General features: G+C 58.6%; 52 protein-coding genes (1 of these 52 cut by a window edge). 33 read left to right on the top strand and 19 right to left on the bottom strand.

Annotated elements, in window-relative coordinates; genetic code table 11:
* A protein-coding gene (locus tag ACR0M2_RS17665; RefSeq protein WP_480706309.1) for a GcvT family protein crosses the window boundary here: on the top strand, window positions 1–1116 show its 3' portion. 1320 nt of this gene lie to the left of the window's left edge; the window shows 1116 of its 2436 coding nt (coding positions 1321–2436); its start codon lies beyond the left edge, outside the window; the stop codon is at window positions 1114–1116.
* 90 nt (window positions 1117–1206) lie between these two features.
* Window positions 1207–2178, top strand: coding sequence for a LysR family transcriptional regulator (locus ACR0M2_RS17660; RefSeq protein ID WP_170350904.1), 972 nt, complete (start codon window positions 1207–1209; stop codon window positions 2176–2178).
* Here ACR0M2_RS17660 and ACR0M2_RS17655 read toward each other — a convergent pair.
* Entirely contained in the window at window positions 2175–3200 is a 1026-nt protein-coding gene (locus tag ACR0M2_RS17655; protein WP_170578209.1) for a LacI family DNA-binding transcriptional regulator, read from the bottom strand. The genes ACR0M2_RS17660 and ACR0M2_RS17655 overlap by 4 nt on opposite strands.
* A gap of 138 nt (window positions 3201–3338) precedes the next feature.
* Between ACR0M2_RS17655 and ACR0M2_RS17650 the strand changes: the two genes are divergently transcribed.
* The 11 genes from ACR0M2_RS17650 to ACR0M2_RS17600 all read left to right on the top strand — a co-directional run bounded on the left by ACR0M2_RS17650 (window position 3339) and on the right by ACR0M2_RS17600 (window position 12349).
* Window positions 3339–3524: a hypothetical protein gene (locus ACR0M2_RS17650; protein ID WP_170350906.1), complete on the top strand. Its 186-nt coding sequence runs from the start codon at window positions 3339–3341 to the stop codon at window positions 3522–3524.
* 24 nt (window positions 3525–3548) lie between these two features.
* Complete coding sequence (locus tag ACR0M2_RS17645) at window positions 3549–4694, top strand: TRAP transporter substrate-binding protein (RefSeq protein WP_170350907.1); 1146 nt, start codon at window positions 3549–3551, stop codon at window positions 4692–4694.
* A 111-nt stretch (window positions 4695–4805) separates the two neighbouring features.
* Window positions 4806–5318 carry a TRAP transporter small permease gene (locus tag ACR0M2_RS17640; RefSeq protein ID WP_170350908.1) on the top strand — a complete coding sequence of 171 codons (513 nt, stop codon included), beginning with the start codon at window positions 4806–4808 and terminating at the stop codon, window positions 5316–5318.
* A gap of 11 nt (window positions 5319–5329) precedes the next feature.
* Window positions 5330–6658, top strand: a complete 1329-nt coding sequence (locus ACR0M2_RS17635) for a TRAP transporter large permease (protein ID WP_480706307.1) — start codon at window positions 5330–5332, stop codon at window positions 6656–6658.
* Between the two features lie 12 nt (window positions 6659–6670).
* On the top strand, window positions 6671–7978 hold the full coding sequence (gene hisD / locus ACR0M2_RS17630) for a histidinol dehydrogenase (RefSeq protein WP_170350910.1): 1308 nt from the start codon (window positions 6671–6673) through the stop codon (window positions 7976–7978).
* Window positions 7971–8732, top strand: coding sequence for an SDR family NAD(P)-dependent oxidoreductase (locus ACR0M2_RS17625; protein WP_170350911.1), 762 nt, complete (start codon window positions 7971–7973; stop codon window positions 8730–8732). Before hisD ends, ACR0M2_RS17625 begins: the two co-directional genes overlap by 8 nt.
* Window positions 8729–9709 carry an alcohol dehydrogenase catalytic domain-containing protein gene (locus tag ACR0M2_RS17620; protein ID WP_480706305.1) on the top strand — a complete coding sequence of 327 codons (981 nt, stop codon included), beginning with the start codon at window positions 8729–8731 and terminating at the stop codon, window positions 9707–9709. The genes ACR0M2_RS17625 and ACR0M2_RS17620 overlap by 4 nt, the downstream gene beginning before the upstream one ends.
* A 23-nt stretch (window positions 9710–9732) precedes the next feature.
* Complete coding sequence (locus ACR0M2_RS17615) at window positions 9733–10143, top strand: universal stress protein (RefSeq protein WP_170350913.1); 411 nt, start codon at window positions 9733–9735, stop codon at window positions 10141–10143.
* A gap of 48 nt (window positions 10144–10191) precedes the next feature.
* Window positions 10192–10698 carry a sulfopyruvate decarboxylase subunit alpha gene (comD, locus tag ACR0M2_RS17610; RefSeq protein ID WP_170350914.1) on the top strand — a complete coding sequence of 169 codons (507 nt, stop codon included), beginning with the start codon at window positions 10192–10194 and terminating at the stop codon, window positions 10696–10698.
* Complete coding sequence (comE, locus tag ACR0M2_RS17605; RefSeq protein WP_480706303.1) at window positions 10695–11249, top strand: sulfopyruvate decarboxylase subunit beta; 555 nt, start codon at window positions 10695–10697, stop codon at window positions 11247–11249. Before comD ends, comE begins: the two co-directional genes overlap by 4 nt.
* The gene (locus ACR0M2_RS17600; protein ID WP_480706457.1) at window positions 11249–12349 is read left to right on the top strand and encodes an alpha-hydroxy acid oxidase; all 1101 of its coding nucleotides are present in this window, start codon (window positions 11249–11251) and stop codon (window positions 12347–12349) included. Before comE ends, ACR0M2_RS17600 begins: the two co-directional genes overlap by 1 nt.
* 9 nt (window positions 12350–12358) lie before the next feature.
* Here ACR0M2_RS17600 and ACR0M2_RS17595 read toward each other — a convergent pair whose 3' ends face one another.
* From ACR0M2_RS17595 to ACR0M2_RS17580, 4 genes are read right to left on the bottom strand one after another with little or no spacing between them, the layout of a single operon-like run.
* Window positions 12359–13099, bottom strand: a complete 741-nt coding sequence (locus ACR0M2_RS17595) for a maleate cis-trans isomerase family protein (protein ID WP_480706301.1) — start codon at window positions 13097–13099, stop codon at window positions 12359–12361.
* Complete coding sequence (locus ACR0M2_RS17590) at window positions 13096–14178, bottom strand: pyridoxal phosphate-dependent aminotransferase (protein ID WP_480706299.1); 1083 nt, start codon at window positions 14176–14178, stop codon at window positions 13096–13098. The genes ACR0M2_RS17595 and ACR0M2_RS17590 overlap by 4 nt, the downstream gene beginning before the upstream one ends.
* A complete protein-coding gene (locus ACR0M2_RS17585) occupies window positions 14175–15824 on the bottom strand; it encodes a hydantoinase B/oxoprolinase family protein (protein WP_480706298.1) in 1650 nt (549 codons plus the stop codon). Before ACR0M2_RS17585 ends, ACR0M2_RS17590 begins: the two co-directional genes overlap by 4 nt.
* Window positions 15821–17920, bottom strand: a complete 2100-nt coding sequence (locus ACR0M2_RS17580; protein WP_480706296.1) for a hydantoinase/oxoprolinase family protein — start codon at window positions 17918–17920, stop codon at window positions 15821–15823. The genes ACR0M2_RS17585 and ACR0M2_RS17580 overlap by 4 nt, the downstream gene beginning before the upstream one ends.
* A 306-nt stretch (window positions 17921–18226) precedes the next feature.
* On the opposite strand from ACR0M2_RS17580, the gene ACR0M2_RS17575 reads away from it, so the two are divergent.
* Genes ACR0M2_RS17575 through ACR0M2_RS17565 form a run of 3 tightly spaced genes read left to right on the top strand, consistent with a single transcriptional unit; the run spans window position 18227 to window position 21384 of the window.
* Window positions 18227–19525: a hypothetical protein gene (locus ACR0M2_RS17575; protein ID WP_480706294.1), complete on the top strand. Its 1299-nt coding sequence runs from the start codon at window positions 18227–18229 to the stop codon at window positions 19523–19525.
* Window positions 19526–19543: 18 nt separating this feature from the next.
* Window positions 19544–20662 carry a cytochrome-c peroxidase gene (locus ACR0M2_RS17570; RefSeq protein WP_480706292.1) on the top strand — a complete coding sequence of 373 codons (1119 nt, stop codon included), beginning with the start codon at window positions 19544–19546 and terminating at the stop codon, window positions 20660–20662.
* Window positions 20662–21384 (top strand): MbnP family protein, encoded by a 723-nt coding sequence (locus ACR0M2_RS17565; protein ID WP_480706290.1) that lies wholly within the window; start codon window positions 20662–20664, stop codon window positions 21382–21384. Before ACR0M2_RS17570 ends, ACR0M2_RS17565 begins: the two co-directional genes overlap by 1 nt.
* Window positions 21385–21399: 15 nt before the next feature.
* Here the strand turns inward: ACR0M2_RS17565 and ACR0M2_RS17560 are convergent, their stop codons facing one another.
* A complete protein-coding gene (locus ACR0M2_RS17560) occupies window positions 21400–23352 on the bottom strand; it encodes a 3-hydroxyacyl-CoA dehydrogenase NAD-binding domain-containing protein (RefSeq protein ID WP_480706288.1) in 1953 nt (650 codons plus the stop codon).
* A gap of 141 nt (window positions 23353–23493) precedes the next feature.
* Here ACR0M2_RS17560 and ACR0M2_RS17555 point away from each other — a divergent pair, with 141 nt between their 5' ends.
* From ACR0M2_RS17555 to ACR0M2_RS17495, 13 genes are all read left to right on the top strand, one after another.
* Window positions 23494–25788, top strand: a complete 2295-nt coding sequence (locus tag ACR0M2_RS17555) for a bifunctional salicylyl-CoA 5-hydroxylase/oxidoreductase (RefSeq protein WP_480706456.1) — start codon at window positions 23494–23496, stop codon at window positions 25786–25788.
* On the top strand, window positions 25785–26516 hold the full coding sequence (locus ACR0M2_RS17550) for an SDR family NAD(P)-dependent oxidoreductase (RefSeq protein ID WP_480706286.1): 732 nt from the start codon (window positions 25785–25787) through the stop codon (window positions 26514–26516). The genes ACR0M2_RS17555 and ACR0M2_RS17550 overlap by 4 nt, the downstream gene beginning before the upstream one ends.
* The gene (locus ACR0M2_RS17545; protein ID WP_170350925.1) at window positions 26513–26980 is read left to right on the top strand and encodes a MarR family winged helix-turn-helix transcriptional regulator; all 468 of its coding nucleotides are present in this window, start codon (window positions 26513–26515) and stop codon (window positions 26978–26980) included. Before ACR0M2_RS17550 ends, ACR0M2_RS17545 begins: the two co-directional genes overlap by 4 nt.
* Window positions 26970–27770: an enoyl-CoA hydratase family protein gene (locus ACR0M2_RS17540; RefSeq protein ID WP_480706284.1), complete on the top strand. Its 801-nt coding sequence runs from the start codon at window positions 26970–26972 to the stop codon at window positions 27768–27770. The genes ACR0M2_RS17545 and ACR0M2_RS17540 overlap by 11 nt, the downstream gene beginning before the upstream one ends.
* The gene (locus tag ACR0M2_RS17535; RefSeq protein ID WP_480706283.1) at window positions 27770–28921 is read left to right on the top strand and encodes an acyl-CoA dehydrogenase family protein; all 1152 of its coding nucleotides are present in this window, start codon (window positions 27770–27772) and stop codon (window positions 28919–28921) included. Before ACR0M2_RS17540 ends, ACR0M2_RS17535 begins: the two co-directional genes overlap by 1 nt.
* Window positions 28921–30552 carry an AMP-binding protein gene (locus tag ACR0M2_RS17530; protein ID WP_480706282.1) on the top strand — a complete coding sequence of 544 codons (1632 nt, stop codon included), beginning with the start codon at window positions 28921–28923 and terminating at the stop codon, window positions 30550–30552. Before ACR0M2_RS17535 ends, ACR0M2_RS17530 begins: the two co-directional genes overlap by 1 nt.
* Window positions 30553–30662: 110 nt before the next feature.
* The gene (locus tag ACR0M2_RS17525) at window positions 30663–31793 is read left to right on the top strand and encodes an ABC transporter substrate-binding protein (protein ID WP_254428557.1); all 1131 of its coding nucleotides are present in this window, start codon (window positions 30663–30665) and stop codon (window positions 31791–31793) included.
* A gap of 52 nt (window positions 31794–31845) precedes the next feature.
* Window positions 31846–32766: a branched-chain amino acid ABC transporter permease gene (locus tag ACR0M2_RS17520; protein WP_480706281.1), complete on the top strand. Its 921-nt coding sequence runs from the start codon at window positions 31846–31848 to the stop codon at window positions 32764–32766.
* Complete coding sequence (locus ACR0M2_RS17515) at window positions 32763–33749, top strand: branched-chain amino acid ABC transporter permease (RefSeq protein WP_480706279.1); 987 nt, start codon at window positions 32763–32765, stop codon at window positions 33747–33749. The genes ACR0M2_RS17520 and ACR0M2_RS17515 overlap by 4 nt, the downstream gene beginning before the upstream one ends.
* The gene (locus ACR0M2_RS17510; protein ID WP_480706277.1) at window positions 33742–34491 is read left to right on the top strand and encodes an ABC transporter ATP-binding protein; all 750 of its coding nucleotides are present in this window, start codon (window positions 33742–33744) and stop codon (window positions 34489–34491) included. The genes ACR0M2_RS17515 and ACR0M2_RS17510 overlap by 8 nt, the downstream gene beginning before the upstream one ends.
* Window positions 34488–35174: an ABC transporter ATP-binding protein gene (locus ACR0M2_RS17505; protein ID WP_480663659.1), complete on the top strand. Its 687-nt coding sequence runs from the start codon at window positions 34488–34490 to the stop codon at window positions 35172–35174. The genes ACR0M2_RS17510 and ACR0M2_RS17505 overlap by 4 nt, the downstream gene beginning before the upstream one ends.
* A complete protein-coding gene (locus ACR0M2_RS17500) occupies window positions 35174–35581 on the top strand; it encodes an acyl-CoA thioesterase (RefSeq protein WP_480663657.1) in 408 nt (135 codons plus the stop codon). The genes ACR0M2_RS17505 and ACR0M2_RS17500 overlap by 1 nt, the downstream gene beginning before the upstream one ends.
* Window positions 35578–35973 carry a RidA family protein gene (locus tag ACR0M2_RS17495; RefSeq protein ID WP_480663655.1) on the top strand — a complete coding sequence of 132 codons (396 nt, stop codon included), beginning with the start codon at window positions 35578–35580 and terminating at the stop codon, window positions 35971–35973. The genes ACR0M2_RS17500 and ACR0M2_RS17495 overlap by 4 nt, the downstream gene beginning before the upstream one ends.
* Before the next feature lie 24 nt (window positions 35974–35997).
* Here the strand turns inward: ACR0M2_RS17495 and ACR0M2_RS17490 are convergent, their stop codons facing one another.
* The 5 genes from ACR0M2_RS17490 to ACR0M2_RS17470 all read right to left on the bottom strand — a co-directional run bounded on the left by ACR0M2_RS17490 (window position 35998) and on the right by ACR0M2_RS17470 (window position 41769).
* Window positions 35998–36744, bottom strand: coding sequence for an outer membrane beta-barrel protein (locus tag ACR0M2_RS17490; protein ID WP_480663653.1), 747 nt, complete (start codon window positions 36742–36744; stop codon window positions 35998–36000).
* Between the two features lie 49 nt (window positions 36745–36793).
* Entirely contained in the window at window positions 36794–38038 is a 1245-nt protein-coding gene (locus tag ACR0M2_RS17485; protein ID WP_480706274.1) for a DUF3179 domain-containing (seleno)protein, read from the bottom strand.
* A gap of 59 nt (window positions 38039–38097) precedes the next feature.
* On the bottom strand, window positions 38098–39765 hold the full coding sequence (locus ACR0M2_RS17480; protein WP_480706273.1) for a sulfatase-like hydrolase/transferase: 1668 nt from the start codon (window positions 39763–39765) through the stop codon (window positions 38098–38100).
* A 104-nt stretch (window positions 39766–39869) separates the two neighbouring features.
* Complete coding sequence (locus tag ACR0M2_RS17475) at window positions 39870–41507, bottom strand: sulfatase-like hydrolase/transferase (protein ID WP_480706271.1); 1638 nt, start codon at window positions 41505–41507, stop codon at window positions 39870–39872.
* A gap of 10 nt (window positions 41508–41517) precedes the next feature.
* Complete coding sequence (locus ACR0M2_RS17470; protein WP_170362133.1) at window positions 41518–41769, bottom strand: hypothetical protein; 252 nt, start codon at window positions 41767–41769, stop codon at window positions 41518–41520.
* A gap of 122 nt (window positions 41770–41891) precedes the next feature.
* Here ACR0M2_RS17470 and ACR0M2_RS17465 point away from each other — a divergent pair, with 122 nt between their 5' ends.
* Window positions 41892–43211, top strand: a complete 1320-nt coding sequence (locus ACR0M2_RS17465; protein ID WP_480706269.1) for a tetratricopeptide repeat protein — start codon at window positions 41892–41894, stop codon at window positions 43209–43211.
* A gap of 31 nt (window positions 43212–43242) precedes the next feature.
* Here ACR0M2_RS17465 and sstT read toward each other — a convergent pair whose 3' ends face one another.
* The 4 genes from sstT to ACR0M2_RS17445 form a co-directional block, all read right to left on the bottom strand.
* On the bottom strand, window positions 43243–44472 hold the full coding sequence (gene sstT, locus ACR0M2_RS17460) for a serine/threonine transporter SstT (RefSeq protein WP_170350941.1): 1230 nt from the start codon (window positions 44470–44472) through the stop codon (window positions 43243–43245).
* Window positions 44473–44617: 145 nt separating this feature from the next.
* A complete protein-coding gene (locus ACR0M2_RS17455) occupies window positions 44618–45133 on the bottom strand; it encodes a hypothetical protein (RefSeq protein WP_480706268.1) in 516 nt (171 codons plus the stop codon).
* A gap of 38 nt (window positions 45134–45171) precedes the next feature.
* Entirely contained in the window at window positions 45172–45639 is a 468-nt protein-coding gene (locus ACR0M2_RS17450) for a cysteine hydrolase family protein (protein ID WP_170517256.1), read from the bottom strand.
* Between the two features lie 19 nt (window positions 45640–45658).
* Entirely contained in the window at window positions 45659–46072 is a 414-nt protein-coding gene (locus tag ACR0M2_RS17445) for a VOC family protein (protein ID WP_480706266.1), read from the bottom strand.
* Window positions 46073–46255: 183 nt separating this feature from the next.
* On the opposite strand from ACR0M2_RS17445, the gene ACR0M2_RS17440 reads away from it, so the two are divergent.
* From ACR0M2_RS17440 to ACR0M2_RS17430, 3 genes are all read left to right on the top strand, one after another.
* Window positions 46256–47356, top strand: coding sequence for an efflux RND transporter periplasmic adaptor subunit (locus ACR0M2_RS17440; RefSeq protein WP_480706264.1), 1101 nt, complete (start codon window positions 46256–46258; stop codon window positions 47354–47356).
* An 8-nt stretch (window positions 47357–47364) separates the two neighbouring features.
* Complete coding sequence (locus ACR0M2_RS17435; protein WP_480706262.1) at window positions 47365–50487, top strand: efflux RND transporter permease subunit; 3123 nt, start codon at window positions 47365–47367, stop codon at window positions 50485–50487.
* An 85-nt stretch (window positions 50488–50572) separates the two neighbouring features.
* Entirely contained in the window at window positions 50573–52378 is a 1806-nt protein-coding gene (locus ACR0M2_RS17430) for a BCCT family transporter (RefSeq protein ID WP_480706454.1), read from the top strand.
* Window positions 52379–52467: 89 nt separating this feature from the next.
* Here ACR0M2_RS17430 and ACR0M2_RS17425 read toward each other — a convergent pair whose 3' ends face one another.
* The 4 genes from ACR0M2_RS17425 to ACR0M2_RS17410 form a co-directional block, all read right to left on the bottom strand.
* On the bottom strand, window positions 52468–53442 hold the full coding sequence (locus tag ACR0M2_RS17425) for a sensor histidine kinase (protein WP_170350947.1): 975 nt from the start codon (window positions 53440–53442) through the stop codon (window positions 52468–52470).
* Window positions 53439–54116, bottom strand: coding sequence for a response regulator transcription factor (locus ACR0M2_RS17420; RefSeq protein WP_480706260.1), 678 nt, complete (start codon window positions 54114–54116; stop codon window positions 53439–53441). The genes ACR0M2_RS17425 and ACR0M2_RS17420 overlap by 4 nt, the downstream gene beginning before the upstream one ends.
* The gene (locus ACR0M2_RS17415) at window positions 54113–55678 is read right to left on the bottom strand and encodes a DUF4153 domain-containing protein (protein ID WP_480706258.1); all 1566 of its coding nucleotides are present in this window, start codon (window positions 55676–55678) and stop codon (window positions 54113–54115) included. Before ACR0M2_RS17415 ends, ACR0M2_RS17420 begins: the two co-directional genes overlap by 4 nt.
* Window positions 55679–55801: 123 nt before the next feature.
* Complete coding sequence (locus ACR0M2_RS17410) at window positions 55802–56800, bottom strand: helix-turn-helix domain-containing protein (protein WP_170413363.1); 999 nt, start codon at window positions 56798–56800, stop codon at window positions 55802–55804.
* Window positions 56801–56983: the final 183 nt, after the last annotated feature.

Here is a 56983-nt window from a genome sequence, read left to right as displayed (position 1 = left end):
TGGGAAAGGGTGGAGTACATCAAGCCTTCCCCCAGCTTTTCTCCGACGCTTAGTTTCGATTTTGACGAAACCTTTGATCTGGTCGCGGCAGAGGTGGCAAATGTGCAAACCGGCGTCGGGCTGGCCGAGGTGAATGGTTTCAACCGGATCGAAATCACGGGTGCGGATCGGCACGCCTTTCTGGACCGGATGTTCTGCGGCACCGTCACCCGGCGCGAGGGCCGGGTGGGGCTGGGGTATTTGTTGAACCATCACGGCATGGTCAAGGCCGAGGCGACCGTTGCCAACCTGCCGACCAGCGATCGGGGGTCCGCCCGTCTGTGGTATGGCTCGGCCGCCGCCAGTGAATTTCACGACATGGATTGGCTGGCCCAGCATGTTCGGGCTAGCGAGGACGTTCAGCTGCGCAGCCTGACCAGCGATCAGACCATTCTGGTGCTAGCTGGCCCGAAAGCCCGCGATGTACTGTCTGCCAGCGCACGTGGCGATTGGTCCGCTTCGGCGTTTCCGTGGCTCAGCGTGCGGGAATGTTTTGTCGGGATCGCCCCGGCAATGGTTATGGGTATCAGTTTCTCGGGTGAGCTGGCTTATGAAATTCACGTGCCCAACGCCTCGCTTTATGCAGCCTATCTGGCATTGCGTCAGGCTGGGGGCGCGTACGGGTTGAAACTGTTCGGCGCGCGGGCAGTGGAATCCATGCGCATGGAGAAGAGCTTTCTACATTGGAAGGCCGATCTGATCACCGAATTTGATCCGTTTGAAACGGGGCTGGATCGCTTTGTGAAGCTGCACAAGGGTGAATTTATCGGGCGCGACGCATTACTGAAACGGCAGGCAGAGGGCGCGCGCAAAAAACTGGTTGCTCTGCAGGTCCACGCAACACAACAGCCTGCGCATCCCGGCGCGTCATTGATGCAAGGTGAGCGTGTTGTGGGCACAATTACCTCGGGCGATTGGGGGCACCGCACCGGGTTCAATCTGGCACATGGGTTTGTCGATCCCGAACTGGCCGATATCGGGGCTGAAATGGAGCTGGATTCCTGCGGTCATCGCGTGCGCGCTACGGTCATACCGCCGTCACCCTACGATCCGGGATTCGAGCGGATGCGAGAGTAATTACAGCACGTCAGTCAACTTCACCATTGCCGCCAGCGCAAAACTTTGCTTGGGTTCGTTTCGAAGAAATCGAAACAATGGGTGTTTGCGGTGTCGAAATCTCTGAGCCTTCGTTGGCTGGAAGTCTTCCGGCTGGTGGCCAAATCAGGGTCGATCCAACAGGTCGCATCCGAGACGGGGCTGTCGATCAGCACCGTCTCGAACCACCTGCGTAGCCTTGAGGGCGCGCTGGGCGTCGATCTGGTCGATCACGGGCGTCGCCCAATGGGTCTGACTCCTGCGGGTGAGGTTTTTGCGCGATATGTTCGCGATGGGCTGACTGTGCTGAAACGGGGCGAGGCTGAAATCCGATCCGGCAACTGGCAGCATGCAACAGACCTGCGGCTGGCCCTGATCGACGATTTCGACAATCAGATCGCGCCTGATTTATTCCGCTTTCTGGCTCAGGCCCTGCCGCGATGCAGTTTCCGCCATTATACGCGCCCTAGTCACGAGATCATCGCCAACCTGCAAGAGCATAAACTGGACGCTGGCGTCGCGACGCGGCCTTCGGAACGGACGGAAGGGCTGATCGAATACCCGCTGATGCGCGATCCGTTTATTGTGATCCTGCCCATTGGATATCAGGGTACACCCGAAGATCTGCTTACGCCTGATGCAGAGTTGCCTCTGCTGCGCTATTCACGCGACCTTATGATCGGCAAACAGATCGAGATTCAGCTGACCCGCAGCAAATACAACCTGCCCAACCGGTTCGAATTGGAATGCAATCACTCGATCATCGGGCTGGTTGCCGAGGGTAGCGGCTGGGCAATTACGACCGCCGCCTGTTTCCATCGCGCTCAGAGGTTCCACGACAGTCTTAGGGCGATCCCGTTTCCGGGGCGGAACTTTGTGCGCACCGTGTCGCTGTTCACAACCGAGGTGTATCCCGAAACAACCTCGAAACTGATCCAAAAGGTAATGGCGACGCTGATACGGCAGCATTTCACCGACCCCATGAGTGCGAGTCATGCCTGGCTAAAAGATGATTTCCGCACCATGGAGGCCGAAGCCGCCTAGCTGTCAGCAGGCGGCCCGAGGGATTGGCCCTCTACGATATGTGTGTCTAGCCGCTTACCGCTGCCACCGGCCTGGTTTTCAAGCATTCCGATCAGCTCTGATGCGGCCCTGCGGCCCATTTCCCGGTGCGGGACGTGTACGGTTGTCAGGCGGGGCGTGACAATCCGGGCCAGCTCGATATCGTCAAATCCGGTGATGGAGACATCCCCGGGCACACTCAATCCCATTTCCTGCGCCCGATGCAGGGCGCCCACGGCTAAAACATCGTTGCCGCACAGGATCGCGGTGGGCGGCATATCCTGCGCCATCAAGCCCGAGAAGGCCGCGGCCCCGTTTTCAATCTCATAAGGGGTTTCGATGATAGTCAGGTCTGACAATGTCAGATCATTCTGTCTGACCGCATCCTGTACACCTTCGATCCGCAGGCGGGCGCGATCATTGCCTGCGCTGATGCCTGAAATCACGCCGATCCTTCTGTGGCCCAAACCGATCACACGGTTTGCCAGTTCGGCCATTGCCGCACGGTTGTCAAAGCCGATACAGGGAAGCTGCCCATCGGGCAGGTATGACCAAGCGACCAAAGTTGGAATTTTCCATCGCTCAAGGTTTTCGTAAATCTGCGGTTTGCGATCATGTCCGATCAACAGCAAGCCGTCCGCGCCACGCGCGACCAGCGTTCGGATCTGCTCTTCCTCGATCTCCGGTTTGTAGGCCGAACTTGAGACCAGCAGCGTATATCCGTGCTGGTGCAATTCTTCCTGAAACGCCTGCAGGCCACGGGCGAAGATGGCGTTCTCCATCGTCGGAATAATCGCACCAATCGTCGAGGACCGCTTGGCTGCCATCACGCGCGCAGCAAAGTTTGGCACGTAACCCAGCGCGTCTACAGCTGACTGAACGCGCTGGCGCGTCGCCTTGACCACCTGATCTGGGTTGTTGAGGCAACGTGATACGGTTGCGGTCGAAACGCCAGCCAGTTTGGCCACATCATCCAATGTTGGCGCCGATCCAAGTTTCGACATTTTCAAATCCGCCATTTACTTTTGCCAATAAGTCTAAACTTAACCGGGTCGCAAGGAAAGCCGTTATGTAAGCGCTTGCATTTTTCATGTAAGCGCTTACAAATGAGGCCGGACCGATTCCAAAGGGAGTCCTGAGAAATGTTTCTGACCGCATCCATCATCGTGTTCGTCATCTATTTTGCGAACGTTGCCATGGGGGCATTTGCGGGCAGCGCGTTTCTTGGGGACGTAGGAGAGATGTTGGTCCTGTTCGCGGCGTCGATCCTGTTCGTTGTCGCAATTCTGAAAAGGGAAGCTGACCGCGACGCAGAAAGCGACGGCTGACTTTTTTGCTTGGGAGGGCAATTAATGAACAACGACAAAAAAGAACTGGCCTCGGCAGAGCGCCGCAATTTCCTGAAGCTCAGCGCTAGCGGTGCATTCACTGCTGCACTCGTGGCCGGAGCAGGCGGCGTGCTGTGGTCATCCGAAGCGGCAGCGCAAACCGCAAAAGAGGAAAAAGAGCGTGAAAACGCTGCGGATCATGTGATGACGATCGCCACGGCCTATGTGCTGGGTGCGTCGCGCAGCTATCCGATCATGCAGCTGGATCTGAAGGAAAACATCCAGAATGCTACCAACGGCAAAGTTTATGTGAAACTGGCGCCGGGTGGTCAGTTGGGTGCAGGCGGTTCGCTGGTGCAGAAAGTGCAAGGTGGCACCATTCAGGCCGCGCAACATTCGCTGTCGAACTTTGCGCCTTTCGCGTCCACCGTTGACCTGATTAACATGCCGTATCTGTGCGGCTCGAACCAGCGTTTCACCAACCTGGTGCATTCCGAAACTTGGAAGAATGAGGTCCATCCCAAGGTCGAGGCCGCCGGGTTCAAGGCGCTGTTCTATGTGGTGATCGACCCGCGTGTCGTTGCGGTGCGTCAGGGCGGGAACCCCATTGTCACACCAGCAGATATGAGCGGCGTGAAGTTCCGCGTGCCGGGCTCAAAAATGCTGCAACAATACTACCGGATGGTTGGCGCGAACCCGACGCCGGTGGCCTGGGGTGAAACACCTTCGGCAATCAAACAAGGCGTGGCCGATGCGCTCGATCCGTCGGTCGGCGCGCTTTATGTATTTGGGTTTAAAGACATTCTCAGCAACGTGACCTTCACGCAGGCGGTGCCGGATAGTCAGGTCTATTCTTGTAACCTTGAATGGTTCAACTCGATGCCTGCGGATGTGCAGGAAGGCATCATGTGGGGGGCGGAAATGACCAGCCACCAGAACCTGTCCAAAGTACCCTCGGCCCGCGCCTTTGCCATGGCTGAACTGAACAAGGCCGGTGTGCAATTCCAGTCGCTGACCGACGATCAGTTGGCCGAGTGGAAAGATGTCGGTGGCTATCAGCGGTCGGAATGGGATCCGTTCAAGACCGAGTTGGCCGGATCAATGGACAATTTTGAAAAGCTGGTCGAAGCGGCCGGAACGCAGGGCAAATACTACGTCCACGACGCGTAATACCAAGCCGACGGGCGCAGCCAATGTGCCCGCTATCATCCTTAGCAGTCAGGCCGAAACCGGCCCGTAACAGAAGGCCAACGCCTGACTGCTCTTTTGTCGAGGGATACGATGACCGTTCTTCAAAACATAGACCGCAACGCCGAACGCTGGCTGCTGCTGGTGTTCTACGTGATGCTGGTGATTACGATGGCCATCGAGGTTCTGCGGCGAGAGATTTTCGCGTTTTCTTCGATCTGGGGTGAGGAAATCGTTCGCTATTCCTTCATTTATCTTGCCTGGATCGGGGCTGCGGCTGCGGTCCGGGAACGCGCCCATATCCGCATTGACGTAATCATGCATTACCTGCCGCAACGACCCAAAGCGCTGTTGTATATCTTCGGTGACCTTGTGATGTTCGTCGTGGCGATCATTGCACTTTACTGGTCGTTCGAGGCGGTCCACGTTTCGGCCAAGTTCGGCTCGGTGACGGACGGGCTGCGAGTGTCCAAGGTGTGGTTCCTGATGGCGGTGCCCACCGGATTCGCGCTGATGATCTGGCGTCTGATCCAATCCTTCCTGCGTGATTTGAAATCGCTTCGTGACGGCACGCCCGTTTTCGAAGGCGACAAGCTGTTTGACTGAGGAGAAACAGGATGCTCTGGAATTCCCTCAATCAAACCGTTGAGCTGGGCTGGGATTTTTATCTGCCTGTAATCATGTTCGTGGGCCTGATCGCGCTTGCGGTTCCGGTATGGGCCGCGATTGGTACGGCTGCGATTGTCATGCTGATTATGTCGGGCGACTTGCCGCTCAGCCTTGTTGGCGAAAGCCTGTTCACCGGCATCGACGCTTTTGCCCTGACCGCTGTGCCGCTGTTTATCCTGACCGGTGACGTGCTGGTGCGCACTGGGCTATCGCGCAAGTTTCTGGATGTAGCCGAGGCGCTGACCTGTTTCGCCAAGGGCGGTTTCGGATCCGCCACCGTTTTGGTCTGCGGCATGTTCGCGGCCATTTCCGGCTCGGACGCGGCGGGGGCTGCCGCAGTTGGCCGCATGACCATCAACCGGCTGGTCGAAAGTGGTTATCCGCGCCCCTATGCCTGCGCGCTGGTGGCCGCCGGTGCCTGTACTGGTATTCTGATCCCGCCGTCCATCGCCTATATCATCATCGGTCTTGTGTTGGGTATTTCCGCCTCGACCCTGTTCTTGGCGGCGTTGATCCCCGGTCTGGCCATTCTGGTGTCGATCCTGGTCACCAACATCATCATGAACCGCCTCTATGCTTATGAGGGCGGCGGCATGATGACCATGGGCGAATGGATGGCCAATCTAGGCAAAGCGCTGAAATCCGGCTGGTACGCCTTTATCGTGCCAGGCATTATCTTTTACGGTATCTTCTCGGGACGTCTGACCCCGACCGAGGCCGGCGCCACCGCCGTTGTTGTCACTATCATCATGGGCTTTATCCTGCGTACGCTGACGCTGGCCGATTTCCCTTCAATGCTGGTCAGTTCCGCCAAGGTGAATGGCGTTATCCTGCCCATCATCGCTTTCTCTGCCCCCTTAGCCGAGGCGCTGGCGATCATGGGTGTGCCGCAGGGGTTCGTGGCCTCGATCACATCGTTGACCGATGACCCCTATCTGCTGATCCTGCTGATGATCGGCATCCTGATTGCCGCTGGATGTGTCATGGAAACGACACCGAATATCGTCATCCTTGCCCCCATCCTCAAGCCGTTGGCGGACAATATCGGCATGAACGAGATTCAGTTCTGTATCATGATGATTACCGCGTTGGGTGTGGGTTTCATTACCCCGCCTCTGGGCCTGAACCTGTTTGTCGTATCTGGCATTACAGGCGAGTCCATTCTGAAGATTGCCGCCCGTGCTGTGCCTTTCGTATTAACGATGCTGATCGTGGTTTTGCTGATCGCGTATGTCCCGGCGGTGTCGACCACTTTGCTACCTGAAATCTACCAATAGGACTTGCTGACTATGCCTCGTGACTATCTGAAAAAGGCGACGCTGACCCCTGAATCTCATGCGTCCGAAGTGCATGAAACGGTCAAGACCATCCTTGCCGATATCGAGGCAGGTGGCGACGCCAAGGCCATGGAATATGCCGCCAAGTTCGACAAATTCGACGGCAATGTCCTAATGACTCAGGACGAGATTGACGCCGCCATAGCGCTGGTGCCGGAAAAACTGAAGGCTGACATCCGATTTGCTCATGACAACGTGCGCCGCTTTGCGGAAACGCAAAAGGCAACCGTGTCCGATGTTCAGATGGAGATCGTGCCGGGTTTCGTCGCTGGCCAAAAGGCGATCCCGGTGGATGCGGCGGGATGCTATGTGCCTGGTGGCCGGTACAGCCATATCGCCAGCGCGATCATGACGGTCACGACGGCCAAGGTTGCCGGGTGCCGCCATATCACGGCCTGTTCCCCTCCACGCCCTGGTGCAGGGGTGGCCCCGGCGATAGTTTATGCGGCGCATATCTGTGGTGCTGACAGCATTCTGGCCATGGGCGGCGTGCAGGGTGTGGCCGCGATGACCTATGGCCTGTTCGGATTGCCGCGCGCCAATATCCTTGTTGGCCCTGGCAATCAGTTTGTCGCCGAAGCGAAACGTATCCTTTACGGCAAGGTCGGCATCGACATGATCGCAGGGCCTACTGACAGCCTGATCCTTGCCGACAGTTCATCCGATGCACATGTGGTTGCGACCGATTTGGTCTCTCAGGCTGAACACGGCTACAACTCGCCGGTTTGGCTGGTCACCGATGATCGTGCTCTGGCCGAAAAAGTGATGGAGTTGGTGCCAACGCTTATTGAAGACTTGCCGGAACTGAACCGCGAAAACGCCTCGGCCGCGTGGCGTGATTATGCCGAGGTGATAGTTTGTTCGGATCGTGAAGAAATGGCGGCCTGTTCTGACGAATACGCGCCCGAGCATTTGACCGTTCAGGCCGAAGATCTGGATTGGTGGCTGAACCGGCTGACCTGCTATGGCTCGTTGTTTCTGGGTGAGGAAACGACGGTTTCTTACGGCGACAAGGCGACCGGAACCAACCATGTGCTGCCTACATCGGGTGCCGCTAGCTATACCGGCGGGCTGAGTGTTCACAAGTACATGAAAATCGTCACCTGGCAGAGGGCCACGCGCGAAGGTTCAAAGCCTATTGCTGTGGCAACTGCCCGGATTTCCCGCCTGGAAGGGATGGAGGGGCACGCCCGGGCGGCAGATGTTCGTCTGGCCAAGTATTTTCCTGATGAACAGTTTGACCTAACGTCAGATGGATGACCCCCGATCTCTCTTTGATCTGACGGGGCAGGTGGCCTGCGTGACCGGGGCCAGTTCGGGGCTTGGTCGCCGGGTGGCGGTTGTTCTGGCTGCTGCCGGTGCTCAGGTGGTTGGCGTGGCTCGCCGGGCCGAGGCACTGTCAGATTTGAAACGCGAAATCGGTGAGCGTGCCGAAACCGTGGTTGCCGATGTGGCCGATCGGTCGGTGACAGGGGCGTTGGTGGAACAGATAGGCTCGAAATTCGGATCGCCGGACATTGTTATTCACGCGGCCGGGGTAAACACGCGCGAAGCAGCGGATGATGTCACCGCCGAAGGTTGGGATGCCACGCTCGCGCTGAACCTCAGCGCGCCGTTTTTCCTGAGCCAGGCGATGGTGCCTGCCATGAAGAAACGCGGTTGGGGACGGATTGTGAATTTCGCCTCGCTGCAAACCACACGGGCTTTTCCGGGGGGCATTGCTTATGGTGCAACCAAGGCCGGGATCGGGCAACTAACGCGCGCCATGGCCGAGGCTTGGTCGCCGCACGGGATCACCGCCAACGCCATCGGGCCGGGGTTCTTCCCGACCGAACTGACCCAAGCCGTGTTCGATGATCCCGAACGTGCCGCTCGCAACGCGGCTCAGACTTGTACCCAGCGCAACGGGCGGGTTGAGGATATCGACGGGCCGATCCTGTTTTTGTGCTCGAAAGCCTCGGATTACGTCACCGGGCAGGTGCTGATGGTTGACGGAGGGTTTACGGCGAAATGAAAGCTCTAGTCTATGAAGGTGTAGAACAAGTGGCCTTTCGGGATGTCCCGGATGCTGCGCCGCGGGAAGCCGAACATCTTATCCGGATCGAGGCCGCTGGCATCTGCGGATCGGACATGCACGCCTATCTGGGCCACGATGCACGCCGCCCGGCACCCTTGATCCTTGGGCACGAGGCCGCAGGCACGATTGTAGGCGGCCCACGCGATGGCGCGCGCATCACCATCAACCCGCTGGTGAGTTGTAGCAAGTGCAGCGCGTGCAAGTCGGGGCGCGAGAACCTGTGCGCCGACCGTCAGATCATTTCAATGCCACCGCGTGAAGGGGCCTTTGCCCAATATGTCGCCATGCCCGCCAGCAATCTGGTCGAAGTACCGGCACATGTGAGCTTTGCAATGGCTGCGCTGGCCGAGCCTCTGGCGGTCAGTTGGCACGCGGTCCGGCTGGGCCTTGAGGCGCTGCATCCCACGATGGATCGCAAAGCGTTGGTGATTGGCGGCGGCGCCATCGGTGTGGCCGCAGCGCTGGCATTGTCTGCGATGGATGTTGATGATGTGGTTATCGTCGAACCCAGCGACGGACGGCGCGCATATTTGCAGAGCACTGGTGCGTTCAACGTGGTCAAAGAGACGATGCAAGACTTCCCCCTTGTGATCGACGCGGTCGGTTTTGCTGCCACTAGGTCCATGGCCTCAACGATGGTTCAGCCGGGCGGGGTAATTGCCCATGTCGGGTTGGGCGAAGACGCCGGTGGGCTGGATATACGCCGCATGACCTTGCAGGAAATCACTTTTATCGGCACCTATACATATACGGCCGAGGATTTCCGGCAAACCGCGCAGGCCATTTTTGATGGCCGATTGGGTGGTTTGGATTGGGTTGAAGAACGGGCCCTGTCTGAAGGCGCCGAGGCGTTTCGTGACTTGCGCAATGGGGTCGTTGCGGCACCGAAAATCATCCTCATGCCGTGGGCATAGGCCCGGAAGAAACGGAGGGATTCATGTATAAGAAAATTCTGGTTCCAATGGCGTTGGATCACGATATTTCGCAACACACGCTAGAGGTCGCCCGCGCGCTGACCGCCGAGGGTGGCGAGATCGTCGCGCTGCACGTCTATGAGATGCCACAGGGTTCGGTCAGTGCCTATCTGGACAAAGAGATGGTCGCGGAAGGCTTTCGGGCCGCTGCCAGAGTATTGAAAGAAAAGACTGAGGATCTTGAGGGCATCCAGCCCGAGATCGTCAAGGGCCACACCGCCCGGAGCATCATTGACTACGCCAACAGCAATAATTTTGACTGCATCGTCATCGGTTCGCACAAGCCGGGCCTCAGCGACTATTTTCTGGGATCGACCGCGTCGCGCGTCGTCCGTCATGCCGGATGTGCGGTGCATGTGCATCGTGGCATCTGAACCATCAATCGCGCCCCGGGCGCCCCAAACAGGACTGACAGACCGGAAATGAACATAGACAAGAAGATCACTGACGATCTGGTGGCGAACGATATTTCGTTTGTGACCACCGTCCCGTGTAAGCAGCTTGCTGGCGTGATCGAGGAGATCGACGCGCGGGAAGAGATTTTTCACATCCCGTCAAACAAGGAAGACGAAGGGATGGGCCTGTGCGCAGGCGCGTGGATGGGCGGTAAGCGCCCGGCCATCATTATGCAGAACACGGCGATTGGAGTGACCATCAATACGCTAGCAACGCTGATCCAGTATTATCGCATGCCGCTGCCTATGCTGATCTCATACCGTGGAGAATTGCGCGAACCCGTTGCCTGTCAGGTCGAGATGGCTGTGCACACCAAAGCCTTGCTGGCGCAGATGAACATCCCGACCTACCACTTTCACCATCAGGCGGATGTCGAGGAACTGGATGCGATCCTGAAATACACCTTCATGTGCAACAAGCCGGTCGCAATCCTGACCGATGCCAATTTCTGGGGAGGCTACGGCGACCAATGATCCGTTCTGAGATTCTGAAAGAAATCGCCCCGATCCTGCGTGATCAACTGGTTGTCTGCAACATCGGTATCCCCAGCCAGGAACTGCACGCAATCGATGATCAGCCGAACAATTTCTATATGCTGGGCACGATGGGGCTGGCCTCATCCATCGGTCTTGGGCTGTCACTGTCGCAGCCGAAGCCGGTGATCGTGATTGACGGGGATGGTTCGATCCTAACCAATCTTGGCACGCTGCCGACCATCGCCAACAACTTGGCCGATAACTATATCCTGCTGATCGTCGACAATGGCTCTTATGGCTCAACCGGGGATCAACCGACCTATGCGGGGCAAAAAACTTCTCTGGCGAAAATGGCCGAGGCTGCCGGGTGCGAACGTGTGATCGAATGCCAGGCCGAAGATACAGGCCGTGTGCTGCAAGAGGCGCTGGATGCCAAACAGATGACCATCATTGTCAGCAAATGCGAAAGCGGGAATGCCAAGATGCCTGTCATCACAATGGATCCGGTAGTCATCCGTGACCGCTTTATGAAGGCCGTTCAGGCTTGATCCCAAGCAACGCGATCCACAGCGCAGAAGACGCCCGCCGCATTTCGCGGCGGCGTCTGCCGTGGATGGTATTCGACTATATTGACGGCGCGGCGGGGCTTGGAACCGGCGCGGCCCGCAACCGTGCCGCCCTGGACGCTATGACAATACGCCCGCGGGTGTTGCGGGACGTCAGCGAACGGTCTCTGGCGACCGAAGTCTTCGGCCAGCCCACACAACGCCCTTTCGGCATCGCGCCAATGGGCATGTGTAACCTGTCCGCACCCGGGGCTGATCTGATGCTGGCCCGTCTGGCCGCGCGGTATTCCGTGCCCTTGGGCGTGTCCACGGTCGCTTCGACGTCGATGGAGGAGATTGTTGTCGAAGCCGAAGGCAACGCCTGGTTCCAGCTTTATTTCAGCGGCGACGGCTCGGGCACGTTCAAGCTGGTCGATCGCGCCCGCGCTGCAGGTTACGAGACGCTGGTGCTGACCGTGGATGTTCCCGAGGTCGGGCGACGCCCACGTGAGCTGCGCCATGGGTTCAAGATGCCCTTTCGGATCGGCCCACGCCAATTCGTGGACTTTGCCCTGCATCCGAAGTGGTCCCTTTCAACCCTGATGGCAGGTAAACCTCAGATGGCGAACTTTCTGACTGAGGGTTACGAGTTCGACCGCACCGAAAGCCGCGCAAAGGCAACATGGGAGACGCTGGCCCGTCTGCGCGATCAATGGGAGGGCAAGCTGGTCGTCAAAGGGGTGCTGGACCCCGAGGACGCGCTGGCCGTGAAAGCAGCGGGCGCGGACGCACTTCAGGTCTCAAGCCACGGCGCGCGGCAGCTGGACAGCGCCCCGGCGGCGATTGAAGCGCTGCGAGAGATACGCACCGCCGTGGGCGAAGAATACCCGTTGTTCTATGACAGCGGGTTGCAGTCCGGTGAGGACGCCATAAAGGCCCTATCCGCGGGTGCGGATTATGTGTTCTTTGGCCGCATCCTGCAATTTGCCATGGCCGCCGCAGGCGAGGCGGGCCTGCAGCAGCTTTGGGATGTGTTGAGCGAAGAATTCAGCATCACCATGGCCCAAATCGGAGTGACATCCGTTGGTGAACTGAAGGATTGACCGCTCGGATCACCTTTCGCGTTCCAATAGCTGTCCGTACCCGGGGATGGGTCCATCGATATTCAACAGTTGCAACGCCTGAAACAGCATCGCCTGGTTCGAGCTGATCACCGGTTTCCCAACCACGTCTTCCAGCCGGGCTATGACCTCGACGCTGCGCATGTCGGTGCAGGACAGAACCAGCGCGTCGGCCTCGGGGTGATCAGCCCCGCGGCCCAGTTCGAATACGGCATCCGGCTCTAACGCCCCCTGGCCTTCATTGCCAAGCGGTTCAGACACTTCCGAGCGTTGGATCGTGTCCACCCCCAGCTTGCCCAGAAAAGCAATCGCCATGTCGTTGATCGCCGGAACATAGGGCGAGGCGAAACCGATACGCTTGGCCCCCAAGGTGGACAACGCATGCACCAACGCCCCTGCTGCGGTCACCGTCTTGGCCCCGCTATCGGCGCTGATGCGGTTGGCCAGATCTCGGTCGAACTCTGGGCCATGAGTCAGCGTGGCCGAGGTGCATCCGTAAAAGACAACGTCCGGCTTGGTTCCCATCAACAGGCGCAAAGGCTCATCCAAGTCGGCGGCCCCTAGATCGTGCATCTGGGATTCGTCGGGGATTTCATCCTCGTCATACCCACCCAATCGGGCTACGTGCAGTGAAACGCCTGTAGGGGACATCAGGGCCAGGTCAGGCTCAAAATTGGTGTTGGTGAAGGGCACCAGCAGGCCGAACCGGGCCCGCCCTCTGGAAGCTGTCATATCTGTCCCTCCTGTTTCCATTGCGTCAGGATTTCTATCGCTTTGACCATCGCCGCCTGCGGACCGACGGTCATGCGCAGGGAATGAGGCAAGCCCGCGCCGCCTTGTGGGCGCAGGAATACGCCCTCGGACCGCAACCTTTGGTCCGCGCTTGCTGCGGCTTCGGTGCTGCCCATGTTGAGCAGCACAAAGTTGGTGAAACTGGGGTAAGGCACGAACCCGGCCTGTTTCAACTGGGCCGTTGCCTGATCCCGCAAGCTTGCGGTGATCGCGCAGGTTTCGCGCATATAGGCATCGTCCCGCACGGCTGCCGCGGCAGCGATTTGGGCGCTGGCCGGGACGTTGTTCGGATTCATCACTTTACGCAACTCTCCGGCGATGGCAGGTGGGAACAGACCCCACCCGACGCGAAACCCCGCCATGCCGTAGGCTTTTGAAAACGTGCGTAAAACGACTGTGTTTCCGCCCTGAACCAGATCGAAACACCGCTCGCCCAGGTGATCAGAAAATTCGCCATACGCTTCATCGATCACCAACAGAATGTCAGGCCGCAGGCCCTGACGCAGGCGGACAAGTTCGGCTTTCGGAATGCGCGTGCCGGTCGGGTTGCCGGGGTTTGCGACAAAGACGATCCCGGTATCCGGTTGGACCGCGGCAAGCATGGCGTCGACACTGACGACGGCATCTACTTCGGCGGCAGGGTCGAACCGCGCGTTTGTCACCTGCGCCACCGTTTGAAAGAACGGATAGGCATGGGCGGGCGCCAGCACCGCCCGGTCTGGCCCTGCGAACACGCGCGCCAGGCATCCGATCAGGTCGAGCGATCCGTTGCCGCACAAAATACCATCGGGATCTATTCCGTGCAGTTCGGCCAGTGCGTGCCGCAGGTCCGTCCAGTCCGGATCGGGATAGAGCATCGAGCTGCCCAACGCCTGCGCTGCCGCTTCGGTCGCCTTGGGGCTGGGCGGGCGCAGGCTTTCATTTTGCGACAGCGAGATCAGGGTTTTGCCCTCGGGCGCGTCAAGGTTGGCCAGCGCATAGGGGGACATGCACGCAATATGCGGGTGCGGTTGGGTCATGTTTGCCTCCGATACTGGGTTTGGGCCATCGCCTCGCTGACAAGGCCCGCGCGGACGTCGCTTTGCACCGCCTCCTCCGGGCGTTCCTCGGGCAGGCCAAAGCCACCCCCACCCGGAGTTTCAAAGATCAGCGTTTCACCGGCCTTGATCCGAACCTCACCTTTGCCCGGCAGTTGGCGGTTTTCCGGCATCACGGTGATGCGACCGGACGCGCCGTCCAACCCACCTTCTCGGCCGTTGGCAGGGTTCTTGATCCGCTCGACCGACAGGAACAGCATCAAATCCTGATCCTTGGACGCGCTGAGTTCGATATGCTGCCCCAGACCGCCGCGCAGACGCCCGGCGCCACCGGAATCGGGCCGCAGTTCACGACGGTGAAAAAGCACAGGGGCAACCGCCTCGGTGGTTTCGACCTGACTGCCCCAAACGCCGCTGGGAAAGGCCGTGGCCGACAGACCGTCTAGCCTGGGGCGTGCGCCTGTGCCGCCATTGAACACCAATTCCAACGCAAACTGGTCATCGCCCCGGTCGATCGCTTCCGGCGCGTGGCGCAGGGGCAGATCGTACATGCATGATGCCCCCTCGGCCGGAACCTTTTCAGGCAGGGCCTGCGACAGGCAGCCATAGACCAGGTCGGGGGTCATCTGCCCCAATGTATGTCGCATCGCCACCGGTGCCGGAGGTTGCGCGTTCAGGATACAACCCTCGGGGCCCGTCACCCGAAACGGATCGAGCGAACCCGCATTGTTCGGGATATCCGCCCCGATGATGCAACGCAGGGCAAAGACGGAATAGGCGGTTGCATAGTTCAGTGGCACGTTGATCCCTTTTCCCACACAGGCCGCTGTGCCGTCGAAGTCCAGCAAAAGGTGATCATCGGCGATGGTCAGCGCTGCGTGCAGTTCGATCTCTTTGTCGTAACCATCTACTTTCAGCACGTGTTGCCATGTGCCCTTGGGCAGGCCGGCGATGGCCTCTAACGTGCCGCGACGTGACGTTTCGATGATGTAATCGGACAGCGCGCTCAGGTCGGGGATGCCAAATTCCTGCATCATTTGAACCAGCCTCGTCGATCCGGCCTCGCAACAGGCGATCAAGGCATAAATGTCACCTTCGTTCGCGATGGGCTCGCGCGAGTTGGCTTTGACGATCTCAAGCACCAGCGCGTTGACCTCACCCTGGCTGACCAGTTTGCAGGGGGGGATCAGCAGCCCTTCGTCATAGATATCCGACCCTTCCGGCCCCATGCCCAACCCGCCGAGATCGACCAGATGCGAGGTGCAGGCCGTATAACCGATAACGGTATCGCCATAGAACACAGGCATCATTAGCAAAAAGTCGTTCAGGTGGCCCGATGCGATCCACGGATCGTTGGTCATGTAGATGTCGCCGGGTTTCATGTTGCTCTCGGCAAATCTGGCACGCAGGGTTTTGACTGCCTCGGCCATAGTGTTGATATGTCCGGGCGTGCCGGTGACAGCCTGGGCCAGCATCCGGCCCTGCGTGTTGAATATCCCGGCCGAGATATCGCCGCATTCGCGCACGATCGGGCTGAAGGCGGCGCGGATCAGCGCTTGACCCTGTTCCTCGACCACGGCCAAAAGCCGGTTCCACATCACTTGCAGGCGTGTATCTGATTGGATCATCCCTTGGCCTCCTCTTGCCGCGTCAGCCAGATATTGCCCTGGCCATCGACGGTTGCGCTGAAGTCTGCGCTTACAAATGTGGTCGTTTGTGCTTCGACAATCAGCGCCGGACCGCTGAATACGGCTCCGGGCGTCAGGTCGGTGCGGTTGAACACGCCTGCGGCGCGCCATTCCCCGGTGACGTCGCAAAGAATCTGACGCTGTTCGGTTGCCTCCATCTGTTGTTGCAACGGGGTGCCGCAATAAGGCTCATGCGCCGGTGCTGGAGATGAAAGGGACAATCCCCAGTTCAGAATCTCGATGGTCATACCGGGTACGATACGGCTGAACTGTCGGCTGTATTCCGCCTCAAAAGCCTCCCTCAGCGCATTCAGATCCGAGGCAGCCAAAGCGCGGTCGGGCAGGCGGATTTCGATCTCATGCCCCTGACCATGGTATCGCATATAAGCGATCCGGCGTTGTAGCAGCGCACCGTCGGGCGCACCGGCGCGGACAACCTGTTCCGCCTCGGCCTGCATACTGCCGAAGAACCGGTTCAGCCCGTCGATATCCAGACTGTCCAACCGAGCATAGCGTGACCGTATGACTTCGTAGGAAACTGGCGCGAACAGAAATCCAACAGCCGAGCCGACGCCGGGATCACGCGGGATCAACACGCGCCGCATCTGGGCGCGGCGGGCGACACGGGTGGCGTGCAACGGACCGTTACCGCCAAACGCGATCATCAGCCGGTTGCCAAGATCCTTGCCGGATTCCACCGCGTGCATTCGCCCGGCGCTGGCCATGCTTTCGTCGACAATCTCGCTGACGGCAAAGGCGGCCTGATCGGGGTTCAAACCCAACGGCTCGCCGACATCCTTAGCCATCGCCTGTTGTGCTGCGTTTTCATCAATCTGCAGTCGTCCTTCAGCAAAACGCCCCGGTTCGATCAGACCCAGCGTTAGATCGGAGTCAGTGACCGTGGGATTTCCCCCTCCCTTGCCAAAGGCTGCCGGGCCGGGATCTGATCCCGCGCTATGAGGGCCGACCTGAATGCGACCCAGACGGTCGACACTGGCGATGGAACCGCCCCCGGCGCCGATCTCGATCATCTCGATTACCGGTATCCGAACCGGCATGCCCGAGCCTTTGATAAAGCGTTCGGCCCGTGAGATTTCAAATTTGCGAGCGGTCTGAGGGCGATATTCGTCGATCAGGCACAGCTTGGCGGTGGTGCCGCCCATGTCAAAGGACAACACGTCGGTTTCGCCCGTGGCCTCGGCGATGCGGGCGGCCAGAATGGCCCCCCCGGCGGGGCCAGATTCCACCAATCGGATCGGCAGCCGGGCGGCGGTGTCCAGCGTGGTCATGCCGCCGCCTGCTGTCATCATCAGGATCGGGCAGGTTAATCCCATCTGCCGAAAGCGCGCCTCAAAATCCTGCAGATATCCGGCCATGAGCGGCTGCACGTAGGCATTGGCAATGGTGGTACACAGCCGGTCGAACTCGCGCGCTTCGGGGCTGACCTCGTGGCTGAGTGAGATGACCAAATCGGGCATATGCAGCGCCAGCAGATCGCGCAGGGCCAGTTCATGTGCAGGGTTGGCATAGGCGTGCAGCAGGCAGATGGCGACGGCCTCGACCTCAAGCGCCGTCAGTTCGTCCACCAAAGGCGCGATGGCCGCCGCGTCCAACGGTTCCAGTTCCTGCCCGTTGACGTCCATGCGCCCACCGATGGTCAGCGAATGGGTGCGCGGCACGATCAGGTCGGGTTTGACCAGATCAATCGCATATTGGCTGTAGCGCCGCTCATAAGCGATTTCGAGGATATCCCGGAACCCACGCGTGGTGATGGTGGCGGTCGTGGCCCCGCGTCGTTCGATCAACGCGTTGGTGGCCAGCGTGGTGCCATGAATGAACCCGGTTACCCGATGCCAATCGGCACCAGCGGCTTCAAGCACATGCGTGGCACCCGCAACGGCACCAAGGGCGGGGCGATGTGGAGTGGTGGGAGTTTTGGTGGTTGCCACCACCTGCGATGCGCTGTTCAGCAGGACGGTATCAGTAAACGTACCGCCGATATCGATTGCCATGCGCAATCCATCTGGTTGGATCATTTGGGTATCAGCCTGAAAAGGTGGAACAAACCCGAAGTCGGGTCAGATGATAACGGTCTGTCCCCGCGGGTTAGACGACCAGATCGCACCCGGTGTCGCGACGCATCATCGGTTGTCGAAGGGTGGCTGTCACAGCTTCGGTTCCTTATCCTCTGATGCCTAGAACATTGAGTGAGGAATGCCCCATCCGTCAACAAATCTTTCGGTCCCCAGGAATTTGGTTCCATTCCAATATTGTGATATGACGTAGGGTAAGGTGCATCTTATTCACAAGTATTCCTAAATTTCATCTCAGGGGGGGAAGTTATGAAATTCAGCCATACTACACGTAGTGTTCTGATCGGTGCTGGCCTAATACTGGCAGGTCTGTCGCCCGCATTGTCGCAGGACCGCGAAGAAAGCCAGGGCATGGTGCTGCTGCGCGGGCTGCCGACGCTGGATACGACTCACAGTATCGCAATCATTGAGCTGGACCCGGAGTCGGATCGGTTCGGAGAAATCCTCAGCGAGGTTGAACAGCCTGAGATGGAGCATCCCTTGCACCATCTGTATTACAGCCCGAATGGCAGGCTCTATGCCACGGGGCTTGATCCCTCGTGCAGCCTGGCCGAGGTCGGGTTGGCCCGCGATGCGGGCGGTGCGCCGGTAATTTCGGGCTTTACCTGTCTGGATACGCAGGGACAGATGGTGGGTGAAGACATCATGTGGGCCAATTCGAACGGTCAGGAATACATGTTCGTGACCTTCATGGGCGGAACCGGCGGCGATGATGGCGGTTCGGTGGGCGTTTTTGATCCACAGACGAATGAGGTCGTAAAAGTGATCGAAGCCCGCAAAAGCCAGGTGGGCGAAGGCGCGCCCTATATCATGTATCCGCATGGTATCTCGGCTTTTGAGGACCGCATGGTCGTGACCTCGACCGTGCATCCGGATCTGGCCACCGGTGTTGGCAACATGTTGACGATCATTGATCTGAACGCGCTGGAGCCCATTGAAAACATCGTGGTTGAGAAAGAAAAGCCGCTGGACTTTCCGTCCTCTCCGGTCGAGGTGCTGTTTGCCCGCCCGGGCATCCATCCAGATATCGAACCGGCCATTCTGGCCAATACAATGTTCGGGTTCGAGACGTGGAAAGTACCTTATGACGCCAGTTCCAAGAGTTTTGGTGAGGCCGAAGTGATCTATAGCGGTGTTGCCAATGAAACGGCTGTACCTCTGGAATTCTACGGCACCGAGGATGAGCTGTTCATCTCGCATGCCCTGCCGGGTGTGGTGAAACGCTATGAATTGGCCGCGTTGCCCGAGCTGGTGCCCAGCGGGCCGGATATCGTCGCCGATCCGGGGGCGCATCATATGATCTTTTTCACCTCGGCTTCGGGGCGCGATTTGATTGCCGTTCAGAACAATCTGCTGAATCTGGGCAACGGGGTTGAAGATGATCCGACCGATGTGGATTTCATCGCCGATCTGGCCAGCCATACGATCTCGGTTCATGATCTGGAGACCGGAGAGCGTCTGGCCACGATTGATTTCAAAGAGCGTTACAACAAGGGAGTGGATAACCTCGAAGGACTGTTCGGCTCGGGGTTTGTTCACCACCACTGACGGCCGTTGGGGGGCGGAATGCGTTGGGTTGTGTTGATCCTGGCCGCCGCAGGGATTGCGGTGGCTGGTTGGATGGTTTGGGATCGGATGCGCGGCCCGACGGCAACGCCCATTGCCGATTTCTCAGCCCCTTTTGTGTTCGGGCGGTTTGCCGTTCCGCCCGACAACCCGCTGACGCAAGAGGCGTTCACGTTGGGCCGGCACCTGTTCTATGACCCCATCCTGTCGGGCAACAATGACGTGTCCTGCGCAACCTGTCACGTGCAGGAATTGGCGTTTACCGATGGGCTGGCAAAGTCGCCGACATTGTCCGGGGGTGAGCTGGACTTTAGTTCGATGAGCCTCGCCAATTTGCTTTGGGGGCAGGAGAGGTTTTTCTGGAACGGCCGTGCGACCTCGTTGGAAGAGCAGGCATTGATGCCGATCCAACATCCGGATGAGATGGGGCAGGATATCGATGCGCTGATGGAGGAGCTTCAGGCCTCAGGGTCTTATCGCAAGATGTTTCGTCAGGCCTATGGTGCGGTCACGCCCGAAAATACAGCCAAGGCGCTGGCGACTTTCATGCGGCTCTTGATCTCGTCAAACTCGAAATACGATCAATACCTACGGGGTGAGGTCCGGCTGACCGCGCAGGAAGAACATGGGCGCAAGCTGTTCATGGCGCATCCTGATACCAAGGTGTCCCTGCGGGGCGGCAATTGCATCGATTGCCACAGTCAGTTCCTGACCTCGGGCTTTCGCGATGCGCTGGACGGGTTTTCAAACAACGGGCTGGATCCGGATGAGACCTTGCCCGACGGTCTGATGGCGGTGACGGGCAACCCGGCGCATAAGGGGTTTTTCAAGGTTCCGACCCTGCGCAACATCGCCGTCACAGCTCCCTACATGCATGACGGTCGGTTCGACACGCTGGAGGATGTAATGGACCATTACAACGATGGTATCGTGGTCAGCGATACACTCAGCCCGTTGATCCTTGAGGCCGACAACGCGCCCGAGGCGGGGCAGGAAACGGTGGGCCTGCGCATGACGCCCGATGAAATCCAGGCCATCATCGCCTTCCTGCACACTCTGACGGATGAGGCGTTTCTGACCAACCCGCAGTTTTCCAACCCGTTCGAGGGAGGGTCGTGATGCGTCCGATCATTGTAGTTTCAGCCTTGGTGGTCCTGATCGCGGGGTGGTTCGTGCTGAACCCAGGGCAAAACAAAGCCAAGCCGATCACGCTGACATTCCACGCCCAGATGGGGGATGAGCCTCTGATCTATGATCAATTCATCTATGATAATCCGGGCGGGCAGGGTCAGTTCAGGGTTCGCGACTTCAGGTTCTACCTCAGCAACCTGTCTTTCGAGCACGGGGATGAGACCTATGCCGAACCCGAAAGTTATCATTTGCTGCGCTTTGACAATGCGGACAGCGCGCATTCGATCACCTTGCCTGCCGTGCCATTGCCATCGATTGAAACTGTGCGGTTCTTGATCGGTGTCGACCCGGCTGCGAACAGCTCGATTGAGGTGCGCGGGGACCTGGACCCCAACAGTCAGATGGCCTGGAATTGGGAGGTAGGGTACAAATTTGTCGTATTCGAAGGGGCGCTGCAAGTGGGTGGGGACGTGTCCCCCCTGGTCTATCACGTGGGGTTTTCCGAGAACGCGCGCGAGGTCGAATTTTCAGTTCCGGCAGAGGTTTTGGCAGACGGAAAGCAAGAGGTTCATCTGACCGTCGATCTGGCGAAACTATTCGACAATGCGGCACAGATCGACATGCAGGCGCTGCCCTCGGTCAAGTTCAACCGCACTGATGCCGAGGTGCTGGCCAACAACTATGCCAACATGATCGCGCCGAATTTCTGAGGGTGTTCAATCCAACTAAGGGTGGTGTTTCAGGAACATCGGGCCGCCGCGCCAGCGTGGAAAGCCATACCCGTTGACCATGACCACGTCGATATCCTCGGGGCGCCGCGCTATGCCTTCCGTCAAAAGGGCCTGCGCCTCGGTCTGCATAGTGGTCAGAATGCGCTGGACGATCTCGGTGTCGGATATCGGAGTGCGCGCGATCTTTTTGCGCGCGGATTCCGCGAGAACAAGGTTTTCCACCCATTGCGATGGGGTCGCTTTGTCGTCCGCGTAATCGTACCAACCTTGGCTAACCTTGCGCCCGAAACGTCCCGCCTCACACAGCTTGTCGGCAATGTGAACATAGCGCTGGGCGGGGTCGCGGGTCGCAGCTTGGCTTTTGCGCTTGGCCCATCTGATGTCGAGGCCCGCAAGGTCCTGCATCTCAAACACCCCCATGGGAAAACCAAAATCGCGCATCGCCTGATCAACGTCCCATGGAAGGGCACCGTCTTCGACCATGTATTCGCATTCACGTCGATAGGCTGACATGATGCGGTTGCCGATAAATCCGTCACATACTCCGGCGGGCACGGCGATCTTTCCAAGCTTGAGGGCCAGCGCAAAGCCAGTGGCCACAACGGATGAGGCGGCATTTTCTGGGATGATGACCTCAACCAGTTTCATGATGTGGGCGGGTGAGAAAAAGTGCAGGCCGATCACACGTTCGGGGTGTCTGGTTTGGGCGGCCATGGCGCTGATATTCAGATAAGACGTGTTGCTGGCTAGAATGGCGTCGCGCCGGATATGCTTATCAAGCTCCTGAAAAACCTGCGCTTTCAGCTCCATGTCCTCGAATACAGCCTCGATGATCAGATCGGTTTCGGTCAGAGCTTCGAATGTGGTCGTGGTTGATAAAGCGGCGGTCAGAGCCTCCAGCTTGTCTTGGTCAATCAGGCCGCGCTTTCTGCTGTTGTCTAGGATGGCTGTGATGCGACCTTGCCCGGCTGCACGGGCAGCTTCGTCCCGTTCAGCCAAGGTCACTGGCAGCCCTGCCAACAAGCAGGCGGCGGCGATTCCGGCCCCCATGGTGCCCCCACCAATCACGCCGATGCTTGTGAGCGGATGGGGTTCCATGTCCTTCAGTTCGGACAGTTTCGACGCTGATCTTTCGGCAAAGAAGATGTATCGCAAGGCCGCGCTTTGCGGGTCGGATTTCAGGGTCAAAAACGTCTCACGCTCTTGAATCAGAGCTTGATCCGCGGGCAGATCGAGCGCGGCTTGCACGGCCCTTGCTGCTGCGGCAGGCGCATGTGCGCCGCGCGCTTTTGTGATGATGCCGGTCTTTGCTGCTTCCCAAGCTGTTGGGTCCATAACTGGTTTGGCGTTCCGGTGCCGCAAAGCAGTTCTAGGGCGAGCGTTTGCGGCCGACCGGGCCAGCGCACTGGCACAGGCCATCAGGTCACCGTCGGCGATATCGTCAATCAGACCTAGGTTCAGCGCCGTCGTAGCAGAGATCGGCTTACCGCTGGTCACCATGTTCAGCGCCTCAAGCGGGTCGATCAGGCGCGGTAGTCGAACGGTGCCGCCCGCACCAGGGATCAGGCCCAGCGTTACCTCGGGCAGGCCAAACCTGGTGCTGCGCAGCGCCACGCGGTGACTGCACCCAAGCGCGATCTCAAGTCCACCGCCAAGGACAGAACCGTGCAGTGCCGCGACCCAGGGCTTTATTGTGTCTTCAATCGCCTGGATGACGTCCGGCAGGTGGGGTTCCATTGGCGACTTGTCAAACTCGCGTACATCCGCACCAGCAGTGAATGTCCGACCTTCAGCGCACAGTATGACGGCCTTGGCAGAGGTGTTCGCTTCGGTCTCAGCAATGGCTGCCAACAGCCCCGCGCGCACTGCCTGACTGGCCGCGTTCACAGGCGGGTTGTCGATCGTCACAACCGCCAAATCGTCCTTTGTTTCGACACGCACCACCATCCGGCCACCCGACGTTTTGGAGAATAACTGAAAGCGTAACTTCTCGCAAAAAAACTTCAAGCATAAAATATTTTAACTTGAAGGGATCAGCGACTCGGTCTAGCGTTTAAGGTGTTCAGACGGATGAAGGGAAGTTTAGCGATGCGCATTGCTTGCCTTGGCGGCGGACCGGCGGGTCTTTATTTCGGGATTTCGATGAAGCTTCGAAATCCGGCGGCCGAGATTGAGGTGATCGAGCGCAACCGACCCGATGACACCTTTGGCTGGGGCGTCGTTCTGTCCGATGAAACGTTGGACAATCTGGCGGTCAACGATCCGATCAGCGCTGAGAGAATTCGGGAACAGTTTGCCTATTGGGACGATGTGGCGCTGGTTCACAAAGGCCAGCGCACTGTGTCTGGCGGGCATGGGTTCTGCGGCATCGGGCGCAAGCAGCTGTTGCTGATCCTGCAGGCCCGCGCCCGCGAATTGGATGTGAAGATGCGGTTCGAAACCGAGGCTGCATCCGCCTTGGACTATATGGCCAACTATGACGTCGTCATTGCGTCGGACGGGTTGAATTCGAAAACCCGCGCCGAGTTTTCAGATGTGTTCAAACCGGATATCGACCAGCGCCTGTGTCAGTTTGTGTGGCTGGGAACGCACCAGAAATTCGACGACGCATTTACCTTTATCTTCGAGAAGACCGATAAGGGCTGGGTTTGGGCCCATGCCTATCAATTCGATCCAGACACCGCGACTTTCATTGTCGAATGCACACAAGAGACATTCGATGCCTATGGCTTTGACAAGATGAGCCAGCAGGACTCGATCGCCGTTTGCCAAGACATCTTCAAGGATCATCTGGGCGGGCATGCTCTGATGACCAATGCCAACCATATCCGTGGCTCAGCCTGGCTGCGGTTTCCGCGCGTGCTGTGTGAGAAATGGAGCCACGACAACGTCGTTTTGCTGGGGGATGCTGCGGCTACGGCGCATTTCTCGATCGGGTCGGGAACCAAATTGGCGTTGGAAAGCGCGATTGCGCTGGCCGAGTATATCCACAGCGAAGACACGCTTGAGGCTGCCTTTGCCCGCTATGAAGACGAACGGCGGCTCGAAGTACTGCGACTGCAATCGGCGGCGCGGAACTCGGTTGAGTGGTTCGAGGATGTTGAACGCTATCTGGATCTGGATTCCGTGCAGCTGAACTATTCCATGCTGACCCGGTCGCAACGGATCAGCCATGAAAACCTGCGCGAACGCGATGCCGGGTGGCTGGGCCGGGCCGAGGCCTGGTTCATGGCGCAAGCGGGGGTCGGGATCAACGCTCCCGCCCGCGCGCCCATGTTTGCGCCATTCCGTCTGCGTGGGATGGAGTTGAAGAACCGGATCGTGGTCTCACCCATGGCACAGTACAAGGCCGTGGATGGCTGCCCGACCGACTGGCATCTGATCCACTATGGCGAGCGCGCCAAGGGTGGGGCAGGGCTGGTCTATACCGAGATGACTTGTGTAAGTGCCGATGGTCGCATCTCGCCAGGTTGTCCCGGTCTGTATGCGCCCGAGCATGAGGCGGCATGGCGCCGCCTGACCGATTTCGTCCACACCGAGACCGACGCCAAGATTTGCTGCCAGATCGGTCATGCCGGGCGCAAAGGATCGACGCGCATCGGGTGGGAGGGCATGGATCAGCCGTTGGAGGAAGGCAACTGGCCCCTGATTTCCGCCTCGGCCATTGCGTGGTCAGACGACAACGCCATACCCAAAGCGATGGATCGGTGGGATATGGATCGCGTCATGGCGGAGTTCGCAGCAGCTGCCCAAATGGCTGATCGCGCCGGGTTCGACATGATAGAACTGCACGCGGCTCATGGGTATCTGATCTCGTCCTTCATCTCTCCGCTTTCAAATACACGAGACGACGACTATGGCGGCAGTTTGGAAAACCGCATGCGTTACCCGCTTGAGGTGTTCGCGGCCATGCGCGCGGTCTGGCCCGAGGCCAAGCCGATGGCAGTGCGTATATCGGCCAGTGACTGGGCGGGTGAAAACGGCATTACACCGGAAGAGGCCGTTGAGATCGCGGCGATGTTCGATGCGGCGGGGGCGGATATCGTGGATGTGTCCGCAGGTCAGACCTCGACACAGGCGCGGCCGATTTATGGGCGGATGTTCCAGACCCCATTCTCGGACCGTATTCGCAATGAACGTGGCATCAAGACAATGGCAGTTGGCAACATCTACGAGGCCGACCACGTCAATTCGATCTTGATGGCCGGGCGCGCCGATCTGGTCTGTCTGGCCAGACCGCATCTGAACGACCCCTATTGGACCTTGCACGCAGCCACGGCGCTGGGCGACCGGCAGGAGATCTGGCCAAAACCCTATGAGGCCGGGCGCGATCAGGCCTGGCGTCTGGCCGACCGCGACGCAGAAATGGCAGGTAAGGTATGAGTCACGTAGTCATATCAGGCGGTGGCACCGGGGTCGGTGCAGCGATTGCGAAGACGTTTGCTGAGGATGGCGTGGCGATCACTCTTTTGGGTCGGACCGAGGCCACCTTGCAGCAGCAGAGGCTACCTTTCGAAGTCTGCGATGTGACCGACACGGTGCAAGTACAGGCCGCTTTCGAGTCCGCCCGCGCCCAACGGGGCCCGGTCACGGCGGTCATCGCCAATGCAGGCGCGGCGCATTCGGTGCCGTTTGCCAAAATGACGGCGGATGACCTGCGCGGCATGACCGAGGTCAACTTGATCGGTGTGTTCAACGTCTGGCAGGCCGGGCTGGCAGACATGCAGACGGCGGGCGCCGGGCGTCTGGTCGCCATCGCCTCGACAGCGGGATTGAAAGGCTATCCTTACGTCTCTGGTTATTGCGCCGCGAAACACGGGGTTATCGGCCTGACCCGCTCGCTGGCAGTTGAACTGGCCCCGACCGGGATCACCGTCAACGCCGTGTGCCCCGGTTTTGTAGACACGCCGATGCTGGAACGTTCGATCGAAACCATCGTCGAAAAAACGGGGATGAGCGCAGAGGACGCCGCCGCCTCGCTTCACCTGGGCAACCCCCAACGCCGGTTTATCGAAACGGATGAGGTCGCCAGCGCAGTGAAATGGCTGTGCTCGGACGCTGCGAAATCCGTGAACGGCCACACGCTCAGCCTTTCGGGAGGTGAAATATGACTCCGACCCTTGCACACCCCCCGCTTGAGGATGCCTCGAAAGAACGGCTACGCCTGTGGTTGCGTCTGTTGAAAACCACCCGAGGTATCGAGGCCAAACTGCGTGAGAATTTCCGGGCCGAGTTCGACACGACCTTGCCCCGGTTCGACGTGATGGCAGCGCTCTCGCGCTTTGAGGGCGGCCTGAAAATGAGCGAGATTTCCGGCGTGCTGCGCGTCTCCAATGGCAACGTGACCGGGATCGTGGACCGGCTGGCTGACGATGGCCTGCTGGTGCGGGTGCCGGTGCCCGGAGACCGCCGCGCCCATCGCGTGTGTATGACCCAAAAGGGCCGCGCGGAATTCGCCCGCCAGGCCGCCGCGCATGAGGCATGGATTGCCGATATGCTGGGCCAATTCTCGGCCGAGGATGCAAGGACGCTCACCACCGAATTCAGCCTGCCGGAGGAGCCTAATGATCCGTGACGTCAAACATTTCCAGTGTGAGGTGCAGGACCGCGTTGCCACGGTCAGCTTGGACCGGCCTGAGCGGAAAAACCCGCTGACCTTCGACAGCTATGCCGAGCTGCGCGACTGGTTTCGCGATCTGGTCTATGTCGATGATGTGGACGCCGTGGTCTTTGCGTCGAATGGTGGTAATTTCAGCTCGGGTGGCGATGTGCATGACATCATCGGCCCGCTGACTCGCATGAATATGAAAGAGTTGTTGGCCTTTACCCGCATGACCGGCGATCTGGTCAAGGCGATGGTGAATTGCGGTAAGCCGGTGATTGCGGCGGTGGACGGTATCTGCGTTGGGGCTGGAGCGATCATCGCCATGGCATCCGATCTGCGTATCGCCACACCACAGGCGAAATGCGCCTTTCTGTTCACACGGGTTGGGCTGGCTGGTTGTGACATGGGAGCCTGTGCCATCTTGCCCCGTATCATCGGGCAGGGGCGGGCGGCAGAGCTGCTCTATACCGGGCGGTCTATGAGCGCCGAGGAGGGGCTTGGCTGGGGGTTCTACAACAGCGTGGTCGAGGCGGATCAGCTTGAGGGCGCGGCGCAGAACATGGCCCGGCGTATCTCTGCGGGACCGAATTTCGCGCATATGATAACCAAAACCATGTTGGCGCAGGAATGGTCCATGTCGATCGAACAGGCCATCGAAGCCGAGGCACAAGCGCAGGCCATCTGCATGCAGTCCGGCGATTTTGAGCGTGCCTACAACGCCTTTGTCGCCAAAGAAAAACCAGAGTTCGAGGGGGATTGATGGCAGATCGCAGCTTCCTGTCATGGCCATTTTTCGAGCCACGCCACCGCAACTGGGCCGCGCGAGTCGAAGAGGTCGTGCAGGAGCTAAAGGTCGACCACGCGGACACGGATGCCGCCTGCCGCGCGCTGGTGCGTGACTTGGGCGCGGCGGGGCTGCTGCAGCCAACTGCGGACGAACGCGGCCAGTTGGATGTGCGGACTTTGTGTCTGACCCGGGAAATCCTTGCCCGGCATGATGGGTTGGCTGATTTTTCCTTTGCCATGCAGGGCCTTGGCACCGGTGCGATTTCCCTGTTCGGCTCACCCCAGCAAAAGGCCGAATGGTTGCCAAAAACGCGCAGCGGGCAGGCGATTTCAGCCTTTGCGCTGACCGAGCCGCAGTCAGGATCCGATGTGGCGAATTCTGCCATGACCGCGACATGTGATGGCGATCACTATGTTCTGAACGGCGAAAAGACTTGGATATCGAACGGGGGCATTGCCGATGTCTACACCCTGTTCGCCCGCACGGGCGAGGCGCCGGGTGCTAAGGGATTGTCTGCCTTTGTGGTAACACCCGACTTGCCGGGGTTTGAGGTTGCCGAACAGCTGCACACCATCGCTCCGCATCCGCTGGCGACACTGCGGTTTTCTGATACGCGTATCCCAGCGTCGGCGATGATCGGCGCGCCCGGTGCCGGGTTCAAGATCGCCATGTCGGTGCTGGATGTGTTCCGCTCGACCGTGGCGGCAGCGGCCTTGGGGTTCGCCCGGTGCGCGTTGGATGAGGCGTTGACGCGGGTCAGCGCCCGTCATGTGCAAGGCGCGCCGCTGTTCGATCTGCAGATGGTGCAGGGACACATCGCCGATATGGCGCTGGACGTCGATGCGGCGGCGCTGCTGGTCTACCGCGCCGCCTGGACCAAAGACAGTGGGGCACCACGGATCACACGTGAGGCCGCAATGGCCAAGCTTTTTGCCACCGACCACGCGCAGCAGGTCATCGACAAGGCGGTACAGCTGTTCGGCGGTGACGGTGTCCGATCGGGCATGCCGGTCGAGGCGCTGTACCGTGAAATCCGGGCGTTGCGCATCTACGAGGGTGCCTCGGACGTTCAGAAAGTGGTCATCGCCCGTCAGGCAATGGCCGCGCATAGGGAGGGGAAGTGATGTTGGGACCGTCCGCACATATCGATACGTTCAGCCGCGATAGCTTGCCGTCCGAGGAGCAATGGCCAGATTTTCTGTTGGACGGGTTCGACTATCCCGACCTTCTGAATGCTGCGTATGAGCTGACCGATGCGATGGTGGACAAGGGGTTTGGCGACAATATCGCGCTGATCGGAAACGGGCGGCAGAGGACCTACAAAGAGCTTACCGACTGGACCAACCGTCTGGCGCATGTGCTGGTCGAAGATATAAGAGTACAGCCCGGTAACCGTGTGTTGATCCGTTCGGCAAATAACCCGGCCATGGTGGCCTGCTGGCTGGCCGCGACCAAAGCTGGGGCCGTAGTCGTCAACACTATGCCCATGCTGCGGGCGGGAGAGTTGACCAAACATGTGGACAAGGCCGAGATCCAGTTCGCCCTCTGCGATACGCGTTTGATGGAGGAAATGGAAACCTGCGCACAGGGTAGCCGGTTCCTAGAGCGCGTCGTGGGGTTCGACGGCACCTCAAACCACGATGCCGAACTTGATCGTCTGGCGCTGGAAAAACCGGTTCAGTTCGAATGCGTGCAAACGGGTCGCGATGACGTTGCCCTTCTAGGATTCACCTCAGGTTCTACCGGAGAGCCCAAGGCCACGATGCACTTTCACCGCGATCTGATGATCATCGCCGATGGTTATGCGCGCGAGGTTCTGAACGTGCAGCCTGAGGACGTCTTTGTCGGGTCCCCTCCACTGGCATTCACTTTCGGGCTGGGTGGACTGGCGGTGTTTCCACTGCGATTTGGGGCAACGGCGACCTTGCTGGAACAAGCTTCGCCCCCCGGCATGATCGAGATCATCGAAAAGTATAAAGCCACCGTCTGTTTCACAGCTCCAACCGCCTATCGGGTCATGTTGCAAGCGATGGAGGATGGGGCCGATCTGTCCAGCCTGCGCGCTGCCGTTTCGGCGGGCGAGACGTTGCCCAAACCCGTCTATGACGATTGGATTGCACGTACAGGCAAGCCGATGCTCGATGGCATCGGGGCCACGGAATTGCTGCATATCTTCATCTCAAACCGGTTCGACGATCACCGGCCCGCTTGTACCGGAAGGCCGGTCAAAGGGTACGAAGCGAAGGTTTTGAACCGCGACGGGACCGAGGCCAAAACGGGCGACATTGGCCGATTGGCGGTGCGAGGCCCGACCGGCTGCCGATATCTGAATGATGATCGTCAAAAGGACTATGTTCACGACGGCTGGAACATCACCGGCGACAGTTTCTATCAGGACGAGGGCGGCTATTTCCATTTCGCGGCACGCAATGACGATATGATCGTCTCGGCCGGGTACAATATCGCAGGCCCCGAGGTCGAAGCCGCGCTGCTGGCGCACGAGGCCGTGCTGGAATGCGCCGTGATCGGTGCCCCAGACCCGGATCGGGGCGAAATTGTCGAGGCGCATGTCGTGCTGACCGAAGGTGCTGTGGCAGAAGATACCCTGCGCGAGGCGCTGCAAACTCATGTCAAATCCGTAATCGCGCCCTACAAGTACCCACGCTCGATCCGGTTCTGCGACGCGTTGCCAAAGACTGCGACGGGAAAAATTCAGCGCTTCAGGTTGAAATCCCCCTCGACGAACGGGGCGTGATCGGTGTGAATAGCGGCATAACAAAAAAGAACGCCCTGTCAGGGGCATAGGCTGAACGCGGGGAAGATTGGCAAAAGGCGCGTTCGAAAGACCAACGAAGGGAGATGAAGATGAAAAAGTTTCTAGCGGCCGCTGCGGTTTCCGCGCTGTGCGCCACCGGTGCGGTGGCCGAGGTCAAGGTCGGGATGATCACCACGCTGTCTGGCGGCGGGGCCGGGTTGGGCATCGATGTGCGGGACGGGTTCATGCTGGCCATCGCGCAATCAGGCCGAGACGATATTGAGGTTGTAATCGAAGACGACCAGCGCAAGCCCGACATCGCCGTGCAGTTGTCGGACAAGATGATCCAATCCGAACGGGTTGACGTGATGACCGGGATCATCTGGTCCAACCTTGCCATGGCGGTTGTGCCTGCGGCGGTGAACCAGAACGTATTCTATCTGTCGCCCAATGCGGGCCCGTCTCCCTTGGCCGGGAAAGGTTGCCATCAGAACTATTTCAACGTCGCCTGGCAGAACGACAACCTGCACGAGGCCGCCGGGGCCTATGCCAACGGTGCGGGCTATAAGAACAGTTTCATTCTGGCCCCGAACTATCCGGCTGGCGTGGATGCCTTGACCGGCTATAAGCGGTTCTTCGAGGGTGACTTGGCCGGTGAAATTTATACCGAACTGGGACAGACCGACTATGCTGCTGAAATCGCCCAAATCCGGGCTAGCGATGCAGACAGTGTGTTCTTCTTCCTGCCGGGCGGTATGGGGATTTCCTTCCTCAAGCAATATGCCGACAGTGGGATCGACCTGCCCGTGGTCGGTCCGGCCTTCAGCTTTGATCAGGGCATCCTGCAGGCAGTTGGTGATGCGGCAATGGGTGTGGTGAACACCTCCCAGTGGAACAAGGATATCGACAACCCGACCAATGCGGCGTTTGTGGAAAGCTTTCAGGCGGAATACGGACGTCTGCCTTCGCTCTACGCAAGTCAAGGGTTTGACACCGCCAATCTGCTGCTGTCGGCGCTGGACAAGGCCGACCCGTCAGATGCCGATGCTTTCCGTGAGGCGCTGCGAGCGGCCGAGTTCGACAGCACCCGCGGTGATTTCAGCTTTGGCCCGAACCATCATCCGGTTCAGACCATCTATGCGCGTGAAGTGATCAAGGAAGGTGACGTATTCACCAACAAGATCCTCGGCGTTGCGCTGGAAAACCACTCTGACGCATATGCGGCCGAGTGCAAAATGTAACTGACCCTCTGCCTGCCCCCGATTGCGGGGCGGGCAGACCACCGGAGTTCCCATGTCCTCGATCCTGATTATCGAGCAGATCCTCAACGGGCTGCAGTTCGGTGTGATGCTGTTCCTGATGGCGGCTGGCCTGACGTTGATTTTCGGCGTGATGGGTTTGATCAATCTGGCCCATGGCTCGCTGTATATGGTTGGGGCGTTTGCCGCCGCTGCCGTTGCAGGGGCCACTGGGTCTTTCCTGCTGGCGTTGGTCGCCGCCCTGGCCGCCGCAGCGCTGGCCGGAGCGATTGTCGAGATGGTTGTGATCCGGCGACTGTACAACGCGCCGCATCTGGATCAGGTGCTGGCCACCTTCGCGCTGATCCTGGTCTTTTCCGAAGGAACACGCTGGGTTTTTGGCTCTTTTCCATTGTTTTTGGACATTCCCGATGCGCTATCGGGGCCTGTGACCTTGCCCGGCGGTATCGAATACCCGCTCTATCGCCTGACTCTGATCGGCATCGGGCTGGCCGTGGCGGTTGGGCTTTGGGCGCTGATCGAACGCACCCGATTAGGTATCCAAATTCGCGCCGGTGAGAATGATCGCGAGATGATTGCAGCATTGGGCGTAGATATCTCGAAGCTCTACACGCTGGTCTTTGCGCTGGGCGCGGCGCTGGCCGGGTTGGCAGGTGCTCTGGTTGGTGCGATCCAATCGGTTCAGGTCGGGATGGGAGAGCCGGTGCTGATCCTGGCTTTTGTAGTCATCGTCATAGGCGGTATCGGTTCAGTTCGTGGTGCCTTTATCGGCGCGCTGCTGGTCGGGCTGACCGACACGCTGGGCGGGGTGTTCCTGCCCGAATTGTTCAAGCTGTTCATGGACAATGGCGCGGCGCAGAAAAGCGGTTCGGCGCTGGCCTCGATGGGGATTTACGTGTTGATGGGGCTGGTGTTGATTTGGCGGCCCACCGGATTGTTCGGAGCCCGCGCATGAGGCTGAATGAGAAATACCTTAATGCCGCAATGATCGCGGGTCTGCTGGCATTGCCGCTTTGGGCTGTTATGGCAGACCAGCCCTTTACGATCACACTAGTGACGCGGGCGGTGATCCTGGCGTTGGCGGCGGTGGGGCTGAACATCATTCTTGGGATTGGCGGTATGGTCAGCTTTGGTCATGCCGTGTTCTTTGGGATCGGAGGGTACGCGATGGGCATACTTGCCTATCACGCGCAGACCTACACGGCGCTGGATCTGGGGCTGCTCACCACCGGCGGCACCAAGTCCATGCCGGTGATCTGGTTGGTGGCGATGATCCTGTCCGGGTTGGTGGCGTTCTTTATCGGGCTGCTGTCGCTTCGAACGTCTGGGGTGTATTTCATCATGATCACGCTCGCTTTTGGGCAGATGTTTTTCTACTTCGCGATCTCCTGGGCGCAGTACGGGGGTGAGGATGGGCTGTCGATCTATATCCGCAACGACTTTCCCGGTCTGAACACACTGGCACCGATCCAGTTTTACGCCATTTGTTTCACGCTGCTTTGTGTGGTGCTGTTTTTATTTGCCCGCTTTCAGGCCTCGCCCTTCGGATTGGCGCTGAACGCGGCGCGTCAGACACCCACTCGGGTCGAGACCGTGGGCCTGAACCCGATGCGGTTGAAGCTGCTGGCCTTTGTCCTTTCAGGGGCAATCACCGGGCTGGCGGGCGCGCTGTTTGCAGACCTGAACCGCTTTGTCTCCCCCACGATGTTCAGTTGGCAATTGTCGGGTGAATTGATCGTGCTGATCATCATCGGCGGGGTTGGACGTCTGATGGGACCGGTGATCGGGGCCTGCGCCTTTGTTGCGTTGGAACATTTCTTGGGTGAACTTACCGATTTCTGGCATGTCTACCTGGGCGTGGCCTTGCTGTGCATTGTGTTGTTCGGGCGTGGGGGGCTGATCGGTCTGCTGACCGGGAAAGAGGGGGCACATGTCTGATCCCGTCCTTTCCACGCTGAACCTGAACAAAAGCTTTGGCGCGCTCAAGGCCACCGACGATGTGTCGATTGACCTGAAACCCTGCGAAATCCATGCGATCATCGGCCCCAACGGGGCGGGTAAGTCGACGCTGATCCAACAGATTTGCGGTGGGTTGCAACCAGATTCCGGGCGTGTCCTGCTGAATGGTCGGGATGTCTCGGGGCATAGCACGCAAGCACGGGCGCGGGCCGGGTTGGGGCGCACCTTTCAGATTTCCCAATTGTGCATGGAAGACACCGTTCTGGAAAACGCCGTGCTGGGCGCGATGGGCGCCGAACATATGGCTTTGCGGTTTTGGCGACCTGCCCTGAAACGGCCCGCGCTACGCGAGCGGGCCGAGGCAGCGTTGGAGCGCGTGGGCCTCAGCGATGACCGCGATACGCGCTGTGCCAACCTCAGCCATGGTCAGCGGCGGCAATTGGAGGTTGCAGTTGCTTTGACCTTGTCCCCAAAAGCCTTTGTGATGGACGAGCCAATGGCCGGGCTTGGTGCCGGAGGGTCGAAACGGCTGACGGGTTTTCTTGACGGGCTGAGACAGGAAGCGCCCATTTTGCTAGTCGAGCACGACATGGACGCGGTTTTTGCGTTGGCCGATCGGATCAGCGTGCTGGTCTATGGCAAGGTCATCGCCACGGGCACGGCGGACGAAATCCGCACCAGCCGCGAAGTGCGCGACGCCTATCTGGGGGACGAGGCATGAGTCTGCTGCGGATAGAAAACCTCAGCGCCTCTTACGGTGTCAGTCAGGCCCTGTTTGGTGTGGATCTTGAGATTGCGCAGGGTGAGGTCACTGCCCTGATGGGGCGAAACGGGATGGGTAAGACCACCACGGTAAAGGCCATTTGCCGGATGATCCGGTCAGACGGCACGCTGACGCTGGACGGTCAGGACCTGCATGCGTTGCCCAGTCACAAGGTCGCGCGCAAAGGCGTGGGGCTGGTGCCCGAAGGGCGCCGCTGTTTTGCCGACCTGACTGTGCGTGAAAACTTGATTGCGGCGGCACGTCCAGGGGATTGGACCCTGCGTGGTGTGACCGAGTTGTTTCCCCGGTTGGGTGAACGGCAGGGGCAACGGGCGGTTTCCCTGTCGGGAGGAGAGCAGCAGATGCTGGCGATAGGCCGCGCGCTGATGACTAACCCCCGACTGCTGATCCTGGATGAGGCCACCGAGGGGCTTGCCCCGATCGTCCGGCAGGAAATCTGGGCAGCGCTGCACCGCCTGCGGCAAGAGACCAACGTGGCGATCCTGCTGATCGACAAATCGTTAAAGGAGTTGGCGGCTGTGTCTGACAAAGCGGTCATTCTGGAGCGGGGCCGCACTGTCTGGACCGGTACCATCACTGACCTGACCCCTGAAATTTCCGAAAAATATGTGGGGGTCTGATGGCGTTTGAGTTTCATCAAAAAGTCTTGTTCAAACATTGCGACCCTGCCGGGATCGTGTTCTTTCCGCGTTACTTCGAGATGATCAATGATTGCGTCGAGGCGTTCTTTGATCAGGGCTTGAACGCGCCGTTCCACGATCTGCATCGCGCAGGTGCCGTACCAACTGTTCAGATCCAGACCCAGTTTCCCGCACCCAGCCGCCATGGAGACCAATTGGTTTTCCAACTTGAAATCACACAGATCGGCAACAGCTCGGCGGGGTACACGATGACCGCCCGTTGTGGGGATGAGGTGCGGCTGGCAACTTTGGCGACATTGGTCCACATCAACGCCGATGGCCGCCCCGAGGCGTGGCCAGATACCATCCGCAGCAAGCTGGAAACATTCAGAAAGGACGCGACATGAGCCATAAGATCATTCAGCCCGACGGCTGGCTTCCGGCCAAAGGCTATGCGAACGGCGTTCTGACCAAGGATGGAACCTTGCATATTGGCGGCCAGATCGGATGGGACGCGAACAAGGAATTCGTCAACGGCAGCTTTATTGGCCAGATGAAACAGGCCCTGCAAAATATCGTGGACATTGTCGAAGCCGCAGGTGGTGAGGTAACCGACGTGACCCGCTTGACCTGGTTTGTCATCGACAAAAGCGAATACCTGGCAAAACAGGCCGAAGTCGGCGCAGCCTACCGAGAGGTGTTTGGCAGGCACTTCCCCGCCATGTCGATGATCATCGTTGCCGGTTTGGTCGAAGACGAAGCCATGGTTGAGATTGAGGCCACAGCGCATCTGTCGTAACCCCGGTTGTTAAAGATTGCGCACTCAGAACCGGTAAGTAGCACCTATCAGCGGGCCGGATTGATCGAATTCGTAATCATTGCCGTCAATATCGTGGTCGAAAGATATGTAACGGTATCCACCCCGCAGCATCCACCTGTCGTTTATGATGTAGTCTGCAGTCAGCAGAACCGACCAGGTCTGGCTGCCGCTGCGAAATCCTCCGTAATCCACATAAGCGGTGCTGGTCCATGAATCGGATAGCGTAAACCGTGCCCGGACCCCAACTACCGGGTCGACCCAACTTTCGTCGGCAGTAGAGGTAAAGGCGGGACCTCCCACAGGTGTCAGCGAGAAATCAGTGTCGGTACTGTACCACCTGAAGCCGCCCGCAAGGTCCACCTTGACGGTTGGATCATTGCGCACTCGGTAACCCAATAAGGCCGTCAGGAACTGTGTCTTGACCGAAGTTTCAAGGTCGCCGCCGCCAGGCCCGGTATCGCCAAAAGACAAGTTGGTATAGTTATAGTCGGCCAGCACGCTCCATTGCCCGTTTGTTGCCGCCAGCGCGCCCATGAACGCAAAGTCGAGGTTTTCCAGCGCGTCTGTAAAGCTAAGTGTCGCGTCAAGCGTACCCCTAGGGGTTTCAATGCTGGTCTCGGTCTCGGGCATGAACAGATAGATAGTGGCCTCGTAAGACCAATCGGACTGCTGCGCCGAGGTGGGTGCTGCCACGGATGTCAGTAAGGCCGCTGCGACGGTGCCGAGCCTTGTTTTTTTGGATTGTACCATTCTGTCCCTCACTATTTCTGTCTTAAATTATGTGTTTCCGAAATGGGTCCTATGCCGCTACGTCCTCAGAGTCCGTTGCGCCCGAGCCGACGCGATTTATGTCAGTGTCCGGGAAAAACTCGGACCAGACGTGCCAGAATATTCCGGCCCGCAGAGTTTCTACCCGTTGCAACTGACCCTGGTCCGACACACCCCAGAAATCGCAATGTGAAACGGGCTGACCACTGTCATTATACCACACGCCCAAGCTTTCGTATTTCGGGTCCAAACTGACTACGACATCGCGGCCACCGACGGTGGCGTTGACGATCCAGTTGTTGTCGATGACGAAATCATCCGTCCAGCAGGCGGCATCCTTGCCGATTGTGATCCCCCAGACATAGGTCTTGTTGGGCAGCCGGTCATCGGAACGATCCATATTGTCCATTACGGGTGCTTCTTCCTGATGCTGGCGGCCGATGCCCCAGCCAAAGGTGATCTCGGTCACCATGTCCAGCAGCCGCAGCAGAGGATTGGACGAGGGTTTGTTCAGAAAGACTTCGCCGTCGGGAAAGGCCTTTTGGAATCCTCGGAACGTCATCCGGTAGGTCGGCCAGGGCTTCATCTGCGCCTCGGGGCGCAGGGGGCAGGCGAGCCCATCTGCGTTCGGGTCGCGGTCAGCCTCGCGGAAGCCATAGATATGCTGGATCGGCTCGCCGGATTCATTGTCGCGCAGGATCAGGTTGTTGCCGTGCTGGGCCAGCACCTCAAGGTCCAGCCGCTTGCCCTCGATCCGTGGGGTGTATCCCTGGCCGAGGTTGGCCATTGCGCAATAGGTCATCACCACATCTTCACCGCCCAACCCATCGACGTCACCGGCCAGATGAGGTCGCATGATCTGTGCATCCGGGTGCGCGCGGGCATGGCCGCTGTGATCCATCACGATGACCGGCGCGGTTGGGCCAACATATTTGCGGGCCTCGCTGATCGGAAAGAAGGCCGCGTCGTTCAACTGGTTACGCAGGCCCAGATGCACCCAGACAAAAGGGAAGCCGTAAAAGAACAGCACCAGCAACGCAGACAAAGCCCACAACCAGAACGACCCGCCACCCAAAAAGAGAAAGGTCAGCGTGGAGACGGCAAATGCACCCAACCCGATACTGATCAGGCGGTATTCATGCCGGATGAACCGCACCATATTTTCACGCTTCACCTTCAACAGCATTTGCGAGATGTCGCCCAGATCGCGGAAATAGACAAAGCCAATGCCAAGCGACACCACTATGCCAAGTGCGAAGATTATGTTTCCAGCCATCGCCTTACCTGCTGTCAGTTGAAAAGGCCGCCCGCGGAAATACTGCGGGCAGTCTAAGCTTATTGTTGTGACGATTGGCGTTTGACCAGGAACGCTTCAACCGCTTGCTGTGTCTCGGGGCGGATGTTGTCGATGCCCTCGTACGGAACACCCGTGGCCGGAGGAATATCCGGGAATTTTTCCTTTCGCGCATTGTGGCGCCCGAGAATCCGAACGAACTCCTGTCCACCCCAGGCACCAACTTCGGTCGACACCGAATACTCCTCACGCGTGTCGCGATATAGGTCGAAAAACTTGGCAACAATCGGGCTTTCACCGGGTCCCGGCAGCTTGAGCTTGAGCTGATCTTTGACGATAGCTTCGGGCTTGGCGACCGAATAGATGATCACGTGATCCCGGCGTGCTTTGGATTCATCGGCAAAAAGAAGTGCGGCTGATTGGTCCACACCATCGACAAGCCGGTCGCGAGGGATGAACTCTTCCGCACCAGCAAACCGCGCAAACGTTGTGTACATGTCAGAGACATGAACAATGCTGTTCAACAATGCGTCTTCTTCAATCATTCCCGGCCAGCGAATAAAGGCATCAACACGAACACCACCTTCTGTCGTGTCAGCTTTTCCACCGCGGAAGATCATTGGGGTGAACCCTGATTGCGGAGAATACTTGGTGAAATGGCCATTGTCGCCCATTACGACAATGATGGTGTTCTCGGTTAGCCCAAGCTCGTCCACTTTGGCGAATAGGTCACCAAGCCATTGATCCAGCAACTGCATTTTGTCGACATACAGCCCGCCGTTGGCGCTTTCGGGTCCGTCACGACCAGCACGCGTGTTATCCAGGGGAATCATTGGCCAATATTGGAGAAAGAAAGGCTCTTCATCGCCGGCCAAACGCTCAAGTTCAGACAGGGTTTTGTCCTGAAAGGCTTGGTTCATCTCGTCGTATTTGGCGGCATTCCAACGTTCACCTGTTTCCATGCGGATTTCGCGGATCGGACCGCCGGCCTCGCCTTCGATTACTGTCATCATCGCGGATGCATCAGGTCTGAACCAATTGTCCAAAGTGTATTTGTCGTCATAATCGCGGATCGCGACAGATACCTGTTCCTTTATGGCATCATCGTTGAAAATGGTCAGTTGTCCTTGCTGGTGTACGGCCATTTGGGCGTAGTCAAAGCCTTGGTTCATGGCCCAGCTTTCTGCGATGTCCCCCATGTGCCATTTTCCCACATGGCTTGTGGCATAGCCCGCCTGTTTCAAAACTTCCGGTAGGGTGACCTCATCGCCGGGCAAGCCAAACCCTGCTATATCTACGGCGGTGTCGCCCATCCCCATCCTTACCGGCAAACGCCCAGTCATCTGTGCCACACGGGTCGGCGTGCATGATGGCTCGGTGTACATACGCACCATTCGCATGGCTTGATCCGAGAAATCGTTGATGTTTGGCGTCTCATAGCCCCGCACAGCGTTCAATTCGGGGATGCCCATGTCGCCAAAGCCCAAATCATCGATCAACACGCTGATGATGTTCGGAGGATTGCCACCGTTGCCGTCCCTAAACGCGGCCAATGCTTCGTTTACAGCAGCATCATCCTGTGCCCATTGGTCGGCGTGCTGGGCTTGCAGAACGTAAAATTCGGCGTCGTGCTGAATGGGGTTTTCCTGCGCCAATGCCGATGTGGCCACAAGACCTGATGATAAGGTGATTAACCATCCCAGTTTCATTCCGTACTCCCCTTGTATGCAAGATGTTCTCTTGGCCTATGACTGCCGAGGCATTCTCACATTGAAACATTATGATGTTTATTTCTAAAATTCTACGGTTTACCTCATTGCCAGCTCATGAAGGTTTCGCGCGCCAGTTCCGATTCTGGGCGCAGGTTTTCGATCCCTTCATAGGGCAGGCCAGTGCCAATCTCGGAATGCGGGTATTTGGCGATCATTTTCTGATGGCGTTTGACCATGTCCTGAAACGAGGCCCCGGCCCAAAGGGAATACCCCACCAGCGGGTGTTGTTCGCGCGGGTCGCGATAGATGTTGTAGGTCGGTGCGCCAGCGCCGGGTTGTCCGGGGGCAGGCAGGTGCATCTTGAACTCTTGCTTGACCACAGACCGGAGGACCGGCCCCTCGTAAACATAGACATAATCGCGCCGTCCGTGGCCTTCGCCGTTCAGCAAAAGGGCGGTTTGGTCGATGCCGTCAATTACGCGGTCGCGCGGGATATAGTCCGTCGCTCCCGCGATCCGGGCCATGGTGGTGTATATATCAGAGACGTGAAAGATATCGCCTGCTGCACTGTTGGCTTCGATGACGTTGGGCCAGCGGATGAAGGCATCGGTGCGTACGCCGCCCTCAAGATGCTGGGTCTTGCCGCCGCGATAGATCAGTTGGTTCAGGCCTGAGGTGCCCTCGTAGTGATACATCAGGCCATTGTCGGCCATCAGGACGACGATCGTGTTGTCGGCTTCACCAGTCTGTTCCAGCGCGTCCAACAGATCACCGATCCAACCATCCAGTAGCTGCAGCTTGTCCGCGTGAAAGCCCCCGTTACGTGAAATCGCCTGATCGGGATAGACGAAATTCAGCGGGTAAAGCGGCCAGTATTGCACGAAGAATGGCGCATCTTCAGCCGCAACGCGCTGGAGTTGCTCCAGAACTTGTTGCTGATACCGCAGGTTCATGTCTTCGTATTTGGCCTGCGTCCAAACCTCGCCCGCCGCCATGTCGACTTCGCGGGCCACGCCCCCCGCCTCGGCCTCGACACCTGTGACCAGACCGTAGGGTTTGAACCGCGCGTCCAGAAGGAACTGATTGTTCTGTCCTTCGGGTACATAGCCGAGCATGGCATTGGACCGCATCGCCTCGGGGGTCATGAGGCTCAGCTGTACTTGTTGGTGCAGGGGGAATGCAGCCCAGTCGAACCCCTGATTGTGGGGGTAGGATTGTTCGATATCGCCCTGATGCCATTTGCCGACATGGGCGGTGTTATAGCCCGCTTGTTTCAGGATTTCAGGGAGAGTGACTTCTGAGGCCGGAAGACCCTCGCCCACCAGCGCCACCTTGACCTCTTCCACCCCGGCTCGCACCGGATGGCGGCCCGTCAGCATTGCCGTGCGTGTGGGTGTGCAGGAGGGTTCTGTATACATTCGCATCAGCGACAGACCCTCGGTTGCCAGCTGGTTGATGTTCGGTGTCTCGATCCCCATGACGTAGTTCATCTTGCGGTCGCCCATCTGACCAAAGCTCACGTCATCAATCAGGATGTAAAGGAAATTGGGTGGTTGGCCGCCATTCGCATCGCGGATTTCGGCAAGCTTGGCGTCAATTTCAACATCCTGTGCGTCCCAGGCAGTGCCGAACTGCGCGCGCAGGTATTCGAACTCACCATCGTGAATGATCGGGGTGTCCTGAGCAATGGCCGGGCTGGCGGTCAGGATCAGCAGGGGCAGAAGGGTACAGAGTTTCATGGTCAACCTTTCACTCATTTGTGCGGTCAGGGGCGTGCAGCCGTTTTTCAATACTGCTTCGCAGGTCCGAGACACTTTCGGCCAGATCCGCGAGGTAACGGGTTTGCGTTCCACCTGCGGATCGCGGGGCAAGCGCCAACTCGCGGAGTACCTCGTGGTAATCGGCGCAGATTTGGTCAAACTCCTTGTCTCGCGCGCGCAAAGCCTGCAATTGATGTGCCGCGCCGGGAAACTGTGCTGCAAAGAAGTCATCATCTGTCATTGTAACGGCATCCGCTGGATTCGCCATTTAAACATGCCTGTCCAAGAATATGTCTTGAACGTATTAAACCGCATGCTACCGTAGCAGCATGCCGCCAAGTCCTTACCTTGAAAGGATAGTTCTTGACTGCCGCAACCGACGATACCACGCAGAGGGATGCAGGATCGTTCCCAAAGGAACAGATCCAGTCGGCGCTTGATCGGGTTCTTGCGTCCAAGGATTTCAAGGGTTCGGCGCGGATGCAGTCCTTTCTGACCTATGTCGTGACCGAGGCGCTTGCCGGACGCACGGATGAAATCCGCGCCAAGACGATTGCCATGGACGTCTATGGTTACAGCACCGATGACCTGTCCCGACGCGAAGGGGTCGTGCGTGTCGACGCGGGTCGCGTTCGGCGCAAACTTAAGGCGTATTACGGGGGGCAAGGCGCGTCGGACCCGGTGGTCATCACCTTGCCCGTCGGCAGCTACGCGCCAGAGTTTCGGTCGGGTGCGGCCGAGGTTGGAGGTAAGCGCAACCTGCCGCTGGTCGGAGCGGTAACCGGAGCGGTTCTGCTGGGCCTTGGCGGTTATGTGGCAACCACGCATCTGAGCGGCCGCAATGCGCCACCGACCACCGGCGATCAATCCACGATCTACGATGTTTCTCCGACCCGGGTCGAGGCGATGAACCTGTGTAGCGCTGGTCAGGACTTGATTTTTCCGGTTGTGGATTTACAACGGCTCCGCCCGGCTCTGATGGTGTTTGAAACGGCTATACAGCGGGACCCGCTGTATTACTGCGGCTATGCAGGGGCTGCGCAGGTGGAAACCATGCTTGCCATTTTGCAGTTCTACGATCCTGTCGCAGAGGAGTTGCTTGGCGCCGCCGATAAGAACAGCGCCCATGCACTTGAACTGGCCCCGGATGCGCCCTGGGCTTTGTCGGCCAGAGCATGGTCTGAGTTCGCTGCCGGCAATTTCGATCAGGCCGTCAGTCTGACTCACAGGGCAACCAAGCTGGCCCCCAATGATCCACATATTGCGGAATTTGACGCCCTGATATCGCTTTATACTTCTGACTTTGAACGCGTACTTTCACAGGCACAGCATTATCAGGCGCTGGCTGAAGATGGTGGTGGGTCGGTGGCCGGAAACGCGCTGGGTGCGGCGCAGTTTCACACCGGCGACTATGCGGGCTCAATCCGAACCTATGAGACTACGATCGCGCGCGGCGGCCCATTCGGGCCAATTTCAACTGCCTATCTGATGGCCGCGCATTGGAAAAACGGTGATCGGGGTGAGGCACGCAGACTAGCCGAATTATACGCCAGGACCTGGCCAAACTTTCCGTTGGGGGCGTTGAAAACCAGGGTATTTGCCGATCCAGGTCCTGTACGGGATTTGACTTCGGCAATGCGCGCCGCCGGGTGGGGTAGTGCAGACCCCACAACCGCCGAGTAAAACCTGACGGTTGTGGGGGGGTCAGGGCCGCTTAGGCGGCGACTTGCTCCATCGGCAGTTTGCGGGGATAGGGATCGCCTTGCTTGTACGATCCTGCCGCGGTGAACAGCACATCGGTGGACGAGTTCAGACCGGTTTCCGCCGAGTCCTGAAGAACACCGATAATGAACCCGATGCTGACCACCTGCATGGCCGTTGCGTTGTCGATACCGAACAGGCTGGCGGCCATTGGGATCAGCAACAGGGACCCGCCCGCGACGCCCGACGCGCCGGTGGCTGCAACCGAAGCGATAATGCTTAGGAACAGAGCCGAGAAGAAATCGACCTGAATTCCCATGGTGTGCACGGTCGCCAGTGTCATCACCGTGATGGTGATGGCGGCACCGGCCATGTTAATTGTGGCGCCGATGGGGATGGTGACCGAATAGGTCTCTTCATCCAGATTCATGCGGCGGCACAGCTCCATGTTGACCGGAATATTGGCGGCCGAGCTGCGCATGAAGAACGCGGTGATCCCGGATTCCTTCAAGCAGGTGAAGACCAGCGGATAGGGGTTCTTACGAATGCGCAGGAACACGATTAGCGGGTTCACAACCAGCGCCATAAACGCCATGCAGCCAATCAGCAGCAACAGCAGCTGGCCGTAGCTGGCAACCGTTTCAAAGCCGGTTTCAGCAATGGTCGAGGCCACGATGCCAAAGATACCAATGGGTGCAACCCGGATGATGGCAGCCACGATCTTGGTGATCGCGCCATCCAGATCAGACATCAGGGTCTTGGTCGAGTCGCTGGCGTGGCGGAAAACCAGCCCAAGGCCGATGGCCCAGGCGAGAATGCCGATATAGTTGGCCTGCGCCAGCGCGTTCACCGGATTGTCCACGATCTTCAGCAGGATGTTCTTGACCACCTCTGCCAGCCCGTCCGGGGCGTCCAAAAGCTCGGGCGTGCCAGTCAGGTGCAAAGAGACGGGGAACAGGAAACTGGCGCCCACTGCAACCAGTGCAGCGGCAAACGTGCCGAGAATGTATAACATCACCACCGGCCCCATGCGGGCCTGGCTGTCTTTCTTGTGGTTGGTGATTGCGGCGCAGACAAGGATCAGCACCAGAACGGGGGCGACGGCTTTTAGCGCGTCGACAAAGAAATCACCCAGCAGACCGACGGCTGAACCAGCAGCGGGCCAGAGGGTGGCGAGAAGGGCACCGGCTACCAGACCGATGATGATTTGCGTAACCAGGCTACCGCGTAGAATAAAATTCATCGGGACCATCCAGTTTGATTGGGGGCCTGACAGGGGTATTGTCGCTGTTCAAGCACGGTTAATTTATAAGATTGCGGCTATATGGGTCTTTTGGATCCAATTTAAACATCTGGACTTAAGAAATAGGTCCAGATTGAAAATTTCCTTATTGAGCCGCCGTCTCGCACGGCCTGACTGTGGGTGTTTCCGTGGACACGCGCTGCAGGCTCCAGGTGCAGGTTTGAACAGTTAGACCTGGCAGGTTTGGCACCTGATCCGAAGCCCAAACACTGGTCACCGAAAAACTGAATGGCGTGTTTGCAGCAGCGGGAAAAAACCGCGCAAGTTCTTTCGACGGGAAAGTGCCGCCGCAGGCTTCGAAATAGCCGCTGACCAAGGTGCCCTCGGGGTTCAGAACAACTGATCCGGTATAAAGCGAGTATTCAGCCCCAAGCTCTTGTTTGTCCGTGTATCGCAGGTCGATGGATATGCGGTCTCCGTCCTGAACGATCCCGGCGCTCATGGGGTCGGACCAGCTTGAGGGCACGCCACCCGTGGTGCTGTCACAGGCATAGCGCCCTTCGTATTGGCCGGTCAGTGAAAAGCCTTCTGCATATGCTGCACAAGGGATGGCCGCAAAAATGGCAAAGGCTGTTTTTCTTAAAATGCGGTTCGAGGTCACAATAGCTCTCCTCTCCGATGCGGACAGGGATTGCGACGTCACAAAATATCCGAGTGCCTATCAATCACCTGGCCAAAATGATGCTGCCACAGGTCCACGCCCAGTTTACCGCTGCGATCAAGCGAAGACCCAACAACCGTATCGGCAATTATGGTCGGTTGCAGGCCCGCGTCAAATAGGGCGAACCCTGCGGCAAGAACGCAGGTGTCGGCCTGGATGCCACAGACCAGCACACGGTCGACTTTCCAGCTTTGAAATTGTGCGATGACTTCCAGGGGCGGACTGTAGCCGTATTTCAGGACAATATGATCTGCCTGAACAAGGCTTTCGTCGACAGAACGTGGCTTCCACCCAATTTGCCGAAAAAAAGGAACTTTGTCCTCGTCATGGCGTTCAACGGTAGCGACCGAGGGGAATTTGGTCGCCAACAGACGGCTGCGTTCGACCAGCCAATCAGGCGGGTCAAAGCTGGGTTGGACGTCGACAACCAATACGGCCTGTTTCAATCAATGCCTCCGATGCTGGCTAAACCGCTTGATGAACCTCGATGACATTGCCCTCGGGGTCGTAGAAGAACAGTTGGTGCCACTCTTTCGCGAATGCGGTGCCATAGTCCGAATACGGAATGCCGTTGTCGTCGAGCAGCTTTTTGAACGCCTCGATATCATCGGTGCGAAACGCGATGTGGCCGCGTTCGACAGGGTTGATAGTCTCACCATGTTTGAACGCGACGTCGAGGTTCTTTTCGGCCAGATGCATCTGCATGGCCCCGTCGGTGGCAAAGCGGATCTTGCCGCTATAGCCCTTGTCGTCGGTCTCATCGGGCCGAGGGAAATTCTCGATCGGGATATCGGCCAACCCCAGAACCTGAGTGTAGAAACGGTGCAACCGCTCAACATCGTCCGAGACAAAGTTGATGTGATGGAATTCAAGTTTCATGAAGGCCCGGCCTTTTAATTGGTGGTTGGCGTCAGAAAATCCCAAGAACCAGCGACAGGCAAGCCCTGTATCAAAGGGATTGATATAGCAGGGAAATGCGTACGCCGTGACAGTCAGAAAACCGTTGCACCGTTTGGGGGATGCAGGGATAGTGAAGGGATCACAAACTACCGGGGATCCTTTATGAACCCTACCAAGCTGTTTGTTTGCGCATTGATCCCCCTGTTTCTGCCGGGCCCGGCAGCGGCCCAGTCCGACGCGCCGCCGCCAAGTGTGACCGTCGCGCCGGTGACGTTGGAGGATTTGCAGAAAAAGGCCCAGTTTGTTGGCCGGGTCGTGGCGGATCAAAGCGTCGATCTGCAGGCCCGTGTCGAAGGGTTTCTGGAAGAAGTCAATTTTATCGAAGGCGGGACAGTCGCCAAAGGGGATGTTCTTTTTCGCATCGAAAAGAAGAAATACGCGGCCAGTGTGGACAGCGCACAGGCGGCGCTGAAAAGCGCGCTGGCCAGCGCGCAGACCGACAAGGCGGCGCTGGATCGTCAGCAGGCTCTGTTCGACAAGGGAGATGTCCCACAGGCTGTTTTGGACACGGCATTGGCAACCTATGCCGCAGGGCAGGCTGCGGTGGATGAGGCGAGGGCCGATCTGAAAATCGCGCAGATTGATTTGGATTACACGGAAATCCTCAGTCCCATTGATGGGCGCATCGGGTTGTCAGCGGTGGATGCGGGCAATTTGGTAAGCTCCGATACCGGAGTTTTGGCAACGGTTAACAGCGTTGATCCGATGCTGGTGAGTTTTTACATCAGCGAGCCGGTCTTGCTGCAAGAACGCCGCAAAGGGCGCATCACGCCGGGCAACATCAAACTGACCACAAACATCAAACTGGCGGATGGGGAAACCTATGCCTCCACGGGCAAAGTCATATTCGTGGGCGACAGCGTCAGCCAGAACACCGACACGATTGAGCTACGTGCCAGTTTCGCCAACCCTGACGGCGTGCTGATCCCCGGTCAATTCGTGACCGTGGGTTTGGCCGGTTCAGAGGAGCCCAAAGTGCTGACCGTTCCGCGCAACGCTGTGCAGTTCGACAAGCAGGGTTTTTTCGTGTTTTCGGTCGACGGTGACGGCAAAACCCACCGGCAGAATATCGAGATCGGCACTCAGACCGCGACCCGCACTCAGGTGGTATCTGGGCTGAGCGAAGGCGACCGTGTGGTGGTGCAGGGACTTCAGAAGATACATGACGGGCTGGTCGTGAAAGCAGTAGACAGTCAGGGTTAGGGGCCGGTTTGATCGCACGCTACTTCATCGACAGGCCGCATTTTGCAGCCGTGATTGCGATCCTGATGGTTCTGTTCGGCGCGGTCTGTGTACGCCTGATCCCGATTACCGAATACCCGCATATCACGCCGCCGCAGATCTATGTGGATACGTCTTACCCGGGGGCGGACGCGCAGGTCATTCTTGAATCCGTCGCCACCCCCATCGAAGAGCGTGTGAACGGCATTCCGGGCATGTTATCGCTGTCGTCCAAAAGCTCGAATGACGGCACCTATATGCTGAACGTGTCCTTTGAGCTAGGCACTGACCCCGACGTGGCGGCTGTTGAGGTGCAAAACCGCGTGGCGCTGGCCAGTTCCGAACTGCCCTCGGCCGCATTGCAGCAAGGGGTCGAGGTTACCAAGCGGTCAGGCAATATGATTGTGGTGATCAACCTGACCTCGCCCGATGGATCGCGGGATGAGCTGTTTCTCAGCAATTTCGGTGCTGATTTCCTGCACGACCCGTTGCAGCGATTGCCGGGGGTAGGGACGGTGTCGCAATTCGGTCAGCTGGAATACAGCATGCGGGTCTGGATCAATCCGGTACGTATGGCCGCGTTGAATATCACCGCGTCCGAGGTTGCCGACGCCATCGAGGATCAGAACGTCATCGCCGCCGCCGGACAAGTCGGGGCTCCGCCATTTGCCGAGGGACGAACCGATTTCCAGTTTAAGCTGCGGGCTGAGGGGCTGCTGCGCGATGCCGAGGAATTTGGGCGGATCATTGTCGCCTCGAACCCCGACGGGTCAGTCACGCGGCTTGAGGACATTGCTCGAATCGAGCTGGGCGCGGCCACCTATTCCGGGTCGACCAAGCTGAACGGCAAGGACTCGGCCACAATCGCCGTCTATCAAGAAAGCGCCGCCAACGCGCTTGAGATTTCAGACTCACTGCGCGCCTTGATGAAGGATCTGTCGGCGAAATTTCCCAAGGGCGTGTCGTATGAGATCACCTATGACGTTACTGACGCGGTGCGTGTTTCGATCCGCGATATCATGACGACGCTGGCCCTGACGGCGGGGCTGGTGATTGCGGTGACCTTTCTGTTTCTGGCCAGCCTGCGTGCAACCATCGTACCGGCAATCGCCATCCCGGTGTCGCTGCTGGGTGCTGTGGCGCTGATTTATGCCATCGGGTTCAGCGCCAATATGATCACGCTGTTCGCTTTGGTTCTGGCCATTACCCTGGTGGTGGATGACGCGATCATCATCATCGAGAATGCCGAACGTATCCTGCGGGATGAGGGGCTGGACCCGCGTGCGGCGACCCTGAAGGCGATGTCTCAGGTCAACCGGCCGATCGTGGCGACGACCTTTGTTCTGGCGGCCGTGTTCGTGCCGGTGTGCTTCTTTCCCGGCGTGACGGGGACGATCTATTTCCAGTTCGCGCTGACGATCATCTTTGCCTTTGTCCTGTCTGCGGTGAACGCCCTGACGTTGGCACCGGTCTTGTGCGCGATGATGCTGAAAACTGACAGCAAGCCCATCGGTCCGCTGGCGATTGTTCCGGCAGTAATTATCTGGCTACGGCGCCAATACCTGCGCCTTGTGGCGCTGATGCTGCGCTATATGGCGGTGTCGCTGCTGGTATTTGCCGGGGCCGTCGGCGTGACGGTGTATCTGTTCAAAACCGTACCAACCGGCCTGATACCGCAGGAAGACAACGGTGTACTAATGGCCTCGATGGAGCTGCCGGACGGAGCCTCGCTGCAGCGTACGCAGGCCTTCATGGCGCAGGTGGGTAAGCTGATCGAACAGACGCCAGGGGTTGCAGCGGTCACAACGGTCTCGGGTCATTCCATGCTGGCCGGGGGGCGTTCGAATGTGGGCATGGCCATTGTTACGCTCACCCCATGGGATCAACGCACCAGTCCGGATTTGCAGTGGTACGCCATCATGCATGGGCTTGAACGACAGCTGGCGACATTGTCAGAGGGGGTCTCATACGTGTTTCCCTTTCCAACCATTCACGGGTTGGGCTCGACAGGGGGTATCTCGGTCCAACTGCTGGATCTGGGCAAAGGCGACGGGGCACAATTGGATGCGGTAATGAACGGCTTTGTAACCGCCCTGAACGCCGCGCCCGAGTTTTCGCGTGCACATGGCGATTTCTCGGCCCAAAGCCCGCAATACAAGCTGTCCATCGACCGAGACCGTGCCGAGACGCTGGGCGTCAGCGTGGCGGATATCTTTACCGCGTTGCAGGCCAATCTTAGCTCGTACTTCGTGGACAACTTCATACTGGACGAGCGCGTCTATTGGGTGGTGATTTCAGCCGATGCCGAATTCCGTCAGACGCTGGATGACGTGGATAACATCTATGTCAAAAACAGCGCCGGAGACTCGCTGCCCGTGCGCAATTTCGTCAGCAGCGAACCGGTCCTCGCACCGGACACGATCCCGCGCTACAACCTGTTCACGGCCGCCTCGGTCAGTGCGCAATTGGCCGAAGGGGTCAGTTCGGGCGACGGAATCATCGCGATGCAAGCGATTGCCGACAAGACGCTGCCTGATGGGTTTCGGATCGACTGGTCGGGTGTCACCCAGCAAGAGGTGAAGGCACAGGGGCTTGTGCCCTTCATCATGCTGTCGGCGCTGGTCTTGGCTTATCTGTTTCTTGTGGTGCTGTATGAAAGCTGGATTCTGCCGCTGTCGATCATCACGTCGGCGGTCTTTGCCCTGTTGGGCGCGTTGATCCCATTGGCGGTATTACCGTTCCTGACCAGCAATATCTTTGCGCAGGTGGGGATGGTGCTGCTAATCGGGTTGGCCGCGAAAAAGGCGATCATGGTGGTCGAATTTGCCAATCAGCAACGTGAAAGCGGGGCCAGCATTAAAGACGCGGCCCTAAAGGCGGCTGAAATCCGGTTCCGGCCGGTGACGATGACGGGCCTGTGTTTCATCGTGGGGGTTATGCCTCTGGTTCTGTCCAGCGGGGCAGGGGCGGCGGCGCGGGTCTCGGTGGGGTATCCGGTACTGTTTGGCATGATCCTGGACAGCACGCTGGGTCTGCTTATGATCCCGGTGCTGTATGCGGCATTTCAGACCGTTCGGGAATGGCTGTCTGGGTTGCGAACTGCCAACGAGTAGTTCCCGCAAGACCTGAAAATTGTTGCAGTCTTCCGGGGTTTCTCGGATGCTGAACGGCACGGAAACCGAGGTGGGCCCACGCAAAATGTCGCTGCAAGACCCCTTTACGGATCTTAAAATCGAACGGCAGGACAGCGGGTTTTACAAGGGCTACAACCTGCCGATTGCGCTGGTCAGCAAGATCGCTGTCTCGTTGCTGGTGCTATGGGCGTTGGTCTGGCCGCTGAATGCGAATGAAACGCTGAGGTCGTGGAAATCCGGGCTGCTGAGCGAGTTCAACGTCTTCTACAACCTCTCGGTCGCGTTGTTTGCCTTCTTTCTGTTTGTGGTTGCTCTCCTTCCTGCCACCGGGCGTATGCGGTTGGGGGGTGATGATGAGCGGCCCGAATTCACCAACTTCTCATGGTTTTCGATGATGTTCGGGGCCGGGCTGGGCGTTGGGTTGATGGTGTATGCTACGGCCGAACCACTAGGCCTGTGGGAATCAAATCCGCTGACCATGTCTGGTGAAGTCGCCCCGAAAAGCGCCGAGGCGATTCAGGGTGCCTATCGCTATACCTTTCTGCATACAGGGTTCCACGCTTGGGCAATCTACGTGGTGACAGGGTTGAGCCTGGCCTATTACGCCTATACTCGCGACATGCCTCTGACGATCAGAACGGCGCTGACGCCGCTGTTGGGCGAGTATTCCAACGGGGTTGCGGGCCACGTGATCGACATTTTGGGCGTGGTGGCGACCATCCTCGGGGTGGCGGTGACCATCGGCTATGGGGTGTCGCAGCTTGTCGACGGAGCCTTTCTGATCACCAGTGCGCAGTGGTTGATGGAAGGGGTCATGAAACCCTCGACCGCCGGTTTGATTGCGGCACTGACGTTGGTCATGATGATGTCGACCCTTTCGGCGGTGTCCGGCGTGGGGCGAGGGGTGAAATACCTTTCGAACCTTAATCTGATCCTGTCACTGATTCTTCTGGCGGTGTTCGTTTTCTTTGGCTCGTTTTCTTTTGCGATCAGGATCTATGGGCAGGCATTGGTGGACTATATCGTCAATTTTTTACCGCTCAGCCTGCAGGCCCATTCCCCGATGTCCCAATCCGAGTATGCCGCAGCCCTGCCACCTGATGCCGCCCCCTTCGTGGCCGAGCTGTTTCCCGGCGCAACTTATGCCTGGGACACGCGTGACAGCTTTTTGGCAGGGTTAAGCGGGGACGTGGCCGACCTGCCTGACACGACAAAGCAGGCCGCCTATGAAGCAGGTACACCGGGGCGGCTGTTCGGCTGGCAATCGGGCTGGACGACCTTCTATTGGGCGTGGTGGATTGCCTTTTCCCCTTTTGTCGGTCTGTTTCTGGCCCGCATCTCGCGTGGGCGCACAGTGCGCGAATTCATCCTTGGTGCAGTGGTTGCACCGTCTTTGGTTTGTTTTGCCTGGATGACCATTCTGGGCGGCTCGGCCATTGATCTGGAACTGAACGGAGACGCCGATGGCGCCATTCTCGCGGCCTCGACCACGGCGACGCTGTTTGTGACGCTCAGCGAGATGATCTCGGGACATCTGCTGGTAATCATCAGTTTTATGTGCGTGGTGCTGACCATGACCTTTCTGGTCACGTCAGCGGATTCCGGCATTCTGGTGATGAACACGATTATGTCCGGCGGGGCCGAGAAAACCGGGGTCATGCACCGTGTTTTGTGGGGCGGGTTGCTGACGCTGGTGATTGGAACGCTGCTGATGGCCGGGGGCGGCGGGCTTGAGGCATTGACCAATTCGATGATCATTGGTGCGCTGCCTTTTAGCGTGGTCTTGTTGCTGATGTGTGTCTCGCTTGCCAAGGCGATGATCAATGATCTGCGGCGTGCGCGCCACGAAGAAAACGAGACTGAAACCTAATCTTATCTGAGCGTGACCTTCAGGGGCGCATCAGATTGGATCGACTAGCACCGTCGAGAACACTGACTGATCCTGGGAATGATCTGCGCCTATTTGGTCGAGAAACAGATCGAAAAAGCAGCGCCGTCATGTGTCGGTAGTAACGAGATATCCGCACCGTGTGCCCGCAGTGTATTGCGCACGATGGACAGCCCCATACCAGTCCCGCCCTGATCGCGTTTAGTGGTAAAGAACGGATCAAATACCCGCGCTTTATTGCCGGAGGAAATTCCTGGCCCATCATCGCCAAGCCGCAGGATCACTTCGGTATCGTCTTCTGTTGCCGACAGGGTCACAACCTGCGCGCCATGTTCTTGCGCGTTGCCGAGCAATTGGCGCAACACGACCAGCAAGCCATTGGAACCAATCGGGATAATTAGATCGCCGCCGTCAAAACGCATTTCGAGAGTGGGAAAATCGCGGCACAATGCGTCTTGCACCGCGTTCAGACAGGTCACCCCCTCATGACGCGACTCGCGCGCGCGGGCTACCTGACGCATGGCGTCGATCTGCTGTTCCATCTGCACGCCCGCGCCGGCAATCTGGTCCACCAGCCTCAGGTTTTCAGCCGATAGCGTGTCATCATCGCGCAGTAATTCCGTCGCTACCCTAAGTGTTGCAACAGGCGTCTTCAACTCATGCGTGACATGGTCCGAGAAACTGCGGATAGTGGTTTCACGGTTGCGCAGGGTTTCGGCCATGTCGATGACGCGCTGGGCGGTGGTGCCAAGCTCCTGAGTGCCAAAACGTGAGGGCGGTGAGAGGGGATCGGCGGGGTGCCGAACAACCTGCGTGGCAAAACGTTCCAGCGCAAAGATCGGTCGCAGCAATAGCCGCACCAACAACCAGCCTAGAACAGCCGTGGCCGCCGTGATGATCACCGCCAGCAAAACGGCGGCATTGCGATAGCCCAGTTCCGGTCCCAGATACCGAAACGCAACCAGCCCGGTCAGGGACAACAGCAATGTGCCGCATAGGGCGCCGCCCAGCACGAAGGCAAGGCTGGGGCGCCACTTGCGCCTCATGCCGCGGTGTCCTGAATGCGGATGCCGACACCATGCACAGTTTCGATCACCCCAGTGCAACCGGCCTGCGCCAGCTTACCCCGCAAGTTGCGTAGATGGCTGTCCAGAGTACGGTCCGAGACTTGCGACAACGCCCCCCAAACCGCCTGTATCAGCTGCGCGCGGGTGTGTACCTGACTGGGACGTTCGACCAGAGTGGCCAGCAAAGTGAACTCGGTTGCGGTCAGCGATACGGCGTTTCCGTCCAACCTGCAGACATGCGCGCCTGGGTCCAGCGTGATCCGCCCATGGGTCAAGGTTGGGCTGGATCGCGACCCGGATGCACGTTTCAGGATCGCGCGCACCCGCGCCACCAGCTCACGCGGGCTGAAGGGTTTGGTGACATAGTCATCCGCGCCCATTTCCAGGCCCAGTATCCGGTCAATCTCATCATCGCGCGCGGTCAGGAACAGGATCGGAACCTCGGATCGGGCGCGGATGCGGCGGCAGACCTCGAACCCGTCCATCTCGGGCAGGCCAATATCCAGGACGATCAGATCCGGTGCTTCGCGGGCGGCGTGGGTCACGGCCATCTGGCCATCGCTGGCGGCGATCACCTGAAAGCCGGCGCGTTCCAACGCCAGACCAGCCAGATCGCGCAGGCGGGGATCATCGTCAACCAACAGGATTTTCATTGCGCCTCGCCTTTGGGGTTCGCTGTAAGATAGCCATTCACGCGTGCAGTGCGAAAGTCCCATTCGCGCCAGTTCGGATGGGTTGGGGCAGGATGCACACAGCTTTGCGCCCAGTCGGGAATGTGCATGATCGGCTGTTTGGCAATCTGGGTAGAAATTGCCTTGGAGGCCGAGTGCCCCAAGGCACACAGATAGATCCAGTCGGTCCGGGTCGCAGTATCCGAATCTGCAGCACGCGACAATGTATCCGCCGCAATCAGCGCAGCGAAATTTATGAACGCACAGATATAGAGGGTTCCCACGCTCAACATAGTGACCCGCAGCATCAACCAGACAGACGAACGCCCCCTTTGCACCTGCCAGGCCACCATGGCCAACCCAATTGCCACCAATCCCATCCAGATCAGCGCGTAGATCCGTAGGTAAGTCAGGCCAAACGCGTCGATATACAAGTCCAACCGGAACGCTGCGGACAAGGTCAGCAAAACGTTCTGTGCCAGCCATACAAGCAACAAGGGTTTCAACGCTAGGCTTTGCCCAAGAAAGGGGCGCGCTGCCAGTGCGAAGGCCCCGGCCAGCAAGGCCGTCATCAGCAGGGGGTAAGCGCCGCGATGGGCATATGTGGCGTGGCTCATACCTTCGGGCAGGGCGGCGGCGCCGAACAGGATCGAGATGTCCATGATGCTCTGCGCCGCCAGCATGAGGTTGAACAGGACCAAAGCCCTGAAAACCGATCCGGCATTCAATAGGCGTGACATGTTCCAGCTTAGGGTGGGGGCTGCCATAGGCGCATCCGGCGCGGGGGCTGTCAGGAACGGCCAGATCAACAAGGCCAGCCCGCCCCAGAACGCGATCCGGCTGATCAGCACAAACAGGTCGAAATCGACCTTAAGCACTCGGACCAAAGCATGTTCCAACACCGGATTAGCACTGATCAGCAACGCCCCAAGCACGAAGAAGCCACCCAACGGAAAGGCCCAGTTGCGGATGAATACATGAACTATTGAACGGCCGGTTTCGCCATGTGCTACCGGTTTACGGCGCCATCCCCGAACGTGCGCTGCGCATTCCTTCAGCCCGGCAGTCGGAACCCTTTTGATCAGGCGCAAGACTCCACCGGCCAGCCAGGGAAAGAGCTTGCGGTATTTGACCTCTGGTGGGATTTGCAACAACACGATCGCGCTGAGCAGCCCCGCGATCAGGAAGGTCACCGACAAAAGCTGGACATGTTCTATCAAGGGCAGGGTGGCCAGCATCAACACAACTGCGGGCGCCAGTAGTTTTGAGCGGGTGGGCTTGTTCACCCAGACGGCAGCAAAGATGCACCAAGCGAAAAGTGCCAGTGAGAGCCTGGGTTTGTGGCCCCAGAACAGTAGATCGCCCAGCAGAACAAGCAGGATCAGTGCAGTAATCCGCGGAAACCTTCGGACGCCGTCCAGAACGTTTCCCGGGGTCGCAGGCGGGGGCGTTGGGTCAACCGACGTGCCACTTTCACTGGCCAGCCACCAGCCATCATGGGCAAGTGAGCGGGGCACCCCCCGGATTATAAGTTCATTGGGCATATCAGCCTCCTGCTTGAGTTTCCTCAAGATTGCAGGGGCAGATCGCAGAACCTTTGCAGCAGTTGTGCAGAATTCGTGCAGATTGGCCCGGACTTACGGGCCCGGCAAGGGGTGTCTGGCAGGTTAGTGCAGCGCGCCGTGATCCCTAAGTTCTCCGGCAAATCGGCAGCTGCGAACGGCCTCGGGCGTGGTGGAATACTGCGCCCTGAAAGCCCGCCCCAGGGCAGAAGCTGATGAAAACCCGGTTGCTGTTGAAATCTCAAGCTGTGGCATGTCGGTATAGCGCAGCAAGCTGTAGGCGCGCTCAAGCCGCAGCTCGCGATAGGTGGTCAACAATTTGACACCGGTCTTGTTCAGAAACCGCCGCTGCAATTGACGGGTCGAGGCCCCAAGCGCCTGCGACAGGTCCGAGATTTTCAGCGGGTCTTCGACATTGTTCAGCATCTTTTCGATCACCTGCCGGACCATTGGATCAGCCCCGGACCGTTGGATCAGGCGGTTGGCCAACTGGCTTGCACAGCCGCGTTTTGGTTCGGTCAGGCCAATGTAGCCGCGTAGACTTTCGGCTAGATGTTCACCGTGGTCCAATGCTACGAATTCCGCCAGCAGGCGCAGGGCGCTCAGTTTGGTCGCGGCACTGTGTACCCGCCCATCGGGTGATTTGTGCGTGGGTTTGTGACAGTCGGCAAGCCCGATCTCCTGCGCTGCGGCCGAGAAGTTCGGATGGATAGCGGCGAGGGGCTCATCAGTCTTCGCGCTGTGCGCCAGCAGCAGAGCAGCCCCCCCGACCAGAATGGAGCGTGACGCCAGATTCAGTATCTGCGCAACGCGGGTCTTGTCCTGTCTGGCGCAGTGCCAGGGTTTGTGAATGTCGCCCCAGAAAATCGCAGTGCGACCCGCCCAATACAGGGGGTCGCCAGTAAAGGCTTCGGATGTATTCCGAATGGTGACGGCATAGGTGTGATCTTCGACAAGATCATTCAGAGCATGAAAAAACTCGGTAACCATTTCGGCCGAACCTTCGGCCTCGGGATCGTTTAGAAAAACGTCGATACTTCGCAGCCGTTCAGAGGCCGTTCGGGCCAACTGTACGTGGTTGTTGCCGAGGACATAGTGTTTCATTTCTCCTCCCCCTGCCTGATTTGGCTGCGTTGTTTTGGTCGGTGTACCCCCCGCCTTTTGGCGGGGGGTGTGATTTACTCAGCTGCGTCGAGGTATGCGTCCATTGGTGGGCATGTGCAGACGAGGTTTCGGTCGCCATATGCGTTGTCGACGCGGTTGACGGGGGACCAGTATTTGTCGACG

The organism is Ruegeria sp. BE10 (assembly GCF_056538905.1).
Note: the sequence above shows the minus strand (reverse complement) of the source record. Positions and strands in the feature narration are given on the sequence as shown.

Excerpts from the sequence above, each read along its gene's own strand:
- ACR0M2_RS17655 (WP_170578209.1), bottom strand. The coding sequence starts at position 3,200 with ATGTCGAAACTTGGATCGGCGCCAACATTGGATGATGTGGCCAAACTG.
- ACR0M2_RS17650 (WP_170350906.1), top strand. The coding sequence starts at position 3,339 with ATGTTTCTGACCGCATCCATCATCGTGTTCGTCATCTATTTTGCGAAC.
- ACR0M2_RS17645 (WP_170350907.1), top strand. The coding sequence starts at position 3,549 with ATGAACAACGACAAAAAAGAACTGGCCTCGGCAGAGCGCCGCAATTTC.
- ACR0M2_RS17640 (WP_170350908.1), top strand. The coding sequence starts at position 4,806 with ATGACCGTTCTTCAAAACATAGACCGCAACGCCGAACGCTGGCTGCTG.
- ACR0M2_RS17635 (WP_480706307.1), top strand. The coding sequence starts at position 5,330 with ATGCTCTGGAATTCCCTCAATCAAACCGTTGAGCTGGGCTGGGATTTT.
- hisD (WP_170350910.1), top strand. The coding sequence starts at position 6,671 with ATGCCTCGTGACTATCTGAAAAAGGCGACGCTGACCCCTGAATCTCAT.
- ACR0M2_RS17625 (WP_170350911.1), top strand. The coding sequence starts at position 7,971 with ATGGATGACCCCCGATCTCTCTTTGATCTGACGGGGCAGGTGGCCTGC.
- ACR0M2_RS17620 (WP_480706305.1), top strand. The coding sequence starts at position 8,729 with ATGAAAGCTCTAGTCTATGAAGGTGTAGAACAAGTGGCCTTTCGGGAT.
- ACR0M2_RS17615 (WP_170350913.1), top strand. The coding sequence starts at position 9,733 with ATGTATAAGAAAATTCTGGTTCCAATGGCGTTGGATCACGATATTTCG.
- comD (WP_170350914.1), top strand. The coding sequence starts at position 10,192 with ATGAACATAGACAAGAAGATCACTGACGATCTGGTGGCGAACGATATT.
- comE (WP_480706303.1), top strand. The coding sequence starts at position 10,695 with ATGATCCGTTCTGAGATTCTGAAAGAAATCGCCCCGATCCTGCGTGAT.
- ACR0M2_RS17595 (WP_480706301.1), bottom strand. The coding sequence starts at position 13,099 with ATGACAGCTTCCAGAGGGCGGGCCCGGTTCGGCCTGCTGGTGCCCTTC.
- ACR0M2_RS17590 (WP_480706299.1), bottom strand. The coding sequence starts at position 14,178 with ATGACCCAACCGCACCCGCATATTGCGTGCATGTCCCCCTATGCGCTG.
- ACR0M2_RS17585 (WP_480706298.1), bottom strand. The coding sequence starts at position 15,824 with ATGATCCAATCAGATACACGCCTGCAAGTGATGTGGAACCGGCTTTTG.
- ACR0M2_RS17580 (WP_480706296.1), bottom strand. The coding sequence starts at position 17,920 with ATGATCCAACCAGATGGATTGCGCATGGCAATCGATATCGGCGGTACG.
- ACR0M2_RS17575 (WP_480706294.1), top strand. The coding sequence starts at position 18,227 with ATGAAATTCAGCCATACTACACGTAGTGTTCTGATCGGTGCTGGCCTA.
- ACR0M2_RS17570 (WP_480706292.1), top strand. The coding sequence starts at position 19,544 with ATGCGTTGGGTTGTGTTGATCCTGGCCGCCGCAGGGATTGCGGTGGCT.
- ACR0M2_RS17565 (WP_480706290.1), top strand. The coding sequence starts at position 20,662 with ATGCGTCCGATCATTGTAGTTTCAGCCTTGGTGGTCCTGATCGCGGGG.
- ACR0M2_RS17560 (WP_480706288.1), bottom strand. The coding sequence starts at position 23,352 with ATGGTGGTGCGTGTCGAAACAAAGGACGATTTGGCGGTTGTGACGATC.
- ACR0M2_RS17555 (WP_480706456.1), top strand. The coding sequence starts at position 23,494 with ATGCGCATTGCTTGCCTTGGCGGCGGACCGGCGGGTCTTTATTTCGGG.
- ACR0M2_RS17550 (WP_480706286.1), top strand. The coding sequence starts at position 25,785 with ATGAGTCACGTAGTCATATCAGGCGGTGGCACCGGGGTCGGTGCAGCG.
- ACR0M2_RS17545 (WP_170350925.1), top strand. The coding sequence starts at position 26,513 with ATGACTCCGACCCTTGCACACCCCCCGCTTGAGGATGCCTCGAAAGAA.
- ACR0M2_RS17540 (WP_480706284.1), top strand. The coding sequence starts at position 26,970 with ATGATCCGTGACGTCAAACATTTCCAGTGTGAGGTGCAGGACCGCGTT.
- ACR0M2_RS17535 (WP_480706283.1), top strand. The coding sequence starts at position 27,770 with ATGGCAGATCGCAGCTTCCTGTCATGGCCATTTTTCGAGCCACGCCAC.
- ACR0M2_RS17530 (WP_480706282.1), top strand. The coding sequence starts at position 28,921 with ATGTTGGGACCGTCCGCACATATCGATACGTTCAGCCGCGATAGCTTG.
- ACR0M2_RS17525 (WP_254428557.1), top strand. The coding sequence starts at position 30,663 with ATGAAAAAGTTTCTAGCGGCCGCTGCGGTTTCCGCGCTGTGCGCCACC.
- ACR0M2_RS17520 (WP_480706281.1), top strand. The coding sequence starts at position 31,846 with ATGTCCTCGATCCTGATTATCGAGCAGATCCTCAACGGGCTGCAGTTC.
- ACR0M2_RS17515 (WP_480706279.1), top strand. The coding sequence starts at position 32,763 with ATGAGGCTGAATGAGAAATACCTTAATGCCGCAATGATCGCGGGTCTG.
- ACR0M2_RS17510 (WP_480706277.1), top strand. The coding sequence starts at position 33,742 with ATGTCTGATCCCGTCCTTTCCACGCTGAACCTGAACAAAAGCTTTGGC.
- ACR0M2_RS17505 (WP_480663659.1), top strand. The coding sequence starts at position 34,488 with ATGAGTCTGCTGCGGATAGAAAACCTCAGCGCCTCTTACGGTGTCAGT.
- ACR0M2_RS17500 (WP_480663657.1), top strand. The coding sequence starts at position 35,174 with ATGGCGTTTGAGTTTCATCAAAAAGTCTTGTTCAAACATTGCGACCCT.
- ACR0M2_RS17495 (WP_480663655.1), top strand. The coding sequence starts at position 35,578 with ATGAGCCATAAGATCATTCAGCCCGACGGCTGGCTTCCGGCCAAAGGC.
- ACR0M2_RS17490 (WP_480663653.1), bottom strand. The coding sequence starts at position 36,744 with ATGGTACAATCCAAAAAAACAAGGCTCGGCACCGTCGCAGCGGCCTTA.
- ACR0M2_RS17485 (WP_480706274.1), bottom strand. The coding sequence starts at position 38,038 with ATGGCTGGAAACATAATCTTCGCACTTGGCATAGTGGTGTCGCTTGGC.
- ACR0M2_RS17480 (WP_480706273.1), bottom strand. The coding sequence starts at position 39,765 with ATGAAACTGGGATGGTTAATCACCTTATCATCAGGTCTTGTGGCCACA.
- ACR0M2_RS17475 (WP_480706271.1), bottom strand. The coding sequence starts at position 41,507 with ATGAAACTCTGTACCCTTCTGCCCCTGCTGATCCTGACCGCCAGCCCG.
- ACR0M2_RS17470 (WP_170362133.1), bottom strand. The coding sequence starts at position 41,769 with ATGACAGATGATGACTTCTTTGCAGCACAGTTTCCCGGCGCGGCACAT.
- sstT (WP_170350941.1), bottom strand. The coding sequence starts at position 44,472 with ATGAATTTTATTCTACGCGGTAGCCTGGTTACGCAAATCATCATCGGT.
- ACR0M2_RS17445 (WP_480706266.1), bottom strand. The coding sequence starts at position 46,072 with ATGAAACTTGAATTCCATCACATCAACTTTGTCTCGGACGATGTTGAG.
- ACR0M2_RS17440 (WP_480706264.1), top strand. The coding sequence starts at position 46,256 with ATGAACCCTACCAAGCTGTTTGTTTGCGCATTGATCCCCCTGTTTCTG.
- ACR0M2_RS17430 (WP_480706454.1), top strand. The coding sequence starts at position 50,573 with ATGTCGCTGCAAGACCCCTTTACGGATCTTAAAATCGAACGGCAGGAC.
- ACR0M2_RS17425 (WP_170350947.1), bottom strand. The coding sequence starts at position 53,442 with ATGAGGCGCAAGTGGCGCCCCAGCCTTGCCTTCGTGCTGGGCGGCGCC.
- ACR0M2_RS17420 (WP_480706260.1), bottom strand. The coding sequence starts at position 54,116 with ATGAAAATCCTGTTGGTTGACGATGATCCCCGCCTGCGCGATCTGGCT.
- ACR0M2_RS17415 (WP_480706258.1), bottom strand. The coding sequence starts at position 55,678 with ATGCCCAATGAACTTATAATCCGGGGGGTGCCCCGCTCACTTGCCCAT.
- ACR0M2_RS17410 (WP_170413363.1), bottom strand. The coding sequence starts at position 56,800 with ATGAAACACTATGTCCTCGGCAACAACCACGTACAGTTGGCCCGAACG.